Raw genomic sequence first — 56,221 nt, 5'->3', positions numbered from 1 at the left:
ACAACTTTGGCCCGGGCGCTGTCGGCAACAAGGTCGATTCGTTCCACGTCGCGTTGCAGCTGCAATACTAGTTCGCACGGGACTGTCTCCAGTTAGCCCTCTCAGAATGGTGGATCGACTGCAAGGGTGATTGGTTCTTTTGTGAGGTTCTAAGACGAGAGAATGGGAGGAAGTTCTTAAAGAAAAACAGGTAACGGCAATCGGCACATGCCCGTGCCGGCATCGAAGAGGGATTTGCCCACTTCCACTTTTACCGCGGGGTCCCCACGCCTTTCTGGGGACCTTGCACCCTCCCGAACGAAGCGGACAGGGTTTTGGAAACAGTCATTCCCAGGGCCTTGGCCTATATCCATCGACCTTTGGTTAATTCCTGGCGTTTCATCAGTGATGTCTGCCTCTCTTTTCAGGATTTTCCCGATGGGTCCATGCCATTTCCTCCAATATACTGCAGCAATGGGAAAAGCGTTCATTCACTGTGAGCAATGTAAGTGACTGTTGATGCCGGAGCGGCGCATGAGTCGCCGTGTCGAGGAAACGGGGTTACGAAAGTCGCCGATGTTGCATGACCCGTCGTGATACACGGAAATGACGGAATGAAAACACAGTGTGAGTGAGCAGGATGGGCCGGATGGGGCTTGCTGAGAAAGGAGGGGGGAGGTGAAGCGGCATGAATTTGAAAGGGGTGATACTTGAAGACGGCCGAGGAAGGGAATTTGTGTTGGTGTGCGAGCGGTCTCATATGCGGTTCGAAAAGACCTTCGCGCTCCGAGGATGGCAACGGCGGCGCCTGGTTCCACTTCACTATACGGAGCGGGAGCTTCGAAAAATCGTCGGCGGAGTGCTGGATGCCCTGGATGACTTGTTTCGAAGTCTGCCGAGACTGCATGAGCATATCGACGGCATGCCTTCTGATGGCGCCAACTTTGCCACACCGCTACGGAGGAAGACATTGATGTTGAGGAAAGTCGCCAGATTGGAAGAGGAGGCGGTGAAAGGAGGGAAATCCTAATATTCTGTGACCAACATGACGGCAGCAGTTGAACTGCTTCGTTCGCATTTTGTCTGTTGCGTAAAGAGAAGCTCTTGTGATTCTTGATAGAGAACTTGCCATTACGGTAATGAACGCGTTGTTCCTCCGACCTCTTATCTGTACATAAAACGGTGTTTGGTAGTCGCGAACCTATTCAGTTCTTTCCTGCAAACAAGTTAGCGTCGGTAACGTGCTCTCCAGCCTACCTATACTCTCACCTTGGCCAGGTGATACGCCGAAAGCTTCATGGTTGCGATGGTTCAGATAGGAAGGCTCTTCCTGAATTCGCGGTTGAAAGTCCCCGTTGCTTGTGAGAAATGTCCTCGCAGTGCCACGCTCGCTTGCAGTATGATACGGCTCCGCCGACCGGGAGATGCTGCGTGCTAAAACAGCGTATCGAAGCCGTCACGAAAACCAACCAGATATTCTACGATGCTTTTGAGAGTCTCGACATTGCGAAAATGGACGCGATCTGGGCCCATCAAGAATATGTCACCTGTATTCATCCGGGTTGGACCATCCGTTCCGGATGGCCCGCCGTCCGTGATTCCTGGGTGTTGATCTTCAACAACACCTTTTCGATGAAGTTCGAGCTCACCGATGTGATGGTCCAGGTGGCGGGCGATATGGCATGGGTCATCTGCGTCGAGAATCTCACCACCCAACAATCCGACGAACCGCAACAAGCCAAGGTCCTCGCGACGAACCTATTCGAACTCATCGGCGATGAATGGTTGATGATCCATCACCACGGGTCGCCGGTGATGGGGTGAACGAGGCGAGGAATAACGAGCCTCACGTTTGTTCACGCCGCCGAGATGGTGAGGCGGCAGGGCAAGTGTTGATCGGGGCAGTGGGCGGTGCTCGCTCAATGCGCGCAGGAGAAAACCACACAGCGTCCCGCTTATAAGAAAAAGAGGGTTAAGGTGTTGGCCAACGCGCGACCTCGGAAGGTCCTGGCTGAATGCGTTAAAGAGAAAAGAGCGTAAGAATTAGAACTTCATTTCAATAGGTTGGTAGAGAGCTGATGGCATCACATAACTACTGGGATTGGGGGACGCTAATCTCTTCTGCGGTAGGCGCTCTTATTGGGAGTGCCCTAACTCTACTGGCTACGTATGTTGCCCATCGACTTCAAATGGCAACACAGAAGCAAAATGATGCTGATCAGTTGAAGGGTCTGCTGCAAGCGATTCATGACGAAGTCGAGTCTTTATGGGACGGTTATGTTCGTAGCGCGGGAGCTCAGATAGAGGCATTAGGGGATGGACAGCCTATGCTCATGTATTGGCCCATCACGCAGGACTACTTTACGATCTACAATACAAACACATTTTTTGTTGGATGAATCAAAGATAATGATCTTCGCAAGGCGATTGTGTTGACATATGCAAGGGCTAGAGGGCTAATTGACTCTTTTCGTATGAACAATGATCTTGTCCATAAGTATGAATATGCCAGCCTGCTTTTTCAGGAGTCACAGAATCCCACTCATCAGATAATGGCAAGTGGACACCTTCAAGTCTTAATAAAATACGCTGCAGGACTGAAGAAACCGTCATGAGGAACTAAAGATTCTCGTGAGCGATCTTCTTCGCCGATTGCATAAAGAGGGAGTCCTGAGCAAACACGCCTAGCCAAATAGTTTCGAGTGGCGAGATAGTCGGCGCAATGATGTGATACCTTATCTTCAATAGGCATGTCCCATTCAATCCGGCGAGCAACGCTTCATGATCTCAATCGACTCGTTCCCCTCTTTGATGCTTACCGCCAATTCTATGGACAACCTTCTGATCTGATTATTGCCAGGCAATTCTTGAGCGATCGTTTTGTTCGGAATGAGTCGGTGGTCCTCATAGCTGAAGACGGCGCTGGGAGGGCGGTTGGTTTTGCGCAGCTGTACCCAACCTTTTCATCCATCCTTGTCGCGCCGATGTATGTGCTCAGCGACTTGTTCGTCATACCTGACGCCAGGCGGCGAGATGTAGGGACTCAATTGCTCAAGTCGGCTGCCGAAACGGCTCGTGCCAACGGCGCGGTTCGTGTCGAATTAGCAACCGCGATTACAAACGCTCCCGCCCAACGACTCTATGAAGCCTTGGGATGATGGCTTGTCGCTGTAGCAGAATAAGGGTAATTACAGCTTCGGTGCGACAGCAGGCACGTCGTCCGTACGGAGCGTTTTCATCCATTCGGCGGCGATGGTATCGCGTTCCTCCATCGTCATGCCGGCATAGGCATGAAACATCTGAGTACCGCGGCGACGGCGCCAGGTGAGAAAGCTGAGGAAATGGTCTTTGCAGATGGAATGTGTACCGGCCGGAGCATAGGGGTTCTCCAGACAGTTGGGTACGCAACAGTGGGTATCCAACATCGCGGATCTCCTGTGAACCAGCTTAGTATGCCGGTCGGTTGTACCGGTTTTCAAGTCCGCGGTTCGCTCTGCTGCTTGACCCTTCATCATTGCATAGGGTAGGAGTGCCCGATGCGTGCGTTCCTTCAACAGGCCGGTATTCTGATCCTTCTCGCCTTATTCATCGGCTGCTCGGCCTTTCCGCGTGAAAGTATTCGTTCCGACGGTTCATCGACGGAAACGACCGCGGTTGGATCGAATCTCTTACCTCAGGGTGTCGCGGTCGGCGACGTGAGTTCACAACGCGCGTTGCTCTGGCTGCGTACCGACGGACCGGCTTCGGTTCAGATCGAGTGGGCTACCGTTTCACGATGGGACCTGGCATTGAAGCAGGCGACCGTCGTGACGCCGGTGCCGAGAACGGCTTCCATCTTGACGACTGCTGAGACGGATTACACTCTCACTATCCCACTGGAGGGGCTGAGTCCCGCGACACGTTACCGCTACCATGTCCTGATCGATTCTGCCGACCAGAACACCAGGCAGCGCTCGGCGAGCCTCGCCGCCAAGGGCGAATTTACGACGTTGCCCGACGAAACGACTTCCGCCGTGGTGACGTTCGCGTGGAGCGGGGATCTCGGCGGTCAAGGACGCTGCCGCCAGGGCGCGAGCGGCTATCCCATCTTTGATATGATCCATCGGCACAGTCCCGACTTCTTCCTATTTCTTGGGGATACGATCTATAGCGACAATCCTTGTCCCTCGCCACCGAACGAGCCAGGTGCTGATTTCAAAGCGACCACCTTGCAGACCTATCGAGCGCGGCACCGTTATCAGCGCGGCGCCGAGGCGCTTCGTCGATTTTTGAGAACGGTGCCGGTTTATGTGATCTGGGACGATCATGAAGTAAGGAACGATTTTGCCGGTCCGTATGACGATCAGATGCCGGCAGGACGTCAGGCGTTCCGCGAATACTGGCCGATCGCGTCCCCTGAGCAGGATCCCCATCGCATGTATCGGAGCATTCGATGCGGGGCCGATCTCGAACTTTTTATACTGGATACCAGGCAATATCGCAGCCGGAACGAGGATAGAGACGGGCCATTCAAAACGATGCTGGGGAATGACCAATTGAAATGGTTGCTTGATGGGCTACGCACCTCTACGGCAACATGGAAAGTCATTGCCACTTCCGTTCCACTGTCGATCGAGAAAGTCGGTTTGGGCAACGATGGGTGGGGAAATGAGCCGACCGGAACCGGCTTTGGAAGAGAACGGCAGCTGATTGTCGATGCCATCCTCGGACATACGGTCAAGAACGTCGTGTTTCTCGCCGGGGATGTGCATTGGGTCCAGGCCAATGCCTATGATCCTAATCAAGACGGGATCATCGATTTTCATGAGTATATGGTAGGTCCTCTCTCGGCCAGGCCGGGAAGGCTTACCGCCGCCAGCGATGAACTGCATCCCATGCGATTGGTGAATGAGTCGGGGTATCAGAACTTTGGCCTGGTCCGTGTCACGAAGGACGTGTTTGAAGTGACGGTGGTGGACGAGGCCGGAAATCGGCGATTTTCTCATCGTGTGCCGGCTGGGCAGTAATGCCATCTTATCACGCCAGCCTCTTGCAATTGCCGCAGATGGCCGGGTACCGTACGGCTCCCGAGTTCACTGAGTGTCTCCAACGAGAGAAAGGAAGCATAAGTCATGTCTGAATTAATGTCCGCCGATGATGTTTTCTCGAAGGCTGAAGCGGCGGCTGTAGCCTCCACCGGACCGGATGAAAAGGCTCTGCAGATCGATTATGAGGCGCTCAAAAAAAAGTTCCGGAGCGCGTTGGGTGATCGCAAGATCGTTCTCTGTCATATCAATAGATTCTTGCCGGAAGGATACGAAGATCAAGGTCGATTCAATCTCGCGCTGCTGACGGCGGGGAATGTCGTATTCGACATCGTCATCGGCGATTCCTATTTCCGTTACGACGTTGTGTCGGTCGGTCAATTGGATAAGGTGCAGGTGATCGACGCGATGTGGGACAACCGCGAAAAGCGTCGGGAAGAGCCGTTCTTGAGCCTGCGTTTGATGCACGGGGAGGAAGCTCATTTGCTGTTGGCGTTGGACGACGAAGAACGGGCCAGTCTTTTGAGATTCGCCAGGGCAGTCACGGCGGCACGCAATCCGGAACGCTGATTTTCGCGAAGCGTCAGGCATGAATATGTTGTCATGCCTGAGCCACGGCCCTCGCTAATCCACCTCATTCCATTTCTCGCAGGGGTCGAGAGTTTCTTTGGAAGTCTCTCGCCAGATGAGGCAGAGTTTCGTCTCGTGCGGATTGCCGACCGCATCTGTATAGGACACGACGCCGAGGATCACGATGAACCAGTCTTGGCGCTCCAAGTGCATGCCTTGCACGTCGGTGAGCGGAGTGATCAAGGAAACGGTCTGGGGTGCAACAGATCCTGGATCGATCTCGCCAACGTTTTGAGCATCGGGCGCGAGTTGCAGTGGCATCTTCCAATCCGGAAAGCTGTTCGAAGTCCAGACGGTCATCACGAGACGGGTTCTGGTCGTTCGAGCAGGAGAGTGCCCGGTATTCTTGAGAAGGACCGTCGCGGTTGGGACATTGTGTTGGACGAGAGGACCGACGATCGTGGCTTCCTCAACCACCACTTTTGGTCCGTCAGCGGACTGAGGCCTCTTGTTTTGTATCGACACCGTGCCGGAAACTATGACCAGGCCTGCAACTATACCGATTAGAAGGTATCTGTGTCTTTTCAGGACACCCTCCGAGCTTGATGGCTCGAAGGGTGCCTCTTTGTGGCCGGTGCCGGACTCTGGCTTAAGAAGGCTGGTCATTCATTTGATAGATAGGTGCCTCTGAGTGAGAAAACGTCCTTCAGAGAACAACAGTGCAATCACTCTGTGGCGCTCGGTTTCGCCTGACCATTGGAGAGCAAATTAGGTGGCGGCCCAATCGGTTCAAAATTCTTCAGCAACGGGACATCGTCTTTGCGGACCCACAGAATATCGTGATTGTACGAATCGCGAGGGCCAGAACCGCCCGTGAATGTTTTGCCGTCCGGCATAAAGGTCCAACACATATCTTCACCGGCAGTATTGATGGTATCGCCCAAGTTTAGCGGCTCTTGCCATTCGCCTTTCGGGTTTTGGTGGGAGATCCACATATCATGTCCGCCCCTCGAGCCCATGTCCGGACGGGTACTGGTGACAATGAGACTTTTCCCGTCCTTCGACAGGCCGGTCCAGTGCATATGATCACGGTAGGGCGAATTAATGCGAGGCCCTAGGCTCTCCGGTTTCTGCCAGACGCCGTCTTTCTTCTCGACCTTCCAGATATCGCTGTCCTGGGTCACGCCCGGCTGCTGATAGTTGAAGTAGATGAGGTTGTCGGAAGCAATGATCGGACAGTGCTCCTCGCCCGTCGGCGTATTGATGTGGGGGAGCTCCGGGACATCGTTCCAATTTCTGGCCGGTTGCCAAACGCCATTGATTTTCTGCGTCACATAGAGGTCGCCGGTGGAGAGATTGCCGGGCTCGTATCGTGTGAAATAGATAACATTGCCGTCATCCGAGAAACTCGGTTCCAATTCCCAGGCAGATGTATCAATGTTCGGCCCCACGGTCGGATCAATGTCTGGTCCCAAATGAATCGGCTCTTGCCACGCGCCGCTCACCTTGTGAGACATCCAGATGTCGAAGTTGTAAGATACGCCTGGTGAGGGAATACTTCCTTTGCGCCCTGAGACGAAGATGGCCGACTTTCCATCGGCACTGTAGGTCATCTCGATCTCCGACTCCGATGAGTTGATCGGCTTACCCATATTTTTCGAGAGGGAGGAGCTCATATGTGCCTGTTCGCCGTGTGGCATGTCCATGCCGGACATCGCACACGTTATGGTGGGAATAAGAAAAAGTGTGAGGGTTGCCACACAGTGATGAGCACGCAACGTGTGCGTTTTCATAGAACCTCCGTATTTCGATCCAGGCCTCCGAGGGTGGAGAGCTCCTGCTATTCCTTCGCCCGTGCGGTCACTACAATCGCCTGCATGACAGACCGGAACGGACTGTCTCGACCGATTTTGACCAACGCTGCCGTCACCGCATCGATGATGGGACTAGGCGACGCGCCGCGCTCTTGAATCTCGGCGAGAATTAGCGCGCCTTCAATCAACCCGATCGCCAGTGACCTCACAGATGTACTATAACACTCCAGTGGGACGGTCTGAATCTCCACCTGGTCAAATCCGTTTGCAATCAGCAAACTTTGTAAGACATCAACATCGGCAAAGCTATAGGGCGCTTTGAAAAACTGCGGTGGATTGTCCGGGAAGAATTTTGAAACGGTCTCGTGCACGATGACGCCGTAGGGATTGCGCTCCATACGATCCCATACGTTGAACGCGAGCAGGCCATCATTGACCAGGACTCGGCGCATTTCGCGAAACGCGCGGTCTTTATTCGGCACGAACATGAGCCCAAACTGACATACTGTGGCATTGAACGAGGCATGGGGAAATGGCAGGTCCACGATGTCTGCCTGTTGCCAGCGTATTCCCTCCATATCTTTCAGTCTCTTTTGCGCATAGTCGAGCATGCCGGGATTGATATCGGTTGCCGTCGAGTGACGATGCCAGTTCCGCAGGCCATCTCAAGAACGGTGCCTTCCGTGCATTCCCTGGCCACGCGCCGGGCAAGATCGATGGCATAGCGCTCAAACAAGGCCGGCCCAAGGTGCCGTTCATACAGATCGCAGACCGGCGCGTAGTCGTGTTCGATGGTGCTGCTCATTGTGATGGGAGAAAGTCCTCTCTATGTGCCTGGCAGTTTCCAGGAAACCAGCGGTTCGGTTCAAGTTGAAACTGAATTGTGCCGATCCTAGTTGCCGCACAACCGATGAGGAGCGTGCAAGTTGCCGCTATGGTCGCATGATGGAGTAAAACGAACGGACGGCGCATCAGTGATGCAAACGGTTACCATGGAATGTGTGGGCTAGGATAGTTTCGTTTCGGATTATGTGAATGATGCCGCTTGTGCTTCGTCAGCGCAGATTCTGAGCGAAGGCGAGGTAAACAGAGAGGGAGTGGCGGTCGCGGCTAGCCTACGTCTTCGCCTAAACTCTTCCGAAACTTCCTCTGGAGACCTGATAGCGACCTTGTGAGCGTACTCTGAGAGGTCGCCGAATGAGAGTGGTCTCCAGAGGCTCTGATGGTTCCGGACTTTTCAGCGGCACAAAACCGGTTCACGTCGATCCAGGCTTCGCATCCGATTGAGATCGGTTCCGCCTGAAGTGGGTGATCATTGGAATTGTTGAAGAGGAAAGCCATTTCGTCCTTCACTACTCTTGACTCACTTTACCGTCCAGTGTCGCTTCCGCCTATTCCTCTCTAGTAGGTCGTGTCATCCCGATGCTTCCTGAAGACGGGTCTGAGCCAATCGCTAGACCTTACGCCACTTGCCAATTCTGATATCGCCTTGAGCACTGGTTAGAGCAAAGAGAATGCCACGTGAACGATGGGGGATCGGAGCCAGTATTCGGTTGATTTGTAGGACAATGGTGGTGCAGTAGATCTCATGAAGTTTGTAGTCCTGTATTCAGAAGGATGCAGGACTGTATCCTAATGTGCGTGAGTGAAGGGAATCGATCAGTTTGTGCAGGCGGCTAAGGGAAGGGCAGAGGCCTAAATTTCTCCGGCATTCACTTGCCGGACTCGTTCGGCTGGAATACTGAGCGCAGCCAAGAGATAGTCCTTCAATTCGGCACTGTACGGCTGGACGGCAAGGGCTCGCTGCATGCATAAGAGCCAGGCATCGCGTTCTTCGTAGCCAATAGGGAACCGTTTATGCGCGCCGGGAATGCTGATCGGCCCATAGTGCTGTTGAAACAGCCTCGGGCCGCCGAGCCAACCACAGAGGAAGTACGTCAATTTCTTACGTGCATCGGTGAGATCAGGGGGGTGCATGTTTCGAATGATCTTCGCTTCCTGCAACGTATCCATGTTGACGTAAAATTCATCGACCAACTTGGTGATGCCTTCGATCCCGCCGGCCGCCTCATAAGGGGTCACACTGACGCTGTCTTGTTGTTCGTGCGTGGACATCAGTCGCTTTGGGTAAGTTGATGCTGCTTCGTATGGAAGGGTAGGGTGTGGACCGTGGCCTCGTGTCGCCGGCCGCCGATTTCGATTGAGAGAGCAGTGTCTGGCTTACTAAAATCCCTAAGTGGAAACCCGAGCGCGATCACCTGATTCAGCTGCGGCGAACGGACGGCACTGCTGATCCAGCCCACTTCACGGTCGCCGCTATACAGTTTGGCTCCATGCGGTGGAACAACGGAATCTTTCAAGACCAGCCCGACCAACTTGCGGCGTACATTGCCGTAGGTATCCATGCGTGCCACGACTTCTTGCCCCGGATAACACCCTTTGCTCAGGCTGAAGGCCTTGCCTTCAAGATTCGCTTCGGGCGGCACAATCTCTTCGTTCAAATCCGGCCCGGCCTTCGGGATGCCGGCTTCGATGCGCAAGGCTTCCCGCGCGTGGGTGCCGATGGCTTTGATGCCGAACTTCGCACCGGCCTGCATGGCACTGGTCCATGCGGTCAAGAGACTATCCGCAGGAAGCAGCACCTCGATGTCGATCTCTCCCGTTTCTTCGGTGCATAACACCAGGGCATGATGGCCGCCGATCTGCGCCGTGACAAAATCGACCGGCTTCAAGTCCGTAACCTCCACGCCGAACGCGGATTGCACCACATGGGTGGCCTTTGGTCCGCTGATCAACAGCAGCCCCCAGCTCTCGGCACAGTTCTCCATCTTGGCTTTGGTCCCGTAGAGCAGGAATTTGCGTAGGGCTTGGAACGTGATTTCCCCGATCTCGCCCACGTCTTCCAGCGTGACCGCTTCAGTCTGTATGTACAGGCGGAAGTACGTGAGCATCTTGCCTTTGTGGGTTAACAAGCTGGAATAGCGGCCGTGCCCCGGTTGGAGAGGAAGGATATCGTTGCTGATGACGCTTTGCAGCCACTTCACACGATCTTCGCCCGTGACCCTGAGCTTGCCGCGATGGGAGAGGTCGGCGATCCCCACTGCCTGGCGGACCGCGCGATGTTCGGCCACGACATCGCCATAATGAGCCGGCATTTCCCAGCCCGTGATATCCTGAAACGTCGCTCCGAGTTGGGCATGTTGCTGATGAAGGCGAGACTGTTTCATATTCCGTGTAAAAATGTCTTATGACTTGATGACATGGTTGTTGATGACCTCTTCCACCAGCTCCTTCGTGCGAGCCGAAAATTCATTGCGGGAAACGATCTTCGTCACGCCGAGCGCTTTGGCACGATTCCAGGTCTCGACTTCTTCATGATTGGCGAAAGCCAGCGTCGGAATGCTTTTCAGCCGCGGGTCGGCGTGCAGCTTTTCCAGCGCCTGAAAAGCGTCGAGGGTCAGGTCGTTCATATTGAAGATGATCGCGCCCGGGTTCGCCGACAAGGCCTTGTCGACAATGTCCTGTTGCGTACGTGCTTTTTCAAGCTGGTATTCCGGTTGTCGTAACGCGTCTCGCACTTTGGTGTAGAAGAACAGATCGGTGATGGCGACCAGAATCGCTTTCTTGTCCGGTCGGTCTGTCGTGTCCGTCTGGTGCCCCGTTGTGTTCATGTGTGCGCCTCGACTTTGGATTCCATAGAACCGTCCGTAAGACCGACTGCTAAACTGACGTGAGAGACAAGATTGATCAAATAGAATATTTCAATTTAAGGAGCTGACCAGTCGTCCGAGCGCCTTCCTCGCCAGCGTGTAGTTCGGGTCCAGGGTGAGCGCTTTCTTATACGAATCGATAGCTTCCGTCCAATTTCCTTTGCGTTCATATACACGGCCAAGATTGAGGTGCGGATAGGCCGGACTTTCGTATCGCTTTGCCTGTATCGCCTTCTGAAACCAGGGAATGGCCTCGTCAAATTCACCCTTCTCGATCAGATAAGCGCCGATATCGTTGTAGGGGTTGCCGAAGTCCGGGTCCTGCGCGATGGCCTTGTGGCATTCCTCAATCGCCTCGTCAATCCGTCCCATCCAGCTATAGGTCCACCCCAAGAACGTGTGGGCCTCAGCCGTGGGATGGGTGGCCAGCGATTTCTTGTACAGGTTGACGGCCTCTTCCAGTTCACGCTTCATCTGTTGCTCATAGGCCTGCTGAAAGAGATCCCACGCCTGACGCTTGTCTTCCTCGCGCCCTTCGCCTTGCAGTAAGAAGTCTTGAACATCCATAAGGAGTGGCTGTGAGCCGTCGGCTCCGGTCCGGAGCCGACGGCTGAAGGCTATTCGCTTTTCAGCTTTTTCTTAATTAACTCTGCTCCGTACCGACCGGACAGCAGCATCGAGCCGAAGGCAGGCCCCATTCGTGGCGTGCCATACACGGCGGCGACGGCCAATCCGATGACGAAGCAATTGGGATACACCTCTCCGGTGCGGTCCATGACTTCTTCTTCGGATCGTGCGACCCACATGGCGCCGTTTCCCGGTACCTTATTATACAGATTCCGCTTGTGAAGGAGCTCGACCAGCACCGCATCGTGGCCGGTGGCATCCACGACGATCTTGCTCTCAAGAGCGATGGGATCGACGTGGATGATGTCATGCCCCGCCATCTCGGCGGTGGTGCTGTTGACGACGACTCCCTCCAATAGGCCCTCCTGGCGTAGGATCAAATCCACCACGCGTGTGAGGTTCATGATCTTGGCGCCCGCTGTGTATGCGGCGGCGATCAAGGCTCCTGTGGCGTGCGGCGGATCGACCATATACATCCCCTCGCACTCATTGATCTTTTTGCAAGGCACCCCGATCTCTTCGAGGATTTCATTTGCCGGTTCGCAGATGGTGGCCTTATTCATGAGATACCCGCCGGACCAGAAACCTCCTCCCAGGGCCAAACTTTGCTCGATGAGGACGGTGCGAAATCCCGTTGCCGCCAGGTCATGGGCACAAATAAGGCCCGATGGTCCCGCGCCGACGATAATGACGTCGCTTTCGATCAGTTGATCAAACTCTTTATAGTATTCCCGGGCAATCTGCCGGGTGATATCTCGTTCACGTAACGGGGCTGGTCGTGGTTTGGCCATAAGACACTCCTACCGGTAAATCTCGGAACCGGTTTTCTTAAATTCTTCGGCCTTCTCTTGCATGCCGATTTGAATCGCCTGCTGTTCATCGATCTGCAACTGGGCGGCGTAGTCTCGAACATCTTGCGTGATTTTCATGGAGCAGAAGTGAGGACCGCACATCGAGCAGAAATGCGAAACCTTGGCTGCATTGTCCGGAAGCGTTTCGTCATGGAACTGGCGTGCCGTTTCCGGGTCGAGCGACAGATTGAATTGGTCTTCCCAGCGAAACTCGAATCGCGCCTTTGATAGGGCATTATCCCGCGCCTGGGCGCCGGGATGGCCTTTGGCCAGGTCCGCTGCATGCGCGGCAATTTTATAGGTGATGACACCCGTCTTGACGTCCTCCCGGGTCGGCAACCCTAAATGTTCCTTGGGAGTGACATAGCAGAGCATGGCGCAGCCGTACCAACCGATCATGGCGGCGCCGATCCCCGAGGTAATGTGGTCGTAGCCGGGGGCAATGTCGGTCGTCAAGGGACCTAAGGTGTAAAAAGGAGCCTCATGACAGGATTCGAGTTGTTTTTCCATGTTCGCCTGAATCATGTGCATGGGCACATGGCCCGGTCCTTCGATCATCACCTGCACATCATGATGCCAAGCAATCTTGGTCAGCTCGCCCAAGGTCTCGAGTTCGGCAAACTGCGCTTCGTCGTTCGCATCCGCGATCGATCCCGGTCGAAGTCCGTCACCGAGACTGAAGGCGACATCGTAGGCCTTCATGATTTCGCAGATCTCTTCAAAGTGAGTATAGGCGAAGTTTTCCTGATGGTGGGCCAGGCACCATTTCGCGTGGATCGATCCGCCGCGCGACACAATGCCGGTCATGCGCTTCGCGGTCATCGGCACATAGGCCAGGCGCACGCCGGCGTGAATCGTAAAGTAATCGACGCCCTGTTCCGCCTGTTCGATCAGCGTATCGCGGAAAATTTCCCATGTCAGGTCCTCTGCCTTGCCGTTCACTTTTTCGAGTGCTTGGTAGATCGGGACCGTTCCGATCGGCACCGGTGAGTTACGAATGATCCATTCGCGTGTCTCGTGAATATTCTTGCCGGTCGACAAGTCCATCACGGTATCGGCTCCCCAGCGGGTTGACCAGATCATTTTCTCGACTTCCTCTTCGATCGAGGAAGCGACTGCGGAATTGCCGATGTTGGAGTTGATCTTCACGAGGAAGTTCCGCCCGATGATCATCGGCTCGCTTTCCGGATGATTGATGTTCGATGGGATGATCGCCCGGCCACGGGCGACCTCATCGCGCACGAACTCCGGGGTGATCACGCGAGGAATATTTGCACCCCAGGCAAAGCCGGGATGCTGCTTCACGCCACCGCCGTGACCATTGTGGGATGCAGACGCGGATGTTGCGTAGTGCGCTTGGTTCTCACGGATGGCGATAAATTCCATCTCCGGCGTGACGATGCCTTTTCGTGCATAGTGCAGCTGGGTCACGTTTCGTCCAGGTTTGGCTCGCAAGGGTCGGCGGATGTGCTGAAACCGAAGTTCGGCCAACTTCGCATCAGCCGCCCGCATGCGTCCGTAGATCGAGCTCACCTCCGAAAGTTCTTCCACGTCTTGGCGGCTGAGTACCCAGGGGCGGCGTAACGGGTGAAGTCCCTTCCGAACGTCGATCATGACGGCGGGATCGGTGTAAGGACCCGAGGTATCATAGATCACGACGGGAGCATTGTCTGATTTCGTCCCATTCGCGCCTTTGGTCTGGGTCAGACTGATTTCCCGCATTGGAACACGGATACCGGGCTGCGCACCCTCTATGTACACTTTGCGCGATGCCGGAAGGGGCGTGGTGGTCAATGGAGAAGTTGGAATCCCATTCCCGTTAGCGGATCCGTTCGTATTGGCTTGGATGCTCATAAAGAGATCCTTTCATAGTGTGTCGGAGTTTGCGGACAAGCAAACTGCGCATGTCGACGCGGCAATCTGGTAATAAAAAAGCCGCTTTCCCCTGAGCCGGGAACGCGGCTGAATCCTCACTGAGTCCGCTCTGGTCCGGCTTCCCTACGCTGGTATTACCCAGGTCAGGTTGTGAGGGTCGTCCGATCATTCGGACTCTCAGCCTCAGGGCTCCCCTAGCTCTAGCGTAGCGATCGTATTACTCGGAACGCGCGAAGTCAACCGGCTAATGGACCCATACTGTCCACTATCCTTTGGGACGGGGTAACTAGGACTTTTCCTCGCAGAGCATTCATTGAATGTGCGGGGGGGGGTATCGTACAATGATTTTTCTCAAAATTGGAGGCAGCTGTGGCGGCCGTTGCGACATTACCAAAGCCAATCACCGAGTATCAGACGCTGTCTGCGGAGGAACTCTACCGACGGACGGTTGCGGCCAAGCAAGTGCTTGGCGAGCGCGTCATGATCCTCGGTCATAACTACCAACGGGATGAGGTGATCCAACACGCCGATTTCCGTGGCGATTCGCTTTTGCTGGCCAAACTGGCCGCCGAACGGTCCGAACGGCCCTACATCGTCTTTTGCGGCGTCCACTTTATGGCCGAGACGGCCGATATCCTCAGTCGCTCTCGGCAAACGGTGATTTTGCCCGATATGGCTGCGGGCTGCTCGATGGCAGATATGGCGGCTATCGAACAGGTCGACCAATGTTGGGAAGCGTTGGGGCGTGTGGTTCCGGTGGAAGAGACGGTGATGCCGGCGGTCTATGTGAATTCGGCGGCGGTGCTCAAGGCATTTTGTGGTGAGCATGGAGGGATCACCTGCACATCCTCCAATGCCAAAGCCGTCATTGAATGGTGCTGGGCCAGGCGAGAAAAGATCCTCTTTTTCCCCGATGAACATTTGGGGCGTAATACGGCGAACAAGATGGGAATTCCCCGCGAGCAGATGATCGTGTGGGACCCCTATCAACCCAACGGCGGAAATACCAGGGACGCCATCACACGAGCCAAACTCATCTTATGGAAAGGTCATTGCAGCGTTCATCAAATGTTTCAAGCCGTCCATGTGGACCACTTCCGCAAACAGTACCCGGACGGCAAGGTCATCGTCCATCCCGAATGCCATGAGGATGTGGTGAATAAGGCGGATCTCATCGGATCGACCGAATTCATTATTCGAACGGTGACTGCCGCGCCGGCCGGTACCGTGTGGGCGGTCGGGACGGAGTTGAATCTCGTCAATCGATTGAAACATGAACTTACCGATAAGAAAGTATTCTTCCTATCCTCTACGGTCTGTCAGTGTGCCACCATGTTTCGAATCGATGCGGCCCATCTCTGTTGGGCCATGGAGAATCTGGCCGATGGCCATGTCGTCAATCGTATTGTGGTGCCGGACGACGACAAACATTGGGCAAAAGTCGCGCTCGACCGCATGATGGCCATCAGTTAAGACTGGTACCTACCCCCTGCCTTCCGGTATAGTCCCGTGATTCGGCATGATTGCCTAGTGAACAGGCTGATTCCATTGTCTATGGATTACAAATCAACTCTCAATCTCCCGAAAACCGATTTCCCGATGAAGGCCAATCTGCCGCAGCGGGAGCCGGACATGTTGGCCTGGTGGGGTCAGCAGAAACTCTATGACCAGATTCAAGCCATGGGGCAGGGGCGGCCTCGGTATGTGTTACATGACGGTCCTCCCTACGCCAACGGTCGTATCCACATCGGCCACGCTTTGAACAAAATTTTGAAGGACATCATCGTCAAGTCAAAGACCATGGCGGGCTTCCACGCTCCCTATATGCCGGGATGGGATTGCCATGGGTTGCCCATCGAGCATCAAGTCATGAAGGAGTTGGGGGACAAAAAGAAAGACCTCGATGTTTCCGCCATTCGCCGGCTTTGTCGTGACTATGCCGAGCGATTTGTGAACACGCAGCGGGAAGAGTTCAAGCGGCTCGGGGTGTTTGGAGAGTGGGATCATCCCTATCTCACGATGACTCCGGGCTATGAAGCCACGATCGTTCGTGAGTTCGGTAAATTCGTCGAGCGCGGCGGGGTCTACAAGGGCCTCAAACCGGTGCTCTGGTGCATGCAAGATCAAACGGCCTTGGCGGAGGCGGAAGTCGAGTACGATGACCATACTTCTCCGTCGATCTACGTCAAGTTCCCCCTCGTGACCTCACCGTCCGTATTGACACAAACCTTTCCCGGCGTGTCTTTCCCTGAAAGAATCACACTGGTCTCCGTCGTCATCTGGACGACCACCCCATGGACCCTTCCTGCGAACCAAGCCGTCTGCCTTCACCGCGATTTCGACTATGCCTTTGTTCAAGTCGGCGACGAGTTGCTCATTGTGGCGGAGAAGCTTTTGGACAGCGTCGCGAAGGCCTGTGCGATCGAGAGCTATCGTGTGGTCGGTGTGAAAAAAGGCGGAGACGGATTCGAAGGCTTGGAGACGCAACGGCCGTTGTCCACAGGGCTGTCACCGATCCTGCTCGGTGAATTTGTGACGCTCGATCAAGGGACCGGTTGCGTGCATATCGCGCCGGGACATGGAATGGAAGACTATCTCCTCGTGTTGGAGCACAATGCCAAGGCGTCACCCGGTGAGCGCTTGGAGATTCTGGCGCCGGTCGATAACAGCGGACGGTTCACGGCGGTCGTGAAGGAATTCGCCGGCCAACAGGTCTTGAAGGCGAATCCGAAGATCGTCGAGTATCTTCATGCGAACGGGCGTTTGCTCGGGCATGGCTCACTCCGGCATTCGTATCCCCACTGTTGGCGGTGCAAAAATCCGGTGATTTTCCGTGCGACCGAACAGTGGTTCGTGTCGATGGAAACCAACGATTTACGAACAGAGACGTTGGCGGAGATCGAGCGGGTCCGATGGATTCCCGGCTATGGCCGTGATCGGATCAACGGAATGATTGAAAACCGGCCGGATTGGTGTCTCTCGCGTCAGCGTGTGTGGGGCGTGCCGATCCCAGGCTTCACCTGCGAAGGGTGTCGTCATGTGCTTGCCGATCCGGTTGTAATCGAACATATTGCCACGTTGATGGAATCCAAAGGCGCCGATGTCTGGTTTGAGCGAGCGGCTGTCGATCTCTTACCCGCGGGAACGACCTGTCCGAAGTGTGGGGGAACCACGTTTGAGAAGGAGCGCGACATTCTCGACGTCTGGTTTGAATCCGGGGTGAGCTATGCGGCCGTGTTGAAACCGAGGAAATGGTGGCCGGCCGACCTGTACCTTGAAGGGTCCGACCAACATCGAGGATGGTTCCATAGCGCGCTGCTGGCCGGTGTGACGACGGATCATCGCGCGCCCTATGGAGCGGTGTTGACCCACGGCTTTGTCGTGGACGGGCAGGGCAAGAAGATGTCCAAGTCGGCAGGAAACGTCGTGGCGCCGCAAGACGTCATCAAACAATCGGGGGCGGAAATCCTCCGTCTGTGGGTGGCGGCTCAAGACTATCGGGAAGATCTCCGTATCTCACAGGAGATCCTGAATCATCTGATCGAGGCCTATCGAAAGATCCGCAATACGTCCCGGTTCTTATTGAGCAATCTGTATGATTTCGATCCGGCGACGCAGGCCGTTCCATATGCGCAGCTGCCGGAATTGGACCGATGGGCCTTGTTGCGCCTCGCGGAGCTGATCACGAAAGTGCGCCGAGCCTACGAAGAGTTTGAGTTTCACTCCATCTTCCATGCCCTGAACAATTTCTGCTCGGTGGATCTCAGCGCGATCTATCTCGACATCCTGAAGGATCGGCTCTATACCTTCCGAGCCGACTCGCCGTTGCGCCGAGGATCGCAGACGGTGCTGTTGGAAATTGTGGTGACCCTGGCCAAGCTCATGGCGCCGATTCTGAGTTTTACCGCCGATGAAATTTGGCGAACGTTGCCGGAGCGTGGTCGCCGGGCAACGTTGAGCGTACATCTTGCACCGTTTCCAGAGGTCGAGTCTGCCTGGCGCGACGAACGTTTGGCGACCAGGTGGGACAAGCTGCTTACGTATCGAACCCGCGTACAGGGAGAGTTAGAAGCCCGCCGTCGAGACAAGGTGATCGGATCGTCGCTCGAGGCACACGTCCGCATTGAGGCGGGACCCGACGACTATCGATTCCTGGAGCCGTATGCGGGTGAGCTCAGCACCATTTTTATCGTGTCGCGCGTAACCCTGAAGCAAGGGATGGGACAATCGGATATTCAGATCACCGTCGAGAAGTCAGATGCCGCGAAGTGCGAACGCTGCTGGAACTATCGAGAAGCTGTCGGCAAGGATGTGACCCATCCCACCCTATGCGAACGATGTGTGGAGGCGATCCGTTGAGTGCCTCAGGCCTCCGCAATCTGGCGCTCTCGTCGGTAACCGGTGCCATTATTCTCCTGGATCAGCTGACCAAGCAGCAGATCATGCAGACGATGCGCTTACATGAATCCATTCCCATTATTCCCAATCTTTTCAGTCTGACATACATCCGGAATCCCGGGGCGGCCTTCGGTCTCTTGGCCGGAAGCAGTAATGCATTTCGGATGGTCTTCTTCGGGTTGACGTCGATTTTCGCTCTTGGATTGTTGGGTACGATCCTGGCGCGGATGCCGGAGCAGGACTGGGTGGGGCGGATCAGTGTCGCCGGGATTCTCGGCGGGGCGATCGGAAACTTGATCGATCGGCTCCGTTTCGGCGAAGTCATCGATTTTCTAGATGTCTACATCGACCACTACCACTGGCCTGCGTTCAATGTAGCGGACTCAGCGATTACCGTCGGGGTCATCTTCCTCATCATTCACTTTGCGTTTGAAAAACGGGCAGACCCCCCTACCGAATCGGAGACCTCCTCCGTTCCGTAATCCAGCGAGGAGTTATTGGTTTTGAGTTGTGAGTTCTGAGTTGAGAACTTAACACTCATCACTAAACGAGTTAGGCCGGCATTCGTACGATAAATCCGCCCTTTTCCTTGACTTGCTTCTGCTGCTCCGCCGAGAACATGAATAGGGGCTCGCTATGGCAGAACTGGCACTCCTTCGTCGTGACCGTCGCAGTCGGTTCCCCGATGCTGACCAAATACTCCTGGGCAAGTTGGAGAGCGGTGGTTTCATCAGTCGTCATGACATCGAAGTGAATGCGACCATTTTTCCCATTGACCCACGTGTCATAGACATGAATCGTATCCGAAGACATGAACAACTCCTTTCAGCGGACGACCAACATGACCAAAATGCCGAGAATAATACGATAGTACGCGAAGATACGCAAGGTATGCCGTTGGACATAGGTCAAAAACGCGGCGATGACGGCCCAGGCCACCAGGAATGAAATGACCATGCCGAGGCCGAGCGCCATGAAGTCCTGGTCGGTAAACGCCCCTCGAGCCTTCCATGTTTCGTAGACCGTCGCGGCAATGATGGTAGGGAGAGCGAGGAAAAACGAATATTCCGTGGCTACTTTGCGGTCCAACCCGGCGAGCAGGCCGCCGATGATCGTTGAACCGGAGCGAGACATGCCGGGGATGAGAGAAGCGCACTGCGCCATCCCGATCCAGAAGGCATGAACGGCCGACACCTGATCCAGACTCTTGGCATGGCTGGTCCGCTTCGTCGCTTCCACGATGAGGATGATGATGCCTCCCAGGATCGACGTCGAAGCCACCGTCAAGGGAGTGAACAGATACGATTTGATCCATCCGTGCGCCAACAAACCGAGTACGGCGGCAGGCAGGAAGGCGATTCCGAGTCCCAGCAAGAACCAGAGGTTGGGATGACTGCGCATGGAGGCCTTGACGCGATCGGACCATGTGGCGGATGACAGGTTGTCCGTGGACGCACGCCATACCTTCTGCTCTTGCCAGGCCCCCGACAGAAGCCGCCCGATTTTCTCCCGTTCAAAGACGATGACGGCAAGAATGGCCCCCAACTGGATGGAGATCTCCGCATTGGCCGCGACGTCCCCCGTGAATCCAAGCGCATGGCCGACCAAGATCAGATGGCCCGTGGACGAAACGGGCAAAAACTCCGTGAGTCCTTCAACCACACCGAGGATGACTGCGAGCGCCGGGCCCCATTCGTTCATGCGTATCCCCTGTCGGATTGTAAGCGAGAGGTTTCAACCTGTACGATCGGTTTTGATAGAATGTAAGCGATAATCACAGAGTCACGATCATCCGTCAAGGATCAGCCGCCTTGGCTTCGACGGCCGTGCATGGAGCGGAATCGATCCCTAACAAAAGCAAATAAGTTGACAATGTCATGATGTTGGCATACACACAAGGGGAAGAACGGAAGAACCACGATCACAGCCGGTCGGAACGAATTTCCAAAGGATGCACGGGCAAGCCGTAGGATTTGATGGAGGGAGGATCGCATGAGACGCGAGTGGACGGCGATAGTGTTGGTGGGCGCGGTGTTGACGACTGGATGCGTATCCAACAAGAAATACCAAGAGGCGTTGGCCGACGCGGACAACGTCAAAATGGAACTGGAGAAGACTCGCCAACAGAAGAGCGCCATGGAGCAACAGGTTCGAACCCTCAAAGAACTGAACGTCAAATTCAACAACGATGCGCAAGCGGCCCGCGATGAACTTCAGCGTATTGAGCATGGCCGCGACAAAGAGCGGGACACGATCGAGGGAAGAACCAAGGAATTGGAAGACAAAGTCAAGGCGCTCTCCGCGCAGAATAAGAACGTGCGGCAGGAATATCAGGATGTGAAGCGCCATAACGACACGCTGAAGTCATTGGTGGCGCGTTATCAAAAGGAGCTCAAGGATCGTTCGAATGCCGGAGCGTCGTCTCACTCTGCGACTCTCACCCCGAGTCAGGCTCCATCGGGAACCGCCACGCTTACCCCGGCGGCGGCTTCGGCGGCGATGAACATCAATAAGGTGTCGGCGAGCGACATGATCCTTTTCCTCGGACTGAAGCAGGACGAGGCCGACCGCATCGTGAGCAATCGACCCTATCGCGTGAAGGGTGAATTAGTAGCGAAAAACGTGGTTCCCAAAGAAACCTTCGATCTGATCAAGGATCGGATCTCCGTCAGCCCATAGGTCGCAATAGTTAGTTTCCGCGGTAGTCGAAAGGGCCGTTCTCCTTGCTGGAGAACGGCCCTTTCGTTTGGCCGAATCACCCTGCGCGGCTTGTTCGGTTTCGCTCGTGGTTTTGGGGCAAGAGAGTTTGACCGAGATTTTCGACAAGAAGGGATCTTGATTAGCGACGCAAATCGCTTGTTCTTGAGCGTCACCCCGGCGCTTGTCGCCGACCCTCACGGCTGGTTGAGCGGGGAATCTTCCATACCGGTCGACGAGGTGTGACAATCAATCGCGAGCGCGCCCAGGGAGATTGAAGAATCTTGCCGATGGCTTGACGAATACACAAAACACGACGACTATCTTGAATAAGCACTGCCCGGATGGACCACTCCCATCGAAATCAGAACCAGTCCAGAAACGTGTAGACCCCTCTGGCAAACTACCCTGAGGCCACGGAACGAGAATTTTCTCACGAACGGCCGTCAGTATCCGATCACGATCCCCCGCCTGTGGTCGGTGGGAGTGCTGAGTGCAGCAGATCTCCCAGTGAGCGAAAACCGAGGTGCAGTCCTTCGCAGACTGCAACCTGACGATCGAATCGATTCTTCGTGCGAATCATGGTCCACAGCCTGCCAAATCCCACGCGGCCCCAGGCGGCCATGTGGAAGACGGACAGCGGATAGTCGGTTCCGAAGAGCAGCCGAGATTGCAGCTCCGGGTGATGCCTGAGGTGCAACAGCATCTTCAAGCGATGGGGCTGGGTGAGGGCGGAAATGTCGGCATAGAAGTTCGGATAACGCCGGCAGAGGTTCAAAAATGTCGGAAGGAATTTCTCATAAAACATGAGGCCGTAGCTGCAGGCATGGGCTGCGATCACGGTCACTCCCTCGTCGAGCGGCAGGCGAAGCCTGTCAGGATCTCCGAGAGATTGATCCTTACCGACCAGGCTGAATTCGTAGCCGACATGGCTCAGAAAAGGCAATTTCCGCTGGGCGAGTGCGCGATAAAACGGAATGTACTTCGGATCAGCCGGGTTGAAGTGCTGGGCATTCGGCAAGACTTTAATGAGGACTGCGCCTGCATCAGCGCAGCGATGGACTTCGTCGATCGCATCTTCGCGCTGCGGATTGATCGAGGGGCCTGCTAAAAAGACATCGGGATAGGCTCGTACTGTCTTGAAGACGTAGTCATTGCTGACGAGAAAATCCGTATGCTGGCGATTGAGCAGACCGGTCTGGTCGTAGAATCCATCCATGCCGAGAAGCACGGCTTTTGAAACATGCCGTGAGGCACGGAGCTCCAGCAGAAGATGTTCGAGGTACTTCTGATTGGCCTCGCCCGGATGGGATGGTGAGAGGTCGTGTTTCCATAAGAGGAAGCGAAAGAGCGGGCTCCGAAGGAGTTTCGGCGAAATGAAACAGCCATTGTCCCTGTCGGGCAGGGCCGCGAGGTGGACATGGCAGTCGATGAGCGATTTGATTGGCTGCATGGTCAGCCGCCATACGGAGCGTGCCTTAGCCCTGCACCTCATCGTGAGAGGAGAGCCGTTCCATCGCCATCCGCTTCACAGCCCGCAAGTCGAGCTTGCCGGTTCCAAGGACCGGTAATGCCTCGACCTTGACGAACTGGTGCCTTCCCGGAATGAAGAGATTGGGCAGGCCGCTCGCCGAGACCTTTTCCAGGATCTCGGAAATGTGGGATTCCTCCAACGTATGGAGAACTGCGAGGCGCTCTCCCTTTTTCTCGTCCGGAAGACCGGTCACCGCAAAGACCTGGGTATCGGCTCCGGCTGCTTGCTGCAGCGCCTCTTCGACCTTGCCGTGGGGAACCATCTCGCCGCCGATCTTTGAAAAACGCGACAGCCGGTCGGTAATGGTCAAGAACCCGTCTTCATCCAGTGAGGCGATGTCTCCGGTAATGTACCAGCCGTTCCGCATGACCTGCGCGGTGAGATCTTCGCGTCCGAGATAACCATTCATCACATTCGGCCCCCTCACGAGCAACATTCCGGGCATGCCGGCTGGGAGCGGTGCGAAGCTATCCGGATCGACAATCTGCACCGACACGCCGGGAAGGGGTTGACCGACGGTCCCCCGGCGCGAGGCCGGTTGATAATAACCGGCTGCGCGAAAATCAGGGCAATTGACGGCAATGACCGGGGCGCATTCCGTGACGCCATAGCCTTCGATCGGTCCCACGCCGAACTTGTCCTCAATCGCCTGGGCGAGGCGTGCCGGCAGTTTTTCCGCGCCGGTGAGAATGACCCGTATCGAGCTGAATTGCTCAGGCGTACAGCGGCGAGTGTAGAGTTGCAGGAATGTCGGCGTCGTCACGAGGAACGTGATGCGATATGTTCGGATGAGTTCGCCGATGGCGGCCACATCCAGCGGCGACGGATGAAAGATCATCGTCGCGTTGTTGAACATGACGAACCAGAACACCATGTAGCCGAATGAGTGGAAGAACGGCAGGATGCCGAGGACCCGTTCATCCTGGTAAAGATGGAGCACCTGCGTGGCGCCTTGACTGTTCATGTCGATGCTGAAGTGCGAAAGCATGACTCCCTTGGGTTCTCCGGTGCTGCCGCTGCTGAAGATGATGGTCGCCAGACTGTCGGGCGTAAGAGGAGTCGTCTGTCCGCAGGCTCGTTCGATGAGTCGGGAGGGAGCGAACAAAGCCAGTAGGGCGGCTATTATCTTGTCGCCGAGGCCGACGGTCTTGGCCGCGTCCTCAAGCCAGATCACCGATGGTCCGCTCGGCAGTTCCAGTTTGGCTTTTTCGACGAAGGTATGGCTGGTCACGACCGTGCGGAGACCGGCGAGGTGTACTGCGGCCTCTAAGCCGGATTTCCCGACCGTGTAATTCAAGTTCACGATGGTTTTGCCGCAGAGTGGGGCGGCGACATTGACCAAGGCGGCGGCGACGGTCGGAGGAAGCAGAACGCCCACTCGATCTTGGCCTTGCCAATGAGGCCGCAGGGTTCTCGCCAGGACGATCGACCCGATCAGGGCTTGTAGCGACGAGACGCGCGGGCGGGTCTGGTCGGCCATGGCGAGTAGGAAAGGAGCGCGACGCATTGAGGAAATAAATTGGCGATGGAGCGGCCGGCGACCGGGTTTTCTGAGTTGCCAGGCCGCTTCGCCAAGCTCGCGAATCTTTCCGCGCAGTTCATGAGCCGTCGTGCTCGGCGGCAGAGGTGCGCCGAACGAGACTGTCACGGGATAGGGAAGACGTTCCGGCATTTTCCAGAGGAAGCGACCGTGATTGAAGCTGAAAATGCTGCCCCAGACCCGATCCAGGTGAACCGGAATGATGGGTACGGTTCGTCCCTTCACGATCCGTTCGAAACCGCGCCGAAAGGGCAACAGCGTGCCGGTACGCGTGATCTGGCCTTCAGGGAATATGCAGACGAGTTCTCCCTTATCGACGGCGGCGCCGGCATCGCGGAGTGCCCGCAGAATAACCCGCAAGCCTCCATGAGAGGTAATGGGAATGGCGCCGAGCGCGTTCATGAACGGTTTGAAGATCGGTTGCTCGGCATATTGCGAATCGACGACGAAACGCACGGGACGGTCGACGCTGGCGATCAGCAGAAAGCCGTCGATAAAGGAGACGTGATTGGGAACGAGGAGCGCGCCGCCGGATTGCGGCACATGAGCTTCGCCGACGATGCGCAGACGATACATCGTATTGGTGAGGAGGACCAGGACAAAACGAAGGAACGTGTCGGGCAAGGACCAGAGTGCCCATCCGACGCCGGCCAAGGTCATGGCGGCTGCGGCCAGGAAGATACCGGTTGTCGAGATGCCGACATTGGCCAGGGACCCACCGGCGAGCGATCCCGACAGAATGCCGGTGAACACACAGGTGTTGGAAAACGAAATGACGGCGCCGCGCCGGTCGGACGGGGACTTCCATTGGAGAATGGCGTTCAAGGGAACAAAGATGAACGAACTGGAAATTCCCAGAACGACCATCATGAGAAACGTTCCGGAGAGCGGAGGCGTCAGCAGGCCGAGCAAAAGCAAGATCACAAAGACGCCGATGGCGCCCAGGGGAATCAGTCCGTATTCCACTCGGTTTTTCGAAATCCGTCCGACCAGCATCGCACCGATGCCGATGCCCACCGACAGGATGGTGAGCGGAAGGCCAGACATCCCATCGGACAGATGCAAGACGGCCTTTGCATAGACGAGCACGTTTTGTCCGAACAGGCTTGCGACCGTCCAGAACAGGATTTCCATGGGGATAGCCATGCGCAGCATCCGTTCCGATTGGATCGCGGCCCAGGCACCTTGGATCGTGGCGTCGACGCCGCCGGCCATGCGGGCGGGCGATACCGGTGGAATGCCAAAGGCGGAGATGAGGCCTATGACCGAGAGAGCGGTCAAGACGAGCGGAGCGAGCCAAGGCTGCTCTCCGACCGCCTGTAAGAGAAAGCCTCCGGCGGCAGTTCCTGTCAGGATTGCCGCGAACGTCCACATTTCCAACAGGCCGTTGCCGGAGGCGAGCCGTTCATGTGGGACCAGCTCGGGCAGGATGCCATATTTTGAGGGGCTGAAGAGTGCGCTATGGACTCCCATGCCGCAGAGGACAACCAAGGGCAGAACGCCTCCGGCGGGGTTCAGCCAGAGGGCGACGGTGCCGGCGGTCATGAGGACGACCTCGACGACTTTGATCGAGATGATGACCGTCCGCTTGCTCACGCGATCGGCCAAGGTACCCCCGACGAGTGAGAGGAGGACCAAGGGCAGTGTGAAGACTACGAAAGCCATGGCCGTTTGCGTCTGGGCCACGGTCTCCAGTTCAGGACCCGGCGCCATCCCCGCGGTGGCCTGACGGATGGCCAGCAGGGCCACCATCAATTTCCACGCATTGTCGTTGAATGCGCCGCAGAATTGCGCGATCAGGAGGCCGCGTAGCGGGTGGGATGCAGGTTGAGTTTCAGGACCGGCAGAGGTGGTCATCCGTGAGCGGTATTGTGCCTGATTTTGGGAGTGGGGGAAATAGGCAGACCTTCCAGCTCCATGATGCGCAGCGCATTCGTCGTGGGGCAGGGGCCCGGTCTGAGCCGGTAGTCGAATTCAAGCGCGCCGGCCGAGACGGTTTCTTGGAAGTGCGCGTTGATCAGGCCCGGTATGGCCGATTCCAGATCCGCCAACTCCAAATCATGGGTGCTGACGAGGCCGTACCCGTTCCCTTTGGACAGCTCGGTGATGTAGGCACGGCTGCCGATGAGGCGCTCGCGGTTGTTGGTGCCTTTAAAGATCTCATCGATCAGGAACAGGACCGGCGGGGAGGCGCGATCCTTCGTGGCGTCCAGGATCGTTTTGAGGCGTTTGACCTCGGCATAGAAAAATGAGAGGCCGGCATCGAGCGAATCGTCGACGCGAATGCAGCAGACGAGGCGGCTCCAGGTCCATTCAAATGACCGGGCGCAGACAGGGGCGCCGGCTTGCGCCAGGCAGAGATTGATGCCGATCGTCCGCAAAAATGTACTTTTGCCGGACATGTTCGAGCCGGTAATCAGGTAAATGGAGCCGAGTCCCTTCAGATGGACGTCGTTCGTCACGCGGGTCTTGACTGACAGTAACGGATGACCGAGTCCGTCGGCATGGAGGGACGGAACTGCGCCGTCCTGGTTGTCGGCTGCGATGGGATGGATGGGCCATGCGTAATGGGGATGGAGGTAGGCGAAGGTCGCCAATGCCGATGCCGCTTCGACGTCCGCCAGACAGTTCAACCATGGAGGAAGGCGACTCGCGATGATCTGCTGAACATGCGACAACCGGCGAGTGAACCAAAGATCCCATGGGCACAACGCGTTGACGGCCAGATGGACGAGGGGATGCGCCTTGATGCTGATCGCGTGAAGCGTTCGGGCTGCCTGACGGAGGTGCAGCGTTGGGCTGGCACCACCCAGCAACTCCGCACAGGTCGAGGCGAGGGCGGTGCCTTGTCGTCGAGCGTGACGCTCGAGATAGCCGAGGACGACGGCAAGTCGTTCTGTCTCATGGTGCAGGCCGACCGCATGTTCCAGCAATTCCTCCCCCTGGTCGGTCATGAAATAGATCAACGCGTAAGCCGCAAAAGAGAACATCCAGTAGCCGGGAAGCAGGCCGAACAGCGAAGCCGAGCCGAGACCGAAGGTGGTCAGCGCGAGAAGAGTTTGGATGGTCAGGATGATGTCGAGGCGCGGCAGGCCGACCGGGTGCTCGAGCACGGCAGCGAGCCGCTTGCCGTTGATTTCCTGGTCCCCTGTCAATCTGGCTTCGAGAGCCAGACGGTCCCGGAATAAGGAGCGTGGGGTCAGTTCCTTCACCAACTGCTGACGGGCCCGCCATTCGCCAGGAGTCGGCGGTTGAGTGAGCAGCCAGCCATGTAAGCGCTCTCTGCCGCGATCCGACACGGTGGTGTCGAGAAGGTGTGTCAAAGAATGAGTTCCAAAGAGATCAAGGTCGTCCGCGTAGGGATGAGCCTTCGGAGCTGTGCCAGGTCTTGGCGGAATGGCGGCCCAATCCATGGCGACACGCGCCAGATGGGCCAGCTTGATCAGTTTCCATTGCCGAAGCCGGTGAATCCGCGTTTCCACCCTGTTATGATACGCGGCTACGGCGATAAAGAGCGTCAGGAAGACTCCGAGAGCCAGATTGCCGCTGTGATACCAGTCAAGCTTGTAGAGGGTTACGACACCGGCGAAGCCGATAAGAAAAATCGCCAACCGCCATCGAGTGAAGGTGGCGCTGGTTCTGGTTCCTCGAGTAATGAGGCGGTCGGTGCGCCGGATCATCGTTTCAATTTGGGTTTTGCGTGAGCCGGTCATATACAGGCGACCTTACTGGGAACGGGCGGGGGACGTCAAATCATGCTGCATCTCCGGCACGACTCGAGGACCACGTCCACCACGAGTGGCCAATGACGATGCCGAATGGCTGGATGGATGTGTGTATTCGTGGTCCTATCGATTCAGGAGAACTGCTGAGTCGCCTTGATGATCCGACGGTTCAGGGAGCTTGGGACGATGGGAACAATGTGCACATCTATTGGGCGGAAGACCACTGGAATGGGGAGCGGCTGGCATCGGTGCGTGCGGCCCTTTCAGACTTAGCGACAGCGACCGGGGAGCCGTCTCTTTCGGTGACACGCGTGCCTGCTCAGGACTGGAATGAGACCTGGGCGCGTTCGGTCAAGCCGCTTCGAATCGGTCGCCTGCTCATTCGCCCCAGTTGGGAACCGGTTACACTGGATCCTCGTGACATCGAGATCATATTGGATCCCAAGCAAGCGTTCGGCACCGGTCACCATGCGACCACACGTATGTTGCTGACCTGGTTACAGAAAGACATCCACGGGAAAGAACAGATTCTGGATGTCGGGACCGGGAGCGCGATTCTCGCGATGGCCGCGGTGAAACTGGGCGCCGCATCCGCCGTAGGAGTCGAGATCGATCCTGTCGCGGTCGATTGTGCGAGAGAGTATGTCGCACTCAATGGGTTGAAGGACCGGATCGACATTATCGTCGGTGCGCTGGCTGAGCTGTCCCAGGCGAGACGGCGGATCGCCGATGTGGTATTGGCCAATCTCGATCGACAAACCGTTCTGGAGCTTGCCGACGGTTTGGCATGTTCTGCCTCGCGCGCGGCACGCATCATGATCTCCGGCATTCTGGTGGAACAACAAACGGAAATCATCGACCGGTTTGCTAGCCTCGGATTGGTCTGTTCCGAACGCTGCGAGGACGAAGGGTGGGTCGCGATGAAATTTCTCAGGCCGGAATCCTGTGACGGCGAGGTATGACCATGTCCACCAGGCCCCCGTATCCCCATGTCCATCAGATCAGCATCTCCGATGGTGGTGTGCCTAAGTTGCCCGTGTGGGAGGCCAAAGTACGCGAACAAGGGTTGGAGGGCGATCGGCAGCGGAATCTCAAGTTCCACGGAGGCCCTGACCGTGCGGTCTGTTTGTACTCGCTTGAACTCATAGAACGGCTCCAGGACGAAGGCCATCCTATTGACGCCGGATCATCCGGTGAAAACCTGACCTTGTCCGGTTTGGACTGGGACCTGGTACGACCAGGTGTGCGGTTGACGATTGGCCCGGACATCCGGCTCGAAGTGACCGACTATACGACACCCTGCAGTCACAATGCGCGCTGGTTTCGTGAGGAGGACTTCTCGCGTATTTCGCAGAAGATCAATCCTGGCTGGAGCCGTGTCTATGCGAAGGTCTTACGTGGCGGTGTGGTGCGGCCGGGCGACGAAGTGATAATTGAACCGTAAAACGTATTTCGTGAAGCGTGGACATAAGGGTCTCACCGTTGCTCCCGAGATACGATTCACGAACGACGAAGGGCGAAGATGATGGATCGAATACTTGAATCAGAAGTGATGGATGATCCCAAACAGGCTGAAGCCTACGCTCAGGCCGACTTCGCGGATGAGAATCAAGGATTCGTCGATCGCTTCAAAGAATACTTCCCGGAGTTTTCACAGGGACTGGTGCTGGATCTTGGCTGTGGCCCCGCCGATATCCCCATTCGGTTTGCCAAACTCTATCCGGCTTGTCATATCATCGGCGTCGATGCCTCAGCCCCGATGATCCGACTCGGTGAGCAGGCTGTGAAGACAGCTGGGTTGGGTGACCGCATCACGTTGCGATGTGAACGGTACGAAGAGGTGGCCGGCGCGAGAATCGTCGATGCGGTGATTTCCAACAGTCTCATCCATCATCTGCCGAATCCCCTGCAGTTTTGGCAGAAGATCAGACAGTTGGTGAAGCCCGGCGCGCCCGTGCTGGTGATGGATCTGCTCCGGCCCGACTCGCCGGAAGCGGCACAGGCCATCGTCGATCAGTATGCAGCCAATGAGCCGGACATTTTGCGTCGAGACTTTTACAATTCGCTGCTCGCGGCCTTTACAGAAGATGAACTTGGTTCTCAGCTCGCCCGCATGAATCTCACGCGATTGTTGATTGATGTCCCTGATGATCGGCATTGGGTCGTCGGAGGGATCATTTATTGAGGAGCGTATGACAGACAAGATGTGGATGCTCACGGCCAGAAGACAAATTCATCATAGCCTCGCTGGCCCGATTTTCCTGATTCTGAGTACGGTACTTTCTGTGGGTTGTGGAGACCGCGAGACGATCCTCGTGATTGAACAACCCACGGAGGTGCATGCCATCACTCACGCATCTTCTTCTCAAGACCCAAGTACGAACGTTCAGCCGGGGAATGTCATTGCAACCCTAAAGGCAGGCGAGACGGCAAAAGCCGCAGGCGTCTATCACGGTGAGGATCATGACGGTTTCAAGGTCAAGCTTGCCGACGGCACCGAGGGGCTCATCATGGCCGGTGATACCTTCAAGGTTGTGTCGCGGTGAGACCTGCCGGAAGAAGATACTCCAATCACTTTTATCCCTCATGTTTTCTTCGTGAGCTCTGCAAGAAGAATGTGAGCCGGAGGTGGCGCTCAAGTGGGCGTCCTAAGTTCATTCGAAGTGTCAGGCTGCATCTCCGTGCCTCCAGCCTCTTGTGTCCGCCTATCTCCTTCGATTACTGTCACCGCCTATGGAAGAGGAAATCGTAGAATCTCCGGCATCGGACGGGGAGACCGAGAAAGTTGTCATTTATTGGGAGCGGGAATACTCCACCGCCTTTCCGCCGGAACGGCTGAAGTTGGATTTTCATCCGCACCGGCCGATGTTGGGCAACATGACGTTGGACGAACAAAGGGCGCTGGCCGCCAATGGGTACAAGGTGTTGCCGGACGACTGTGGACCGGTTCGAACCGTGGGGAACTACGGCTGGTTGATCCGCTGTCCGGCGGATGTGAAGTTGCGCCGCACCGCGTCAGGGGTTCAGTGGCAATCGCCGCCGATCGCGCCGGAAGAGCGGCTGCTCGGGTACAAGACCTTCTCCGGCATGTATGTCGACTTGATCCTGAACAGCGGCTATCCCAAGCTCTGTTGTGGAGTCCGATTGTACTATCCCAAGCAGATCGGGTTGATGATGAAGGATCTGCCCAACCACTTCTATCATCATCCGGACCGTACGTTCAGCGTTTGGGAAGGCATCAAGACGCAGGAGTACAAGCGCACGCCGAATCACTACGCGTGGTTGCCCGATTACGAAGCCTTCACGGCCAATTTTCTTTTACAGTTGCACAAACCCACGACGATCAAGCGGGGCGATCCCATCGGTGTGATCTTGCCCGTTCTCCTACCGAAACAGTTTGAGCTCCAAGAAATTCAGCCTCCCTGAACCGCTTCGGAGAAGCGGCAGCTCAGTCCCACCTCACGTCAGACTGATCGAGTCTCTACGCTCGACTCAACCCGGAATCGTTCGCTTTCCGATGGGTGACTATGACAGTGGAAATCAAGGTGTTGAATCAGCTAATCGGCAATGGTCTGGGTCATCCGTAGGAAATCCGGAAGGAAAACCGTTGTCGAACATGAGAGCTCGGTGGGCTTTTCATCCTTCGAAGGTCCCTAGGGAAGTAGCCCGCTATGTGCGGCGTTGAAGGGGTTGGCCGACTACATTTCGGATTCAATCGCACCTCGCCTCACGTCGCGCAGCAGTCGCTCGACGATCAGTCTCATAAAAAAGAAGCCGAGCTTAGGATTCTGATAGTACAGGTGGTACATCATCTCATCGGTCATCTTGTAGAGCTCGCAGTCGGTATCACAGACCACGGTCATGGTGCGTACCTTCTCACCTGAGAAGAGTCCGATCTCCCCGATCAACTCGCCGGGCTCGATGTAGTGGTTGACTTCCTGCAGCCTGAGTCGTCCCGCGGCCACGTAGACAATTTCGCGGGCCTTGTCCCCTTTCCTGAACAGCACGTCCCCGGCTTTGTGTTTCTTGAGATGCATATGCGGCAACAGCCATTCCGAAATGGGTGATTCCACGGTGGCCAGTTCGATTTGCTTCGTCAGCCGAAGGATTTCACTCAGCCGTTTGGCATTCACCGGTAACAGGATCATGTTCAAAATGTTTTCCGGCATCCAGATCAACTCCATGATGTCGAAACGCGCGTGCAGCAGACCGAAGATAAGGAACAAGACATTGCTGGCCAAGGCCAGTACCCGCAAAGACACCATGTCTTTCTGATAGTGACTGGCGAGATAAAACGCACCGCCGAGGAAACCGATGGCTGTGGCGATGTCAAAGTGCATGGATCGGGACCTTCCTAGTGATGGCCATTGCGAGTCGTTCGAGAGACTATCGTGACGTCGTTGTCACGGCGGTGGCCATCAATGGGTACTCTACCCGCAGAGACCTTTATTCACGCCGTTTAAAAGAACCCGCGTGTGGTCCCAATCTAGGGAATCACTGTCGCTTGAAAGATAAGCAGGAAGTGTTTGAATGAGCATGACCGGCTCGGCGCTATGATAGCGCTAATGATGGAAGAAAAGAAATCAGATCCGCAGGGAGGGCGATTGTCGGTTCTGCACATGCGCTCGCTCCGAAACTCGTGAATTGATTTTGAGAGAGGTTCTCGTCATACTTCACGCCCAATCCTCGCCGGTGAGCTTTATAAAGGTCTAGATAGATTGTGAACGATCAGTCTCTGAACAACGCCATACGACGTGTCATGGTGGGCACCGACCGCTCCAAAACGGCCGAGCAGGCTGTGCTCTGGGCTGCTCGATTCGCTGACCGCTATGGTGCGGACTTGTTCGTGGTGCAGGTCATCTTGCCGCAGCACCCATCTACCACGGAATTCGGTACAGCGGAACACACGCGAGCGGCGGCTGCAAAGCATGAACTGACGGATTATGTCAGTCAGCTTGTCGGGGAGCGCGGACATGCGTCCGTCGTCATGGATGAGGACCCGGCGTTGGCCATCGTTCGCGCCGCCGAGCAAGAAGCCATCGATGTCTTAGTGGTGGGGAATTCGGGCATGGCGGGGAGAAAGGAGTTTTTGCTCGGGAACGTTCCGAACCGCATCAGTCATAATTCCCGTTGCACCGTGATCATCGTGAATACTCAGCTGTTAGCCGATGCGCCACTTGCGGACGCCGCCCCACTTAGTTCCTCCCACACCGACCCTCCCGTTTCTGAACCTCACATGGGGGCCCGAGCAGTCAAAATCGCCACCGTGATGGCGAAGCACGGCATACAAGAATTCTTGAGCCAACCCGATCAATCGGATCTCGCGACACGTCGTCAGCAAGCCAAGCGTCTCCGAGCCGCACTGGAAGAACTGGGTCCTACCTTTTCGAAATTGGGGCAGGTGTTGTCGACGCGTCCGGATCTTCTTCCTGCGGAATACATCGAAGAACTTGCGATGTTGCAGAGTCACGTCCCCCCGATGCCCGAGAGTGAAGTCGTGCGCGTGGCTGAGCAAGAATTACGGGTGCCGTGGGAAGATGTGTTCGAATCGATCGATCCCAAGCCGCTCGCGGCGGGAACCATCGCTCAAGTGCATCGGGCGACACTCGAGACCGGTGATCGGGTGGTCGTCAAGGTTCAGCGGCCTACGGCACGAGCCGAAATTGAACAGGATCTGGCTCTCCTGAAGGTTTTCGCACAGAAAGTCGGCAAGCGTCCCGCGCTGAATCAAGTGGTGGATATGGAGGCCGTGTTCAAACACCTCTCCACGTCGCTTCAGCGTGAACTCGACTTCCGTCAGGAAATCGAGAACATCGGCCGGATGCAGATGGTGCTCGCGGACTACGATCGATTAGCGGTCCCTTCCGTGCATCGGGATCTGTCGACCGGACGATTATTGGTGATGGAAGAGATTCAGGGTAGTCCGATCGCACAGGCACCGGACGGGCCAGAACGCGTCGAGGCCGCGCGTCAACTCTTGGAAAGTTTCTACAAGCAAATCATCGTCGAGGGTTTCTTCCATGCCGATCCTCACCCCGGCAATCTCATGTGGTGGAAGGACCGGATCTACCTCTTGGATTTCGGAATGGTCGGGGCGGTGGATGCCAATGTGCGCGAGCATCTCTTGTTGCTGCTGATGGCGTTGTGGAAAGAAGATACGGTGTTCCTGAGCGACATCATCCTGATGATGGCCGGCTCTCTTGATCGTAGCGATCTGGACGTGCCTCAGTTTCAGAATGACATCGGCGAAATGATCTCAAAATACCGTAAAGCGGTTCTGGCCGACATGCAAATCGGACCGCTGCTCCAGGAAATGAGTGCGATCGGGGTTCGACATGGAGTTCCACTGCCGGCGTCATTGACCCTTGCAGCCAAGGCGCTCGCGCAGGTCCAACTCGCGACCGCGCAGCTTAATCCTCAGCTCGATCCGTACGGTGTGGCGGGAAAATTCTTGATGCGATTGATGATGAAACGTATGGGCGCCGCCCTGGATCTCAAGGCGCTGGTGTATCAGTCGCAGAAGTTGAAAGTACGCGCCGAGCGGGTCATCGAAGCGATTGAACACCTCATCGGCGCCCGCCCCGGCCAGAAGCTGGTCGTCAACTTTAAGGCGAATTCACTGGAGGATACCGTTCGCCGTGCCGGTCGGCGTCTCGCCGTGGGGCTGACCGCTGCCGCCAGTATTCTCGCCAGCGGACTCACGGTCACCTCAGCAACGGCTGCGGATTGGGTCCCAGTGTCGTTCGGGATCGTCGCCGGGCTGCTGATCGTTGGATTGGTTCTCGATCTGATGCGTGGGCGCTAACCTCGAGCCGTTCTCCGAACCATCCTCCACGATCATGGTTTTGCTCCACCGCTCTTGACCGAACGGAGGATCATACGTTCGAGCAGGTAAGCAAATACCGACATCCCAAGGGATATCAGCCAGAATTCCAATCGTCCTACAAACGATCGAGGTTTCATCCTCGTGCTCCTCGTCGGACCATTATCATTGACGGCCTCGCCGCTCGCAATAGGAGATTGATTCATCCGACGGTTTTCTTTGGCACATCTCGACGGTAGTGCTTGCCAACCAGGTGAATCGAATTAGATGCATATTGTCGTATCTCTTCGGATTCACCTCCGTTCCTGATGCTTTAAACCACCGCGTCAATTTTTGAACCAGTCACGCTAAGGGATTGATAACTGAAGCGACCCTTGCAAAGCCTTACGTCCATCAGTAGGGACGACACAGGAATGAGTTTTGCCCGTCGGGTTTCAGAGGATAGGCAGACGAGGGAAGCCCCACCCCGTTGGCCAAGCAATCCTGACCAGACTTATGGGCGTGGCTATCGATCGATTTGAAGTGAGATTCACAGCTTCTCCTTATCCCACTGGGCTTGGTGGATTCTCTCAGAATATAAGCGTATATTGACCGTCTAAACCTTATGTTCTAGTAGCGCTTCTTAAGGTGAGAAATGGGGTTTTGCGTAGATGTCCATTGAATCGTTCATGTACGGATCAGCGTCGACTCAAAAAAATACCTGCGTTCAGCGACCGTATTCGGTCTGACGGGCGCAAAATATCTCCTGAATTTAAGGAGCCAAACAAAGGAGCGATCATATGAGACTCTTCACGATCATCAGTATCGTCGCAGGTCTCGCATTACCGCCACCATGGGTTTCCCTGACGGAGGCGCAAGAAAAAGCGGCTCAACCTGTTGCCTCCCAACCCAAGCCCGAGTCGGTGATAAGACCGCTGGTCTATGTTCCTCCAAGAAAGGGGGCTCCGGCGCCTGGACTCAGAAGAGGAGGGGGGACGCGCGGTACGAACAAGAGCCTCCCGATGATAAGCCTGTTGGCTCCGGACCACGTGGGATTCACGCTTCATGAGCAGCCGGTATTATTTTGGTTCACCCCGACGAACCACAACCTGTCCTATGAGTTCACGCTGATCGCCGAGAACGCCGAGGCTCCTATCATAGAAACAAAACTTCCAATCCCGGCCAGAGCCGGTGTTCAGCAGATCAGGCTTGCCGACTACAAGGTGAAATTATCACCAGGAGAGCGGTATCAATGGTCGGTGGCATTGGTGATGGATCCCGAGGAGCCGTCCGCCAATGTTGTCGCGAAGGGAGCGATCGAACGAGTCAATCGTGACAAACTGGAACGGCCTCTGCCCAATGACGCTGACAAGGCGGATGCGCCGAGGCGTTATGCTGAAGCAGGTGTGTGGTACGATGCGCTCATGGCCATTTCCGATCTGATGCAATCAAGCCCGGCCGATGCGGAACTGCGTCAACAGCGTGCAGTGTTGCTGGAACAAGGGGGACTTGGGGAGGTGGCTACCAGTATACAACACATGCGCACACCGTAAGCCTGAGCGCGTCATGTGAAAAATGAGCACGTGTGCGCGCTACCCGCCGTGAACGCCGGTCTTGAGGTTACTTTCATCTGCCGGTCGGACAACACGGTATGCCAACAAAGGGTGGCTTTTTCCTTTGAGACGTACTTCTCCGATGCTGTCCAATAGAAAGCGGTCATCGAGCAGTTGAGCCGTAGTCTCGCTGATCAAAATCCGACAGGGCCGACGGCCCTCTGGCTCTGCCACAGCCTCTCTACCGAAGTTTTCCAGGTGCGCTGCGGCATTGACCGTGTCACCGATGGTGGTGTACTTCATACGCTGGATGCTCCCTACACATCCCGCCAGCACCGGCCCTGTATGGATTCCGATTCGCATGCCCACCGTCGGAAGGCCGGTCCGCGCATGTTTCTCGTTCAGCCTGAGCATCTCGCCCTCCATCGCCAGCGCGCACATGACGGCGTTGATCGCATCCCTGGACACATCTTCATCGGATTCTCGCTTCAGCGGGACGCCGAAGTCCGCCTTAATTGAATCGCCTCCATAGTCGTCGATCACTCCTCCATGGCCCATGATGACCTTTGTCATGGTATCCAAGTAGGAATTGATCCAGTTCATCAAGGCGGGGGGGGACATCGTTTCCGAAGCGGCCGTATACCCTTTGAAGTCCATGAACAGCACAGTGGCGACGAGTTCCTGCGGCCGCGGGCGTCCGCCTTCGAACAATTGGTCTCTTTCCTGCCATATCTTATCGGCGACCTCACGGGAGACGTGTCGTGAAAACAGTTGCATCAATATGGTGCGGTCCTTCCGTTCCCTGGCCAGAGTGGAGGCCACGACCATGACGATCGACAGAAGCCAGCTGACACCCGCAGGAATTCCCGGTGCCCACCACCCGAAGGCGAAGACTGTGTAGACCGACAGGGTGATCGTGACAAGCCCGCCGACGGCAATAAGGGAATATCGCCACATGGATCGTACCAAGATTCCGAATGCTCCACCGAGTAGCCCCCATGCCAGGATCCAGGCGATCTCGGCGGATTCGGTCATCGCTTGGATGGGCCGACGGCCGTCGAGCGCAGCGGCGAGTAACTGCTCGGTGATGATGCCGTGCATGAAGACTCCCGCGAATTGGTCGGCGCCATGTACGCCATAGGGGACCGGGATATGGAACACATCCGGCACGCTTTCGGCCGTCACGCCGATCATAACGATGCGGTCGGTGAGATGACGGGCGCCAATCCGGCCGACAAGCAGGTCGGTCAGCGAAAACGTGTCGAGCGTCTGGCGTGCCGCACCAAAATCCAATAGGATCTGGTAGCCGGCATCGTCTGCATTCACGTAGCCCCCGTCTGAAGACGTGAACGGCTGTAGCGTCGTTCGCCCCAAGCGAATCCATTCCGGCACCGCCGGGTCCGGTTCAGGGACAATGCCGTCCTGTGCCAGATACAGCATGGCAAGCCTCAGAGGAAAGGCATACGCGACATCATCGCCGTCGTCTTGAAAGAGCAAGGCTCGGCGGATGATTCCGTCCGGATCGACGAGGATGTCGTTGAATCCGACTTGCGTGCTGCCTTGTAGCACCGGCGGGGGAGGGATGCGGGAAACGGTACCGCCGCCCAGCTGCGAAATCATGATGACGTGGGAATGTTTGGGAAGCAGCGCGGTAAGTTGGTCATGTCCCGGCGGAACTTCGATGTCGCGATACAGGTCCACGCCGATGGCCCGCGGCTGGTATTCGACAAGGAGCCGGAGGGCCTGCGCAAGGGTCTCATCCGTGATCGGCCACCGTCCCTGTCGACGAATGTCCTCCTCGGAGATCGTAATGTACGTGATGTGCGAATCGCCGACCGTTGTTGCCGGTCGCGAACGGAGCAGCGAATCATAGATATTCAGTTCAAACTGTTGAAGTAGGCCGGTACTCCGCATTCCGAGGACGACCAGTCCGCAAAGAAGGCCGGTCACCAGGCTCATGGCCGGCGATAGATACAGGGATTTCAGGACGCTACGCATGGAGGCGATACACGAGTACGAATCCGGCAAGCCTGTTCATCAAAAGTAATTAGGCGCCCGTACTGTATCCCATTTACAGCCAGTTGTTCAGCAGAAGAAACGGGGCCCAATAAATCGGATGTTGGAAATCTGGATTCTCCATCAATTTCAGCTGGGCTTGGCGAAGGGCCTGCGCCTTGGACAGGGCGGGATTCTTCAATTGGCGGTAAAACTCGACGACTAACGTCGATGAGGCTTCGTCGCTCACGAACCAGAGCGTGGCGAGTGCGCTCCGGGCGCCCGCTTTGATCGCGATTCCCGCCAAACCGAGCGCCGCTCGGTCGTCGCCGGCAGCGGTCTGGCAGGCGCTCAGACTGAGCAGCTCGAGCGGTTGGTCTCGAAACCTAAAAAATCCCACGACCTGGCTCAGTCGGTCCATCGTGAGTTTTTCGTCGAACGTCAGCAAAAAGCTCTTCTTCGCGTCGCGCTCGAATTTTCCGTGGGACGCAATATGCACGATCGTGAACGGATTCTCCTTCATCTCTCGTTCGAGCTGAGGGACACGAAAGTCTTGGTTCAAGAGTCGATGCGTTTTGTAAAGCCCGCCGATCGCTTCCAACTCTCCCGCCGCGTTCGGGAGCGGCGGGAACCCTTGAACGCCTTCCGTAAGTCCGGCGGAGAGTAGTTGGATCCGTTCGCGACCGAGCGGCTTGGGATCGGTAAGATTCAGTCCGGGAGTCGTCGCCAGCGCATATTTGGTGACGAGGAACTGCTTGCCATCGTGCAGGGCCGAGAATGGAATCATGCGGAGCGGACCGTCCGGCACGATCACCAGCGTGTCGATGTCGAACTTCGCGAACTCCGGTTCGAGGGGACGCAGTAAGAGATCGTAGAGACGCTGGCCTTTGCGAAGATATTCGCGGGTCGTTTCCTTTTGCAGCAATCTCCGGAAGGCCAGGGCTTCCTGCTTGAGTTCCTCTTGGGCGACGGCCACGGTGACACGGTGCATCCCGTCCGGCAGGCTGACCAGCAGCTCCGTTCGATCCGGCAAGATGATGGGATAGACGATCGCCGCCTGGCGCGAGACATCCTCCAGCCTCGTCTGGCGGGTTTGGAATGCATCGACGCACTCGTCGGCAAAGTAGTCGCGCAGCTCGGCCGTTTTGAACAACTCGATGGCCTCGCGCGCCTTGATCAGATAGGGCTGGGCTTCCGCCCCTGTCGCGGCCGAACTTGAGCGTCGGAGCAGCAGGTCCGCCAGCTCGAAATACAGCCGACCGCCGGCGTCCCTGAATGACGCGGCCGCCGGCGCAGTGCCGGTTGCCATCTCCGGACGCAATGTTTGCACGAGGTCGGCGGCGCGTTGATAGGACACGATCGCTTGATCGATCCGGTCCTGAGCCTTCAGGACACGACCCAATTGCCATTCCCACTGGTACAGGGATTCCGGAGCATGCACCTGCTGGGCATAGCCGATGGCAAGTCGCGTCAGCAGCAGTGCTTCATCATGGCGCCGGTCCAGCTCATACAGATGGCCCCGATGCCCGAAGGCATACGAGGCGGCGCGCCCGTCACCGAGAGCCTTGGCGACCTCGCCGGCTTTTTCGAGGGTCGCGGCGGATTGCAGATGCGAGCCGCCTGTATCCGGGGATGTGGCGTGGAGGCTTTCGAAGCCCAGGCCGATGGCAATCAGATTGTAGACTTTGTCGTGCGAATCAGGCAGGCGATGCGCCAGTGTCAGCGCCTCATCGAACAGTTTCCGCGCCGATGCCCACTCCCCCATCCGGGCCGCCGTTTTGCCGCCGTTGATCGTCGCCGTCGCCGCCAGTGTCTCGGCATGCGCCGAGATCGCGAGGAGCCGCGCTTCCGAGTAAGAAGCCAGCGCCTCTTGGTCCTGCTGGAGCGCGCTCTGGACGGTACCGATCGAATGGACGATCGAGGCGACACGAATCTGATCGTCCGCATCACTCGCCAGCTGTTTGGCATGCTGAAGCGTTTCCAACGCGGCATCGGAACGTCCTCCGGCCAGATAGGCCTGACCAAGCAGTTCCATCGCCGTCGCCTGGCGGGAATGGTCACGCCCCTGCGTAAGCACGACGGCCACATCAAGAGTCTGGGCGGCACGGTTATGGAAACCCAGCGACAAATAGGCTCGCGCGAGCGCCATACGGGCATCGCTTTCTTCCACAACGCGCCCGGTCTCGTGATAGGACCGGACCGCTTGTTGCCAGATCTCGGCCGCCTGCTCGAAGGCGCCGCGTGTGAAGGCGTCGTACCCTTCGTGCAGCAGGGACCCATGGGGAAAAGCGGGCTCGGTGTCCGCCTGATGAGCCGGCGCCGAAGAAGAGATCAGCAACGAGAAACACCATGCCGCAAGGGTGACACCGATTTTTATGACCGCGGCATGTCTTCCGGGATGGACAAGGGGGCACGAGGACGCGACGGTGGAGCTGTGCGGAAGTGATTGGTGCTTATTCATGGCCATCGTCTCCTCACATTCAAAAGGGCTGCAGGACCAGCTGCAGATGGATCCCATGGTCTTGCAAGTTGCCGGTCGTGCTATACGGCGGATCATTGGCTCCCGAACCTCGCAACCGATAGCCCCAATAGATTTCAAAGTAGCCTTGATTCTTGGGGAGGAAGGCGGTCCGCAGGCCCACCCCCACGCTCATGAGGCTCTTTGGAGATTCTGTCGAGCTCTTGGCGGCCCAGGCTCTCGCATAGTCGAAAAACGGGGCCACTTGGATCAAATCCTCCCTCGCTCCGAACAGCCACCGGGAAACGGGAAAACGCGGCTCAATCGAGAGGAGAAACGCGTTGTCCCGCAGCAGGGTGATCTCTCGGTAGCCGCGCACGCTATATCGCCCGCCGACAGGCACCTGTTCGAGAGGAAACAAGCGATCGTTCGTCAGCTGCAAGTCGATTCGACCCAGCAACTGAGTGCCTGCATACTGCTCAAATCGGCGCAATCCTTGAAGTTGCCCAACCCAAGAGAAATACCGGCCATCGGCCACCGGGCCGGAATTGGTCGTCGCATCCAGCACGTCCAACCCGACGGAAAAACGGGAACGCGCACCGAACAGGAAATCCTGTGTCCGATAGGTCCAATCTTGAAGAAACCGCAAGGCGGCCACGTTCGCGACGCCGTTCTGATATCCGGCGAAGAAGTCGAAGGGCTGGCCCAATAGTAAATTCTTGTTGTACAGATATTCGCCTTGCACGCCGACATTCACCAAATGACTAAGCGTGCGATACACAGGCTGTTGCAGCGTGACACTGAAGATCTCGGTATGTCCTTCGATGTCCAGCGTTCGAAAGGGTTCGGTGACCACCTCGAAGTCGGAACGGCGGTAGGAGACGGCCAGGGTAGTATCGTAGGGAGTGATCGGCAGCATATACGAGACGTTGATCAGCGGCAACACGCCGGTCGTGCCGTTGATGGGAAGCGATTGTCCGTAGGTAAATTGGAAACGGTCTCCGTTGCCCGTTAAGCTTTCGTGAACGATCGTCGCCAGGCCGCGTTCAGCGCGCACAGCCGGCGATTGGTGGTTGTTGAAATCCAGCCAGGCTCTGAACGGTCGAGGCTCCGAGACTTTCACATGCAACTCGCTCTGCCCCGGCTTCACGCCCCGGCGAAGCTCGGCATTGAGGCGTTGGACATGTGGATCTTGCTGGAGGAGCTGCAACCGCTCTTGCAGCGTGTAAATATTGATCGGCGGTCCAGCGCCGAGGGCGATCCGGCGCCGGTAATAACCAGGCCACAACCACCGGGCGCCTTCAACGCTGATCTCCGCCAACCGGCCTTCGATGATGTGGATTCGGATGATGCCGTTCGTCACCGCTTGATCGGGAATGACTGCGCCGGACGTGACGTAGCCCCGCTGGACGTAGAGCAGCGTCACCGCGGTCCGTAGGCTTTCCAGGTCCTCGGTCGTGACCTCGCGGTTTAAGTACGGCGCGGCGATGGTGTGCAATTCTTGCGACGTGACGACCGTATGGCCGTCGAATTGGAATTCCCGCACGAAGACTTTGACGGGGGGAAGAGCCTCTTGCCCTTCGGTGAGGGGTACGGGCACGGCCGGCTCGATCGGAAGAGGCTTCGGGGCGACCGGCTCGTCTTTCAGCGAGGGGATATCCCGGGATCGCCCCCCCGGATCGGAAATCGGAGGCAGGAACACTTGCGCGGACACGGATTGAGCCGCGAAGCAAGCCACCATGACGATCCCCATGCCCCAAGACAACCGCCTATGAGTCGCACGCGCGGAGCCTTGCTGCACCGCTCGATGGAGCGTCCTCATGAAGCACAGGCACCGTGGTCCGAGAAACGGATGATCGACGAGGGTTGCTTGTGCTCCGGCATTCGGCGCAACTGGATCCCCGAGAGGCCGGTCGAGCCCTTGGCCTGTCGTTGCCGAACGGTGGCGGAAGTGATGGGCAAATACGGACCGGCAAGCAAGCCGTCGGGTCCGGCAGGGATGCCGTCACGCCCTCGCTCGACGAAGCTGCTGGTCTCTCCCTGCGCCAGCCTGGCCGCGCAGGCGGCGCGCAATAGGGCTTGAACCGCCAGTAATGATTCCGGGAGCCGCGCGACCACGCTGGAGAGGTTGTTGATCGGGGCGTTGATCTGCACCGTGCCGCTGACTCCAAGCGTGGACGAGGCATCCACGAGGCTGGCCGGATCGGCAAGAAAGAGGCCGGCTGTCACGTTGATCGCGCCTCCGTCGCCCGCAAACGCTTGGGCCAAAATCTGGCTGCCTTTCAGGACCACGAAATCAGGATCGATCGAGATATTGCCGCCGTTACTGTCTCCTTCAGCACCGGCGACGGAGGTACTCACGTGGCTGTCGATCAACCGGATCATATCCGGCGCGTTGATGGTGACTTGACCGCCGCTGGCTGCAATCGCTTCGGTCGTGATTGAGCTATTGTTCAAGACCACCTTCGAGCCACTCTGAATGGTAATGTTACCCGCATCGCCGGCGGCACCAACCTCGGTCCCCTTGCTGCTGCTCGAGATTTCAGAACGGTTTGCCAGCGTCAGACTCTCGGCCGTGATTGTAATGTCGCCTGCCCGTCCCGTACTGAAGCGCGCCTCCTCGCTTCCACTTTGGCTACGAATTCCAGCGCTGTTCGTCAGATTCACCTTCCCGCCCTGTATCACCACGTCTCCCCCTCTCCCACCGCTTTCGCTGGACGTGCCGGTATCGATGGAACCCTTGTCCATGGTCAACTCATCAGTTGTGATGGTCACCTGCGCGGAATTCTCGGCGAAAGATCGACTGAATATCTGCCCCTCCGCAGAAATCACGACGGAGTCGGCTGTGACGGTCACCTTTCCCGCCGGCCCCGCTGATGAGGAACTGCCTGCCGCGATCGCGGCTCCATTCGTGATGGTCACCGTGCCGGCATTCACGGTGATATCGCCTGGCACGCCAGCGGAGGAATCCGTAATGATACGTGTATCGGGGCCGGAGAGCTGCACAGAACCGGCCAGGCTTCCCGGTCCGGCCAGTCCTTGCACCGTCACCATTCCACCAGCTGCAGGGATCAGATCTTCACTGCTGGTGATACTCGAAATAGTTGCACCATCGACCACGCGTAGTTGCCGGACGCTCACTACAATGTTTCCGCCCTGACCGGTCCCACCGGTGGACGAACTGATGCTCGAAGCCCCATTCAAGTCCAGGGAGGCGGCTCTGATGGAAATCCCTCCACCGTTCCCACCTGTTGACGACGCGTCGCTGGTGATGCGACTGCCCCCTGAAAGCACCACGGAGTCGGCCGCGCTGTTCGCTCCTTGGGTTGTTCCCTGAATGGTCACATTCCCGCCCACTCCGGTGACATCCACGAGTCCATCACCGTCCAAATCGGTTCCCGTGTTATTGATGCTGGCGATTCGCGATCCGCCGGAGTCACCACCCAGGAGTTGCAACGTCTTCACATTCAAGAAGAGATCCCCTCCCACCTGGCCAAGTTCAGCATTCCTCGTCGCAATAACCGACGAGTTCTCGAGCGTCAGATTATCGGCTGTCAGATGAATGTTCCCCCCGCGGCCCGGCCCGGACGTTTCCGTGATCAGAAACGATCCATCCGCCAGACGAACATGTGAGGCGATGAGCTGTAAGTCGGCGCCAGGATCTGATCCCGAATTCGACGTGCTGAGGGAACTGCCGCCACGGAGTTCTATCGTATTCCCGGGGGCTGGATTTTCTGACGTGGAGAGCGTGGCATCGTTGATGGAGAGTACAAGTTGCCCGCCTTTGATGAAAACCGTGCTTGCCCCATGCACGTCGATACTGGACCCCGACGCAAGGGCCACCGAACCGTATGAGGTAAACGAAGTCCCATCCGTATTGGGAAGCGAACCGAGCGTCGTGGCATCGAATTCGCCTGGCGACGCGGCCGTCGCCAGCTTGATGTTGCCGCCTGGCACAGTCAGGTTGGCCCCGCCTTCGATCACAACCTTTCCGCCGACTAATGAGATCGTTTGCCCTGAGGGAACGGAGAGTGCACTGCCCTGGACTGTGATCGTGGCATTCGGATCGGGCGCCGTGAGAAATCCATATCCAGCAGGGGAGGCGGAGAGAAATTCAAAGGCGGACGAGTTGATGGTCAGGATGCTGTTCGCCAAGCCGTCATTGGTGGGGTTGGCATAAAAATATGCGCCATTAAAAAGACCGTCGAGTAATCGTATGTACTGCGCTGTCGTAAAACTGACCGATCCACCGACGTTGAGCGACGCCCCCGGGCCCAAGACGATGCCCGATGGATTCATCAAAAATAAATTGGCGCTGCCGAACCCGGTGGTTTGAATCGTGCCATCGATGTTTGAGATGGTGCCGCCCGTGACACGACCGAGGATGTTCGACGTTGGAAGACCCGTATTGTTGGAAAAGTTGCCGATATCCCCTCCGCCCACACTGAAGTTGCCAAAACTGTGGAAGAGGTTGGGGCCGTTGTCTGGTCTGGTGCCCCCAGTGATATTGAACGAATTGCCAGCGTGATTAACCTGGGTATTTAGACCGGAGGAGGTAATGTTCGTGGTCACCTGTGCGTCACCGACTGATGGTGACAACGAAATCAGTTCCATGATGAGGAGGCACGCCCACAGAACAGCCTGCTTCCTGGACGTAGGAATTTGCAACGGCGTCTTGCGTGCATCCATATTCTCCTCCCGTTCGTGGCAAAGGGAGCAGCGATCGCTGCTCCCCACTTCGCTGTGAAAAAACCGAAGCGTGTTCGTATCCGATAGAGCCCGCGCCTTGCATGCCGACTCTCGTTGCGACTGTGCCACGGCCCTACGATGGAACCGGAGCCCTCTAATCAATCACCGGCGGCACGCAAAGACCTGCAGTACCTTCAGTCACATAGCCACGAATTACTCCGTTAAGGAACTGATCATTGTCGTCCCAGCCCCACCCGTAGCGGTGATCCAAGGACAAGTGATTCTGGCAGCCGGAGTCGCTGCAAGCGTTGTCTGGCTGTAATCCCGGAGGAATGGTATTCCCCCAGTTCGCAAACATGTCATTAACTGGACCATTATTCCAGAACATGCCTTCGCCGTTGATCCACTGCCAACCACCACCAGGCTCTGACGATTCACTTGTCTGGAGTCCGCCAATCCAGTACTGCTGAGCAGGTTCGGCTGGGAACTCACTTGGGTCCGGTAACAGGCCATTGACAATCGCCTGTTCAGCCGCCGACGTGATGGTGGCCAAGTCGCAGCTATTCCCCCCTGTGCTCAGACCTTGGGCCGCCTCTCTTGCCGAACCCCAATTCAAGCCGGGCGCGTCGATCACCGCGTAATAATGAAGGGGTGCGGGAACTCCTGGGGAAGAGTTGTCCGATATGATAACCAACCCATCGGCGGCCTGCTCCACCGCTGCATGAAAAGTGACAACATTCGCTCCCGGACAGTTTGGATCTGAAGGGGGGGTCTGTGTCGTAAGAATAATCCTTTCCAAATAGCTTATTAAGTCGACTATGTATTCGCGTAAATCTGGTTTGCGGATGTGGGGGAGAAGAACTTTAAAAACACTAACCGCGAACTTTAGAAATTTGACCTGTTTGAGTTCCTCTGCGCTGAACGTTAGGCTGCATGATGCGCCAAATACATCGAGCGGCCCGGACAGTACTTTCAGTGTGTCCGGGCCACTGATCGTGGCCACCAATTTTTGCGTGACGGTCGGTCTGCATGCTCCCGTTGCGCTGGCACTACTGCAGTTAAATTGCGGATAGCTTGGGTCTTCCATTCCCATGTCGAGGTTGTTGAGACCGCCCCAGTTGATGTCGGCCGTGGCAGCGGGGCCAGCGATTGTAAAAGTCAGCGGGCTGCGATTTTTGGTACCACTTGTACTCAAAATGTTTACGCTCGTCGAGCCACTAAAGATTCCCGTCCCCGTTAAGGTTACTTTATTGTTGACTGGGTCGGACCCGCTGTTCGCATTGAACTCGCCGGCACTCCTCAGGGCCCATGTAGTAAGCCCGGCATTAGCCGTATTGATGGTGGCACCCGTGGGGCCGTCAGTGGTGGCGTTAAATGTATGCTTTACCGTTAATGTCAGAGTATGTACTTCGGTGTTCGGCCAGGAGCCTACTGGGACCAATTTGAACCCGGTGGGCGACATCTTATCCAGGCCATTCTTGTCGGCGATCCGCACCCTCGGCGTACCGTTCGGATCGAGCCTGTACTGTCTGCCATTGGTGCCGGTGACCACTTGACCGGTAGGAATGGTGTAGCAGTAGTTATAGCCTGTGACACATGTCGATGATAATGTTGTATTGATCGTCACCACGGTCCCGCTATCCAACTGGAGCGTGATCGTCGGTGGACTCGACGCCGGCGCGGCTTCAGAAGACAGCGGAGCGACCACAGCTCCCAGCACTCCGACGATCAGTAGACTTCGCATGAATCCCACCCACCGGAGATAGTTCATAGGGACCTCCCAGGTTAGAAGACTCGTTTCGCGGAAAGTCTTTCTGTTTCTTGCGCCTGTCGGCGGTTTCCAGATCCAGTCGTGTTTGCGCTCAAAGGTTGAGCGATTGCGTTGGGAGCGTTTTGAGCAGTAACCCCGGCAGGGTTAGTCCCGACACCTGCAGCGTCCTGAAGAAGGTAGCCGGCGTTTCGCTCGGTAGAGGAATAGGAATGGGCTCCGATGGGAGTAATGACGGCTGCAGGTACTCCCACTATCTGAATCAAAGTCGAAGGTGAGTCTGTACCTGAATGAGCCGGTGTCAAGAAAAGCCCGCCGATCAGGAGACCCATTGCCACTTGAAGCCATCCTTTCGATCGCGTCAATAGGCCGTCAATATTGTTGACACAAGTAAATGCAAGGAATACGAATAAAATACCAGTATAGACCGAGCGATTGAGGCCGGGACTCTCACATGCACTGCAAGCATTTTCAACCCCTACGAAAGAGTGAAGGCTATTATGCCTTCCACGATGACTTCATCACTGCTTTCCAAAATGGTCTTGTAAAGGTGAGCAAGCATAAGATGGCCGCTTCCGAGTAGCGGCTGGGTGCGCAGGAAGCGAGCCTGAATTGAATTGTTGGTATTTCTGAGGATTTCGAGGCTGCGGAACGGTTAGGCGATGCAGGTGAACTGAATTGTGCTCAAACAGATTCAGAATCTTTTTGGATACTCTGAATCTTTATGGATGCACCCAAGCTGATCAGCGTGACCCAAAAGCCGTGTCTTGACGAGGCTTAATAAATAAATAATGGACTCGCAGTGGACTCTTTACATCAGAAAGCCAAGCACTGGACAATGACAGAGGGAAGACCAGTATGGTATGGTAGCACCTCCGGCTGGGGCATGATGTAAGTGATCGCAAGATCCTACCAAGCATGAAGCAGTCTCCTGGTAGCCGGCCACATAATTTGGCATAGTCGTCTTCACATGCAGATTCGAGTGTTGGGTTGCCACGGGGCGGACTGCCTCGTGGGTGGAACGGAGCGGTCGGTTCGTCAGGAGAGTTGCGGATTCCTTATCGATGACTCCGTCCTCCTTGATGCCGGAACGATCGGAGCACGGCTCACCTTGGCGGAACAGCAACGCGTCCGGTTCGTACTGCTCAGCCACCTTCATTTCGACCACATCAAGGGGCTCCCGACGTTGGTCGACAATCTCGCCGAAGAATTCACCGACCCGCTCATCGTGGCGGCCACTGAGCCGGTGATTCAAGGATTGATGGACCATGTGTTTAACGACAAGGTCTATCCGAACTTTTTCAAGGTGCCGGACAAGAAGCACGCGGTCTTGCAAGCGCTGGTTCTAGAACCGGGAAAACCCGTCACGCTCGGCCATCTCGAAGTCATTCCAATTCCAGTCAACCATACAGTCCCCACCGTGGGATACATCGTGAAGGACCGGGGAGCTGCCTTGCTCTATAGCGGAGATACGCATGAAACCGAGGAGATCTGGCATCTTGGCCGAACCACCCCCAACCTCAAGGCCGCCTTCATTGAATCATCCTTTCCCGACACGCTGGAAGGATTGGCCAAGAAATCAAAACACCTGACTCCGTCGCTGTTCTTCAAGGAGTTTCAAAAGCTCGGGCGTCCCGATCTGCCCGTTTACGCCTACCATATGAAGCCCGCTTTCCAAACACAGATCGAAGCGGAAATCAGTCGGTTTGGTATCGAACGAATCTCGTTTCTTGAGGAGGGTCAGGTCATGGCAGTGTAGTCGCCCCGCCACCGGTAAGGTTCCTGCAGCGCCTGCTGAGAGGCGTCACTCGAACTACTGTTCAGCGAGATGGCCGACCAACCAGTCCGCTATCACGTTCGTCATTCGTTTAAAATCTTCCCCTTTCGTGAACTGATGGTCGGCGCCAGGCAACAGCTCGAGGTGTTTCTCGACCTGCAGCGCGTCGTACAGCTGCCGGCTTTGATGAAGCGGGACATGCTCGTCCTTGTCGCCTTGCACGATGACGGTCGGGGCTGCGATCGATCGTGCTGAGGCATAGGCGATCTGCCGGAGGGCGTCTTCATAAAACGCATAGCGAAGCGCGATTCGGTTGGGACCGCCCATGATGTTCGGAATCGTGTCGGTCTTCCGCCATCGTGCCATTTCTTCTTCGCCAAACTCCAGCCGCAGCTCCTCCGGAAAATCCACTACCGGACATTTCAAGGCAAGGCAGACTAAGTCCATCCGCTGTGAAGCGGTCAGAATCGAGACCAGACCGCCGAAGCTCGATCCCATCAGGCCGATGCGCCGATACCCTTTTTCGTTCATGAGATCGACCGCTCGATGTGCCTGTTCAACCGCCAAGCTGACGGTGATCTGATCGAACGGGCCTTCGCTGTCCCCTTGGCCGAAGAAGTCGAAGCGAAAGGTGGCGATGCCGTGGTCGATCAGCATGCGGGTCAAGGCATTGTTGGTCGAGCTGGTTTTCGACGATATAAATCCATGGCACAAAACGGCGAGCTTGTCCGTCCCTTCGTCGGGGACGGTCAAGATGGCGGAGACTCGATGACCGTGGGGATCGAGAAACGAGAATCGTTTTTCCACGCGGGGATTGTAGCAGAGTCCGCGACCGAGGTCAGGAAAGAAGGTCGGTCCGTCGGACGGTCAGGCCGTGAGTTTGAGTTCGTCGGTGGAGGTCTGTCCGCTCCGAAGCGAGTCCGGTTTATTGGTAAGCATCAAGGTCAGCTTGACTGCAAAGAGAATCAAGCCGGTCATGAGGAGGCCGAGACTGGTCCAGATGGCGATACGGATGTAGATGGAAGCCAGCGGCACATTCCACGTCAAGGCGGCCATGAGACCCAGTCCCATGGTTCCCAGACTGAGCGACGCGATTTGAACGGTGCTCCAATGGTTCATGATCGCGTGGAGTTGATCCAGATACAACCCGCGTTTCTTGGCATTGGGGACGCGGCCGGCGGCGATTGTGACGGGAATGAAATAGGAGCACGCGCCCATGACGGCGTTCATGATGAAGCCGACGAACGTCATATGGGTATAAGCGACCAGGTGCAACTTCCCGTACGGGAGGACGGGAGGATCCGAGAGGCGATTGACACCGACAAGCTCGCCCAGCGTGATGGTAAAGATGAGAAAGAAGGTGCTGATGAAGAGATGGTCCGAAGCTGCGCCGCCGGTCGGAGGGGAAGAGAGCCATGTTCGGACCACATTGCCGGTCCAGAGCAACCCGCCGATGAGTAGAATGCCGCCACCGGCCAGTTCGATCGGGACCGAAGAGTTCAGAAATCCACCGATTAAGACGGCCATGCCGATCGGCATCACGATCATGCCCAGGCGGGCAAGCCGGGGATGCATGTGCGGCCGGTTCCAGACTGTCGGCAGGAGATGCTGCACCATCCCGATGATGGCTACAACCACGAAACCGAGCACCGCCAGGTGAATATGCGCGAGCCGCGCATAGCCGTAGAAAGCCGGCACGAATCCGAGCGCCATGATTTCTCCGCAAACCGATGCGCCCACGAGGCAGAAGAGAGAGAGGGCGTAACACCAAGATTCGTTGAATGAGAGCCTCCAGGCACGGTTCGCTCGGATCCAAATGCCGTAGATGATGGAGATAAATGCGGCGATCACCACAGCACCGGCCACACCGATGACGATGTGCTGGTGCAACCAAAACCCCGTGAGCATTCCCACCACCCCGCCGTTCAGCGCCCAAAATGCGAGGGGATGGGAGTCCGGTTCTTTTCGATGTGCCGAACCAGGCGGAGGGGTAAGCATGATAAATCCGCCGAGAATGATCTGGGCGACACCGCCCACCAGGACCGCGTGGACATGGAGCGCCCCGACCCACGGCGGCAACGGGGTCCCCTGTACCAGTCCGACCAACGTCGCCACGCCGAGAATCGACGCAAGGATCAGCCAGCTGAGACCCGCGATGCAGAACGTGAGTGGGGGAATCCGTACGAGCATCGACATACGGTTATCGGTCGAGAAAATAAAAATGGTCCGTCGGCCCTTGTCCGTGGCCGATGGCCAAGCCATGCCGGATGGCTTCCGTCACATAGGACTTGGCGGCCTGCGCGGAGTCCAACACCGATCGCCCCCTTGCAAGATGAGCGGCCAGTGCGGAGGCGAAGGTACAGCCGGTGCCATGCGTATGGCGGGTTTCGATGAATTCCCCCTTCAAGACGTTGAAAAAACGTCCGTCATAGAGCAAGTCGGTCGCCCGCTCATTGAGTAAATGGCCGCCCTTGATCAAGACATGCTTGCATCCGAATCCATGAATCACTTTGGCCGCGCGCCGGGCATCGGCCAACGAGGCGATGTCAATTCCCGACAGTTGCTGTGCCTCATGCACGTTCGGTGTCACGACCAGGGCCAGAGGAAGCAACTGCGTCTTCACCGCCTCGATCGCGTCCGGCTGCAAGAGCGAATGACCGCTCTTCGAAATCATCACCGGATCCACGACCAGGTTCACCACGTTTTGAGGTTTCAACATCTTCACGATCACTTCGACAATGGCGGCCGAGGACAGCATTCCGGTCTTGACGGCGGCCACGTCGAAGTCGTCGAAGACGGCATCGATCTGCGAGGCGATGATGGCCGGAGGCAATTCGAGGACATCGGTCACTTCTTCCGTATTCTGAGCCGTGATCGCCGTGATGACGGACATGGCGAACACCCCGTTGGCGGACATGGATTTGATGTCCGCCTGGATCCCCGCGCCGCCGCCGGAATCCGAGCCGGCAATGGTGAGTACTTGTTTCAACGTTTTCGACATGACGATCCTTTATCTGTTGTCGTAGGGCGTTATTGTTTGCGGAGTTTCCGACGACGAGCCAGCCTTCAACCCCTCGATGGTGAAGGACGCGTCTCGTCTGGGCAACCTCTCACGAAAATGCAGCGTGAACTGAGTGGCTGCCGTCTCCGGTGAACCAGTGAACATGAGGACGGCGCGTTCTTTCCGGCGCGGGGAGAGTTCGAGTCCGCGGGCACACAGACCTTCTCGATTGTCCTCGATGCCCTGGTGCCACGTCGTTCCATGTTCGTCCGTCAGAACCGTGTCCTGCAAGTGACACAGCAGTTTCATGTCGCGGCGTGAGACGTTTTCGACGGTGAGGTCCATCTTGGCCCGGACGGTCTGCCGTTCGATCGACCTGACCACCAATTCATAGTACTCGTTCCGATGCGTCCCCACACCTGCCGGAGGGGGAGTTTCCAGAGGATTTTCAACTTTCAAGATCGGTTGCGGAGCCTCTTCCTTCTTAAAAAAGGAGTTCAAGGGGCCGGCTTTGGGCAGCATCCCGCGCGTGGCGCCGATCGGCTGGGCATCCGACGGATTGATGAGCCGTACCGTGACCTGTAGACCCTCGGGAGTTTCGGTGATCACTCCGCCCACCAATACATCGGCGCGGATCGCTTTGGCCGCACGTCGCAGGGCCTTCGCATGGGCCGAGTCCACCTGGTCCACACGCATCTTCTTCAGGGTCGAGTTCGTGAGCGTGCGATCGATCACCGTCATTTCACCGGATACCATGACCTGTGTCGCAAGTTCCTCGGCAAGGAACTGTCCGATCGGCGTCGGGCTCCCTTTGGAATCGGTGAAGTCCAAAAAGGCGAGCCGGTGTTTCTTGGCCTTGGCCGCCCCTTCAGTCACGCCGTCCGCCAATTGCTTGAGATCCTCTTCATAACTCGTCCCAGCCCGAGACGTTGCCGGATACAGGAAGAGAGTGGCGAGGCCGAGGAGCAGTACCGGAATTCCAATCATACGCATGAATGGATGTCATTATACTCGGGGCGACTTCACTGTCTAGCGGCCAGCAAAAATGGAGCGGGATCAAGACCGCTGTCCGGTATGGAGATCGTCAGTGTTCACCGCCTTACGACTCAGTGGAGGTGACCATTGCGGAGGCGTATGAAACCATGAACAACGGTAAGCTGCCTTTTGCGGGCTGATCAGTTTAGAAGACCGTAGTCTCTCTATACCTGTCCCTCCTTGATTGGACGACCCTGAAAGAGGATAATTTGAGTGGGAGGTCGGTCCATGCCTGTATCGCGAGCTAGAAGCTGGGTTCTTATCGGCAGTATCCATGTATTGATGGTCGGATTGCTGATCTTCCATTTCCCCACAGAAGTGGCGAAATCATTCTTGTCGCTGTTTCCACATCAACTATCGACGCCGTTTGAAGTTGAAAAAGCTCTCACGTCGGTGACAACGGAAAATATTACCACCATTTCACCTCAAGCTTCTGATGAACCTGTGTGGAGACCCTTAGTCACTCGGGTCTTCGGCATGGCGCTGATCGGACTGCCCATTTGGTACCTTTTACAACGCCGTGAACGCGAGGAGGAACTTCAGCGGCTCGACGAGGGCTGGGCTGCGCGCCTCCATGCCCGTAGCGAAGAACTTATGGCCGTCAAGAACGCACTCGTCAGCGAGGTGTCAAAACGGATGGATACCGAAGAATCGCTCGAAGCGAACAGACGGGACCTTCGACTGCTTGCCTCGCAGCTGCTTCGCCTTCAGGAGGAGGAGAGACGGCGGATTTCTCGGGATCTGCATGACGACATCAATCAACGCCTGGCGCTCTTGTCCATCGACATTGAAATGTTGGAGCAGCAGCTCTCGGACGCTCCTATCGGTACTGTCCGAACGATACATACGATTCAGAACCGTATCGTCGAGCTCTCCGAAGATGTTCGCCGCCTGGCCCATCAGTTTCACCCGTCCGTCCTTGATGATCTGGGTTTATCCATCGCGCTTCGGCGCCTCGTCGACGACTTTCAGACCCGCACCGGTATCGACGCCCAGTTCATAGGAAAGGATATACCACAACACTTGGCGCAAAGCCTCGTCACCTGCTTGTACCGCGTCGCACAAGAAGGCTTGGCGAATATTTCTCGTCATGCCAAGGCCAAGAACGTCCGCGTCGACCTTCGACGAGTGGAAAACGGCCTTCAGCTTATGGTGAGCGACGATGGAGTGGGATTCGACGTAAATCGTGACGGCGGCCGGCGAGGAAGCCTCGGTTTGTTGAGCATGAAGGAACGCGTCTCCTTGGTTGCTGGGTCCTTCGATATACAGTCGACACTGGGGCAGGGAACACGTATCTGTGCCTGGGTGCCGTTCAAACAGGAGCGTGCATGAGCAAGCCCCGCGTACTCTTGGCGGACGACCATGCTTTAGTGCTGGAAGGGTTCAAAAAGCTGCTGGAAGAACATTGTCAGATCGTAGGTTCCGCGGAGGACGGTCGGTCTTTGCTGGATGCGGCGAAACGATTGCGGCCGGACCTCGTAGTCTTGGATATTTCGATGCCCAGACTGAACGGCCTTGATGCGGCCCGTCGTTTGCGAAAGATGCTCCCTCAGGCTCGTTTGATTTTTGTGACTGTCCATGCAGATCAGGACTATGTCAATCAAGCCTTCAAGGCTGGGGCATCCGCCTACCTGCTGAAACGGTCGGCGGGGTCTGAGCTGTTACAGGCCATTGATGCGGTGATGAAGGGCAACTACTACGTCACCTCATTGATTGCAAAAAATCTTGTCCAATCAGCGATCTCCGACACTGAGCCGGACACTGACGGCGAGGGGCGCTTGCCGGTGCGACAGCGAGAAATCTTACAGCTCGTGGCCGAGGGGCTGACTCTCAAAGAAATCGCTTCAACGCTTGGTTTATCTCCCAAGACGGTCGAGTATCACAAGTCGAAGCTGATGGAACAGCTGGGTCTCCATACGACGGCTGAACTGACCAAATACGCCCTCGCCCACGGCCTCACTTCTTCATCCGAATAACCGATTCCATTTCCCTGCTTTCCTTGCCGTTCCATCCAGTGGAATTTCCTTACATCCTTTAGGCAAGTGCCTTATGGCACACGAAGCGGTGCTTTGTTAGATCTTAGACGGGTTGGCCGCTCTTTCAACGAAAGGAGGCATTGTTCACGGCGGCTAGGGGTTAGGGAAGGAGCATTGTCCGAAAAAGGGGGTCTAAGCATGGCATCACCTCAGACAGCAACAACACATGATAAGGGGTATGACATCTCGCAGTGGTACGATTCGAAGCCGGTGAAGATCGGCTGGTTGGCGATGTTAGGGATCGGGGTATTTTGGGTGCTGTATCAGCGGGCGTTCGGGTACTCGCACGGGTTGGATTCGATGACCCCGGAATTTGACTCGGTGTGGATGGGGCTGTGGCGGTTTAACATCTTGGCCAATGCCGTCTTCTTTGCCGTGACCATCGGGTGGATCTGGGTGACGCGGGATCGGAACCTGGCGAACCTGGACCACAAGCTGGAGCTGAAGCGGTACTTTTACTGGATGGGGTGGTTGGTGTGTTACATCTGGGGGGTGTACTACGCGGGCAGCTACACACTGGAGCAGGATGCGGCGTGGCATCAAGTGATCATCCGGGACACGAGCTTCACGGCGAGCCACATCGTGGCGTTCTACGGGACGTTCCCGCTGTACATCACGTGCGGGGTGGCGAGCTATCTGTATGCACAGACGCGGTTGCCGCTGTATAGCCAAGCGACCTCGTTCGCTTTAGTCGCGGCGATAGTGGGGCCGATGTTCATTCTGCCGAATGTCGGACTCAACGAGTGGGGCCATGCGTTCTGGT

49 protein-coding genes and 1 other annotated feature are annotated in these 56,221 nt (G+C 56.5%); of the genes, 22 read left to right on the top strand and 27 right to left on the bottom strand.

Annotated elements, in window-relative coordinates; genetic code table 11:
* The first annotated feature begins 667 nt into the window (after positions 1 to 667).
* From A4E19_11800 to A4E19_11785, 4 genes are all read left to right on the top strand, one after another.
* Positions 668 to 1,009 (top strand): hypothetical protein, encoded by a 342-nt coding sequence (locus A4E19_11800; protein ID OQW38061.1) that lies wholly within the window; start codon positions 668 to 670, stop codon positions 1,007 to 1,009.
* Positions 1,010 to 1,410: 401 nt separating this feature from the next.
* On the top strand, positions 1,411 to 1,803 hold the full coding sequence (locus A4E19_11795; protein ID OQW38060.1) for a DUF4440 domain-containing protein: 393 nt from the start codon (positions 1,411 to 1,413) through the stop codon (positions 1,801 to 1,803).
* A 254-nt stretch (positions 1,804 to 2,057) separates the two neighbouring features.
* Positions 2,058 to 2,378, top strand: a complete 321-nt coding sequence (locus A4E19_11790; protein OQW38059.1) for a hypothetical protein — start codon at positions 2,058 to 2,060, stop codon at positions 2,376 to 2,378.
* 351 nt (positions 2,379 to 2,729) lie between these two features.
* Positions 2,730 to 3,137: an acetyltransferase gene (locus A4E19_11785; protein OQW38058.1), complete on the top strand. Its 408-nt coding sequence runs from the start codon at positions 2,730 to 2,732 to the stop codon at positions 3,135 to 3,137.
* A gap of 30 nt (positions 3,138 to 3,167) precedes the next feature.
* Here the strand turns inward: A4E19_11785 and A4E19_11780 are convergent, their stop codons facing one another.
* Positions 3,168 to 3,404 (bottom strand): hypothetical protein, encoded by a 237-nt coding sequence (locus A4E19_11780; GenBank protein OQW38057.1) that lies wholly within the window; start codon positions 3,402 to 3,404, stop codon positions 3,168 to 3,170.
* A gap of 111 nt (positions 3,405 to 3,515) precedes the next feature.
* Here A4E19_11780 and A4E19_11775 point away from each other — a divergent pair, with 111 nt between their 5' ends.
* The gene (locus A4E19_11775) at positions 3,516 to 4,985 is read left to right on the top strand and encodes a hypothetical protein (GenBank protein ID OQW38056.1); all 1,470 of its coding nucleotides are present in this window, start codon (positions 3,516 to 3,518) and stop codon (positions 4,983 to 4,985) included.
* Between the two features lie 105 nt (positions 4,986 to 5,090).
* Complete coding sequence (locus A4E19_11770) at positions 5,091 to 5,573, top strand: hypothetical protein (protein OQW38055.1); 483 nt, start codon at positions 5,091 to 5,093, stop codon at positions 5,571 to 5,573.
* Between the two features lie 54 nt (positions 5,574 to 5,627).
* Here A4E19_11770 and A4E19_11765 read toward each other — a convergent pair whose 3' ends face one another.
* The 10 genes from A4E19_11765 to A4E19_11720 all read right to left on the bottom strand — a co-directional run bounded on the left by A4E19_11765 (position 5,628) and on the right by A4E19_11720 (position 14,384).
* Positions 5,628 to 6,053: a hypothetical protein gene (locus A4E19_11765; protein OQW38054.1), complete on the bottom strand. Its 426-nt coding sequence runs from the start codon at positions 6,051 to 6,053 to the stop codon at positions 5,628 to 5,630.
* Positions 6,054 to 6,298: 245 nt separating this feature from the next.
* Positions 6,299 to 7,366: a hypothetical protein gene (locus A4E19_11760; GenBank protein OQW38053.1), complete on the bottom strand. Its 1,068-nt coding sequence runs from the start codon at positions 7,364 to 7,366 to the stop codon at positions 6,299 to 6,301.
* Positions 7,367 to 7,413: 47 nt separating this feature from the next.
* Positions 7,414 to 7,965, bottom strand: a complete 552-nt coding sequence (locus A4E19_11755) for a hypothetical protein (protein OQW38052.1) — start codon at positions 7,963 to 7,965, stop codon at positions 7,414 to 7,416.
* A 5-nt stretch (positions 7,966 to 7,970) separates the two neighbouring features.
* Positions 7,971 to 8,192 carry a hypothetical protein gene (locus A4E19_11750; GenBank protein OQW38051.1) on the bottom strand — a complete coding sequence of 74 codons (222 nt, stop codon included), beginning with the start codon at positions 8,190 to 8,192 and terminating at the stop codon, positions 7,971 to 7,973.
* An 890-nt stretch (positions 8,193 to 9,082) separates the two neighbouring features.
* Complete coding sequence (locus tag A4E19_11745; protein OQW38050.1) at positions 9,083 to 9,502, bottom strand: globin; 420 nt, start codon at positions 9,500 to 9,502, stop codon at positions 9,083 to 9,085.
* Positions 9,502 to 10,614, bottom strand: a complete 1,113-nt coding sequence (locus A4E19_11740; protein ID OQW38049.1) for a glycine cleavage system protein T — start codon at positions 10,612 to 10,614, stop codon at positions 9,502 to 9,504. The genes A4E19_11745 and A4E19_11740 overlap by 1 nt, the downstream gene beginning before the upstream one ends.
* Before the next feature lie 18 nt (positions 10,615 to 10,632).
* The gene (locus A4E19_11735) at positions 10,633 to 11,058 is read right to left on the bottom strand and encodes a histidine kinase (GenBank protein ID OQW38048.1); all 426 of its coding nucleotides are present in this window, start codon (positions 11,056 to 11,058) and stop codon (positions 10,633 to 10,635) included.
* Positions 11,059 to 11,148: 90 nt separating this feature from the next.
* Positions 11,149 to 11,571, bottom strand: coding sequence for a hypothetical protein (locus A4E19_11730; GenBank protein OQW38071.1), 423 nt, complete (start codon positions 11,569 to 11,571; stop codon positions 11,149 to 11,151).
* 143 nt (positions 11,572 to 11,714) lie between these two features.
* Positions 11,715 to 12,515, bottom strand: coding sequence for a ribose 1,5-bisphosphate isomerase (locus A4E19_11725; protein ID OQW38047.1), 801 nt, complete (start codon positions 12,513 to 12,515; stop codon positions 11,715 to 11,717).
* A 9-nt stretch (positions 12,516 to 12,524) separates the two neighbouring features.
* Positions 12,525 to 14,384, bottom strand: coding sequence for a phosphomethylpyrimidine synthase ThiC (locus A4E19_11720; protein ID OQW38070.1), 1,860 nt, complete (start codon positions 14,382 to 14,384; stop codon positions 12,525 to 12,527).
* Between the two features lie 169 nt (positions 14,385 to 14,553).
* Positions 14,554 to 14,656, bottom strand: a binding site (TPP riboswitch).
* A gap of 193 nt (positions 14,657 to 14,849) precedes the next feature.
* Here A4E19_11720 and A4E19_11715 point away from each other — a divergent pair.
* The 3 genes from A4E19_11715 (at position 14,850) to A4E19_11705 (ending at position 19,330) form a co-directional block, all read left to right on the top strand.
* Positions 14,850 to 15,923, top strand: coding sequence for a quinolinate synthase (locus tag A4E19_11715; GenBank protein OQW38069.1), 1,074 nt, complete (start codon positions 14,850 to 14,852; stop codon positions 15,921 to 15,923).
* Between the two features lie 81 nt (positions 15,924 to 16,004).
* Complete coding sequence (ileS, locus tag A4E19_11710) at positions 16,005 to 18,809, top strand: isoleucine--tRNA ligase (protein OQW38046.1); 2,805 nt, start codon at positions 16,005 to 16,007, stop codon at positions 18,807 to 18,809.
* Positions 18,788 to 19,330: a signal peptidase II gene (locus tag A4E19_11705; protein ID OQW38045.1), complete on the top strand. Its 543-nt coding sequence runs from the start codon at positions 18,788 to 18,790 to the stop codon at positions 19,328 to 19,330. Before ileS ends, A4E19_11705 begins: the two co-directional genes overlap by 22 nt.
* Before the next feature lie 70 nt (positions 19,331 to 19,400).
* Here A4E19_11705 and A4E19_11700 read toward each other — a convergent pair whose 3' ends face one another.
* Positions 19,401 to 19,661 carry a hypothetical protein gene (locus A4E19_11700; GenBank protein ID OQW38044.1) on the bottom strand — a complete coding sequence of 87 codons (261 nt, stop codon included), beginning with the start codon at positions 19,659 to 19,661 and terminating at the stop codon, positions 19,401 to 19,403.
* 12 nt (positions 19,662 to 19,673) lie between these two features.
* Entirely contained in the window at positions 19,674 to 20,549 is an 876-nt protein-coding gene (locus A4E19_11695; protein ID OQW38043.1) for a hypothetical protein, read from the bottom strand.
* A gap of 291 nt (positions 20,550 to 20,840) precedes the next feature.
* Here A4E19_11695 and A4E19_11690 point away from each other — a divergent pair, with 291 nt between their 5' ends.
* A complete protein-coding gene (locus tag A4E19_11690; protein OQW38042.1) occupies positions 20,841 to 21,527 on the top strand; it encodes a hypothetical protein in 687 nt (228 codons plus the stop codon).
* A gap of 475 nt (positions 21,528 to 22,002) precedes the next feature.
* On the opposite strand, the gene A4E19_11685 is transcribed toward A4E19_11690, so the two are convergent.
* Genes A4E19_11685 through A4E19_11675 form a run of 3 tightly spaced genes read right to left on the bottom strand, consistent with a single transcriptional unit; the run spans position 22,003 to position 28,332 of the window.
* The gene (locus A4E19_11685) at positions 22,003 to 22,998 is read right to left on the bottom strand and encodes a hypothetical protein (protein OQW38041.1); all 996 of its coding nucleotides are present in this window, start codon (positions 22,996 to 22,998) and stop codon (positions 22,003 to 22,005) included.
* A 25-nt stretch (positions 22,999 to 23,023) separates the two neighbouring features.
* Entirely contained in the window at positions 23,024 to 26,476 is a 3,453-nt protein-coding gene (locus A4E19_11680; GenBank protein OQW38040.1) for a permease, read from the bottom strand.
* Complete coding sequence (locus tag A4E19_11675; protein ID OQW38039.1) at positions 26,473 to 28,332, bottom strand: hypothetical protein; 1,860 nt, start codon at positions 28,330 to 28,332, stop codon at positions 26,473 to 26,475. The genes A4E19_11680 and A4E19_11675 overlap by 4 nt, the downstream gene beginning before the upstream one ends.
* 92 nt (positions 28,333 to 28,424) lie before the next feature.
* Between A4E19_11675 and A4E19_11670 the strand changes: the two genes are divergently transcribed.
* From A4E19_11670 to A4E19_11650, 5 genes are all read left to right on the top strand, one after another.
* On the top strand, positions 28,425 to 29,306 hold the full coding sequence (locus A4E19_11670; protein ID OQW38038.1) for a hypothetical protein: 882 nt from the start codon (positions 28,425 to 28,427) through the stop codon (positions 29,304 to 29,306).
* A 2-nt stretch (positions 29,307 to 29,308) separates the two neighbouring features.
* Positions 29,309 to 29,788, top strand: a complete 480-nt coding sequence (locus A4E19_11665) for a sulfurase (protein OQW38068.1) — start codon at positions 29,309 to 29,311, stop codon at positions 29,786 to 29,788.
* 81 nt (positions 29,789 to 29,869) lie between these two features.
* Positions 29,870 to 30,529 carry a hypothetical protein gene (locus A4E19_11660; protein OQW38067.1) on the top strand — a complete coding sequence of 220 codons (660 nt, stop codon included), beginning with the start codon at positions 29,870 to 29,872 and terminating at the stop codon, positions 30,527 to 30,529.
* A gap of 7 nt (positions 30,530 to 30,536) precedes the next feature.
* A complete protein-coding gene (locus tag A4E19_11655) occupies positions 30,537 to 30,890 on the top strand; it encodes a hypothetical protein (protein ID OQW38037.1) in 354 nt (117 codons plus the stop codon).
* A 187-nt stretch (positions 30,891 to 31,077) separates the two neighbouring features.
* Complete coding sequence (locus A4E19_11650; GenBank protein OQW38036.1) at positions 31,078 to 31,770, top strand: hypothetical protein; 693 nt, start codon at positions 31,078 to 31,080, stop codon at positions 31,768 to 31,770.
* Positions 31,771 to 32,042: 272 nt separating this feature from the next.
* Here A4E19_11650 and A4E19_11645 read toward each other — a convergent pair whose 3' ends face one another.
* Complete coding sequence (locus tag A4E19_11645) at positions 32,043 to 32,684, bottom strand: hypothetical protein (GenBank protein OQW38035.1); 642 nt, start codon at positions 32,682 to 32,684, stop codon at positions 32,043 to 32,045.
* A gap of 419 nt (positions 32,685 to 33,103) precedes the next feature.
* Between A4E19_11645 and A4E19_11640 the strand changes: the two genes are divergently transcribed.
* Positions 33,104 to 35,149, top strand: a complete 2,046-nt coding sequence (locus tag A4E19_11640; protein ID OQW38034.1) for a universal stress protein — start codon at positions 33,104 to 33,106, stop codon at positions 35,147 to 35,149.
* Between the two features lie 32 nt (positions 35,150 to 35,181).
* On the opposite strand, the gene A4E19_11635 is transcribed toward A4E19_11640, so the two are convergent.
* The gene (locus A4E19_11635; protein OQW38033.1) at positions 35,182 to 35,373 is read right to left on the bottom strand and encodes a hypothetical protein; all 192 of its coding nucleotides are present in this window, start codon (positions 35,371 to 35,373) and stop codon (positions 35,182 to 35,184) included.
* 573 nt (positions 35,374 to 35,946) lie between these two features.
* Between A4E19_11635 and A4E19_11630 the strand changes: the two genes are divergently transcribed.
* Complete coding sequence (locus A4E19_11630) at positions 35,947 to 36,699, top strand: hypothetical protein (GenBank protein ID OQW38032.1); 753 nt, start codon at positions 35,947 to 35,949, stop codon at positions 36,697 to 36,699.
* Positions 36,700 to 36,738: 39 nt separating this feature from the next.
* Here A4E19_11630 and A4E19_11625 read toward each other — a convergent pair whose 3' ends face one another.
* The 5 genes from A4E19_11625 to A4E19_11605 form a co-directional block, all read right to left on the bottom strand.
* Positions 36,739 to 38,697: a hypothetical protein gene (locus tag A4E19_11625; protein ID OQW38031.1), complete on the bottom strand. Its 1,959-nt coding sequence runs from the start codon at positions 38,695 to 38,697 to the stop codon at positions 36,739 to 36,741.
* Between the two features lie 73 nt (positions 38,698 to 38,770).
* Positions 38,771 to 41,161 carry a hypothetical protein gene (locus A4E19_11620; protein OQW38030.1) on the bottom strand — a complete coding sequence of 797 codons (2,391 nt, stop codon included), beginning with the start codon at positions 41,159 to 41,161 and terminating at the stop codon, positions 38,771 to 38,773.
* Positions 41,162 to 41,174: 13 nt separating this feature from the next.
* Positions 41,175 to 42,974, bottom strand: a complete 1,800-nt coding sequence (locus A4E19_11615) for a hypothetical protein (protein ID OQW38029.1) — start codon at positions 42,972 to 42,974, stop codon at positions 41,175 to 41,177.
* A complete protein-coding gene (locus A4E19_11610) occupies positions 42,971 to 45,841 on the bottom strand; it encodes a hypothetical protein (protein ID OQW38028.1) in 2,871 nt (956 codons plus the stop codon). Before A4E19_11610 ends, A4E19_11615 begins: the two co-directional genes overlap by 4 nt.
* A gap of 154 nt (positions 45,842 to 45,995) precedes the next feature.
* A complete protein-coding gene (locus A4E19_11605; GenBank protein ID OQW38027.1) occupies positions 45,996 to 47,612 on the bottom strand; it encodes a hypothetical protein in 1,617 nt (538 codons plus the stop codon).
* A 1,009-nt stretch (positions 47,613 to 48,621) separates the two neighbouring features.
* On the opposite strand from A4E19_11605, the gene A4E19_11600 reads away from it, so the two are divergent.
* Complete coding sequence (locus tag A4E19_11600) at positions 48,622 to 49,368, top strand: hypothetical protein (GenBank protein ID OQW38026.1); 747 nt, start codon at positions 48,622 to 48,624, stop codon at positions 49,366 to 49,368.
* Positions 49,369 to 49,422: 54 nt separating this feature from the next.
* Here A4E19_11600 and A4E19_11595 read toward each other — a convergent pair whose 3' ends face one another.
* The 4 genes from A4E19_11595 to A4E19_11580 are packed head-to-tail and all read right to left on the bottom strand — an operon-like array spanning position 49,423 to position 53,380.
* Positions 49,423 to 50,193: a hypothetical protein gene (locus A4E19_11595; protein ID OQW38025.1), complete on the bottom strand. Its 771-nt coding sequence runs from the start codon at positions 50,191 to 50,193 to the stop codon at positions 49,423 to 49,425.
* A gap of 60 nt (positions 50,194 to 50,253) precedes the next feature.
* A complete protein-coding gene (locus A4E19_11590) occupies positions 50,254 to 51,582 on the bottom strand; it encodes a hypothetical protein (GenBank protein OQW38024.1) in 1,329 nt (442 codons plus the stop codon).
* Between the two features lie 4 nt (positions 51,583 to 51,586).
* Positions 51,587 to 52,375, bottom strand: a complete 789-nt coding sequence (locus tag A4E19_11585) for a hydroxymethylpyrimidine/phosphomethylpyrimidine kinase (protein OQW38066.1) — start codon at positions 52,373 to 52,375, stop codon at positions 51,587 to 51,589.
* Between the two features lie 21 nt (positions 52,376 to 52,396).
* Complete coding sequence (locus tag A4E19_11580) at positions 52,397 to 53,380, bottom strand: hypothetical protein (GenBank protein OQW38023.1); 984 nt, start codon at positions 53,378 to 53,380, stop codon at positions 52,397 to 52,399.
* Between the two features lie 2 nt (positions 53,381 to 53,382).
* Here A4E19_11580 and A4E19_11575 point away from each other — a divergent pair, with 2 nt between their 5' ends.
* From A4E19_11575 to A4E19_11560, 4 genes are all read left to right on the top strand, one after another.
* Positions 53,383 to 53,562, top strand: a complete 180-nt coding sequence (locus A4E19_11575) for a hypothetical protein (GenBank protein OQW38022.1) — start codon at positions 53,383 to 53,385, stop codon at positions 53,560 to 53,562.
* A 142-nt stretch (positions 53,563 to 53,704) separates the two neighbouring features.
* On the top strand, positions 53,705 to 54,754 hold the full coding sequence (locus A4E19_11570) for a hypothetical protein (protein ID OQW38021.1): 1,050 nt from the start codon (positions 53,705 to 53,707) through the stop codon (positions 54,752 to 54,754).
* The gene (locus A4E19_11565; protein ID OQW38020.1) at positions 54,751 to 55,398 is read left to right on the top strand and encodes a DNA-binding response regulator; all 648 of its coding nucleotides are present in this window, start codon (positions 54,751 to 54,753) and stop codon (positions 55,396 to 55,398) included. Before A4E19_11570 ends, A4E19_11565 begins: the two co-directional genes overlap by 4 nt.
* Positions 55,399 to 55,596: 198 nt before the next feature.
* Positions 55,597 to 56,221 (top strand): methane monooxygenase/ammonia monooxygenase subunit C (locus A4E19_11560; protein OQW38019.1); only part of this gene is annotated, 625 nt, incomplete at its 3' end.

It is taken from the genome of Nitrospira sp. SG-bin1, from assembly GCA_002083365.1.
Classification (GTDB): Bacteria; Nitrospirota; Nitrospiria; order Nitrospirales; family Nitrospiraceae; genus Nitrospira_D.
The sequence above is the reverse complement of the archived record's forward strand: the minus strand, read 5'-3'. Positions and strand labels throughout refer to the sequence as shown.

Excerpts from the sequence above, each read along its gene's own strand:
- A4E19_11700 (OQW38044.1), bottom strand. The coding sequence starts at position 19,661 with ATGTCTTCGGATACGATTCATGTCTATGACACGTGGGTCAATGGGAAA.
- A4E19_11670 (OQW38038.1), top strand. The coding sequence starts at position 28,425 with ATGACGATGCCGAATGGCTGGATGGATGTGTGTATTCGTGGTCCTATC.
- A4E19_11680 (OQW38040.1), bottom strand. The coding sequence starts at position 26,476 with ATGACCACCTCTGCCGGTCCTGAAACTCAACCTGCATCCCACCCGCTA.
- A4E19_11650 (OQW38036.1), top strand. The coding sequence starts at position 31,078 with ATGGAAGAGGAAATCGTAGAATCTCCGGCATCGGACGGGGAGACCGAG.
- A4E19_11790 (OQW38059.1), top strand. The coding sequence starts at position 2,058 with ATGGCATCACATAACTACTGGGATTGGGGGACGCTAATCTCTTCTGCG.
- A4E19_11705 (OQW38045.1), top strand. The coding sequence starts at position 18,788 with ATGTGTGGAGGCGATCCGTTGAGTGCCTCAGGCCTCCGCAATCTGGCG.
- A4E19_11675 (OQW38039.1), bottom strand. The coding sequence starts at position 28,332 with ATGACCGGCTCACGCAAAACCCAAATTGAAACGATGATCCGGCGCACC.
- A4E19_11800 (OQW38061.1), top strand. The coding sequence starts at position 668 with ATGAATTTGAAAGGGGTGATACTTGAAGACGGCCGAGGAAGGGAATTT.
- A4E19_11780 (OQW38057.1), bottom strand. The coding sequence starts at position 3,404 with ATGTTGGATACCCACTGTTGCGTACCCAACTGTCTGGAGAACCCCTAT.
- A4E19_11565 (OQW38020.1), top strand. The coding sequence starts at position 54,751 with ATGAGCAAGCCCCGCGTACTCTTGGCGGACGACCATGCTTTAGTGCTG.
- A4E19_11695 (OQW38043.1), bottom strand. The coding sequence starts at position 20,549 with ATGAACGAATGGGGCCCGGCGCTCGCAGTCATCCTCGGTGTGGTTGAA.
- A4E19_11570 (OQW38021.1), top strand. The coding sequence starts at position 53,705 with ATGGTCGGATTGCTGATCTTCCATTTCCCCACAGAAGTGGCGAAATCA.
- A4E19_11750 (OQW38051.1), bottom strand. The coding sequence starts at position 8,192 with ATGAGCAGCACCATCGAACACGACTACGCGCCGGTCTGCGATCTGTAT.
- A4E19_11615 (OQW38029.1), bottom strand. The coding sequence starts at position 42,974 with ATGAGGACGCTCCATCGAGCGGTGCAGCAAGGCTCCGCGCGTGCGACT.
- A4E19_11690 (OQW38042.1), top strand. The coding sequence starts at position 20,841 with ATGAGACGCGAGTGGACGGCGATAGTGTTGGTGGGCGCGGTGTTGACG.
- A4E19_11755 (OQW38052.1), bottom strand. The coding sequence starts at position 7,965 with ATGGAGGGAATACGCTGGCAACAGGCAGACATCGTGGACCTGCCATTT.
- A4E19_11635 (OQW38033.1), bottom strand. The coding sequence starts at position 35,373 with ATGAATCAATCTCCTATTGCGAGCGGCGAGGCCGTCAATGATAATGGT.
- A4E19_11640 (OQW38034.1), top strand. The coding sequence starts at position 33,104 with ATGGTGGGCACCGACCGCTCCAAAACGGCCGAGCAGGCTGTGCTCTGG.
- A4E19_11735 (OQW38048.1), bottom strand. The coding sequence starts at position 11,058 with ATGAACACAACGGGGCACCAGACGGACACGACAGACCGACCGGACAAG.
- A4E19_11665 (OQW38068.1), top strand. The coding sequence starts at position 29,309 with ATGTCCACCAGGCCCCCGTATCCCCATGTCCATCAGATCAGCATCTCC.
- A4E19_11625 (OQW38031.1), bottom strand. The coding sequence starts at position 38,697 with ATGCGTAGCGTCCTGAAATCCCTGTATCTATCGCCGGCCATGAGCCTG.
- A4E19_11590 (OQW38024.1), bottom strand. The coding sequence starts at position 51,582 with ATGTCGATGCTCGTACGGATTCCCCCACTCACGTTCTGCATCGCGGGT.
- A4E19_11740 (OQW38049.1), bottom strand. The coding sequence starts at position 10,614 with ATGAAACAGTCTCGCCTTCATCAGCAACATGCCCAACTCGGAGCGACG.
- A4E19_11725 (OQW38047.1), bottom strand. The coding sequence starts at position 12,515 with ATGGCCAAACCACGACCAGCCCCGTTACGTGAACGAGATATCACCCGG.
- A4E19_11760 (OQW38053.1), bottom strand. The coding sequence starts at position 7,366 with ATGAAAACGCACACGTTGCGTGCTCATCACTGTGTGGCAACCCTCACA.
- A4E19_11775 (OQW38056.1), top strand. The coding sequence starts at position 3,516 with ATGCGTGCGTTCCTTCAACAGGCCGGTATTCTGATCCTTCTCGCCTTA.
- A4E19_11630 (OQW38032.1), top strand. The coding sequence starts at position 35,947 with ATGAGACTCTTCACGATCATCAGTATCGTCGCAGGTCTCGCATTACCG.
- A4E19_11660 (OQW38067.1), top strand. The coding sequence starts at position 29,870 with ATGGATCGAATACTTGAATCAGAAGTGATGGATGATCCCAAACAGGCT.
- A4E19_11730 (OQW38071.1), bottom strand. The coding sequence starts at position 11,571 with ATGAAGCGTGAACTGGAAGAGGCCGTCAACCTGTACAAGAAATCGCTG.
- A4E19_11575 (OQW38022.1), top strand. The coding sequence starts at position 53,383 with ATGGATGTCATTATACTCGGGGCGACTTCACTGTCTAGCGGCCAGCAA.
- A4E19_11645 (OQW38035.1), bottom strand. The coding sequence starts at position 32,684 with ATGCACTTTGACATCGCCACAGCCATCGGTTTCCTCGGCGGTGCGTTT.
- A4E19_11610 (OQW38028.1), bottom strand. The coding sequence starts at position 45,841 with ATGGATGCACGCAAGACGCCGTTGCAAATTCCTACGTCCAGGAAGCAG.
- A4E19_11785 (OQW38058.1), top strand. The coding sequence starts at position 2,730 with ATGTCCCATTCAATCCGGCGAGCAACGCTTCATGATCTCAATCGACTC.
- A4E19_11605 (OQW38027.1), bottom strand. The coding sequence starts at position 47,612 with ATGAACTATCTCCGGTGGGTGGGATTCATGCGAAGTCTACTGATCGTC.
- A4E19_11745 (OQW38050.1), bottom strand. The coding sequence starts at position 9,502 with ATGTCCACGCACGAACAACAAGACAGCGTCAGTGTGACCCCTTATGAG.
- A4E19_11620 (OQW38030.1), bottom strand. The coding sequence starts at position 41,161 with ATGGCCATGAATAAGCACCAATCACTTCCGCACAGCTCCACCGTCGCG.
- ileS (OQW38046.1), top strand. The coding sequence starts at position 16,005 with ATGGATTACAAATCAACTCTCAATCTCCCGAAAACCGATTTCCCGATG.
- A4E19_11655 (OQW38037.1), top strand. The coding sequence starts at position 30,537 with ATGACAGACAAGATGTGGATGCTCACGGCCAGAAGACAAATTCATCAT.
- A4E19_11580 (OQW38023.1), bottom strand. The coding sequence starts at position 53,380 with ATGCGTATGATTGGAATTCCGGTACTGCTCCTCGGCCTCGCCACTCTC.
- A4E19_11770 (OQW38055.1), top strand. The coding sequence starts at position 5,091 with ATGTCTGAATTAATGTCCGCCGATGATGTTTTCTCGAAGGCTGAAGCG.
- A4E19_11685 (OQW38041.1), bottom strand. The coding sequence starts at position 22,998 with ATGCAGCCAATCAAATCGCTCATCGACTGCCATGTCCACCTCGCGGCC.